51 protein-coding genes and 12 tRNA genes (1 of these 63 running past the window's edge) are annotated in these 57,671 nt (G+C 42.5%); 8 read left to right on the top strand and 55 right to left on the bottom strand.

Annotated elements, in window-relative coordinates; genetic code table 11:
- The 22 genes from folE to pbp1b form a co-directional block, all read right to left on the bottom strand.
- Positions 1-34: the 5' portion of a GTP cyclohydrolase I FolE gene (gene folE / locus O3602_RS08865; RefSeq protein WP_003013598.1), read on the bottom strand. Its footprint begins 521 nt before the window's first position; only the first 34 of its 555 coding nucleotides appear in the window; its start codon is at positions 32-34; its stop codon lies off the left edge, out of view.
- Positions 35-42: 8 nt separating this feature from the next.
- Positions 43-1,353, bottom strand: coding sequence for a folylpolyglutamate synthase/dihydrofolate synthase family protein (locus O3602_RS08860; RefSeq protein ID WP_003013562.1), 1,311 nt, complete (start codon positions 1,351-1,353; stop codon positions 43-45).
- Entirely contained in the window at positions 1,354-2,304 is a 951-nt protein-coding gene (gene folP, locus O3602_RS08855; protein WP_003013781.1) for a dihydropteroate synthase, read from the bottom strand.
- 162 nt (positions 2,305-2,466) lie between these two features.
- Positions 2,467-3,198: a CPBP family intramembrane glutamic endopeptidase gene (locus O3602_RS08850; protein ID WP_003013633.1), complete on the bottom strand. Its 732-nt coding sequence runs from the start codon at positions 3,196-3,198 to the stop codon at positions 2,467-2,469.
- A 72-nt stretch (positions 3,199-3,270) separates the two neighbouring features.
- A complete protein-coding gene (locus tag O3602_RS08845; RefSeq protein WP_003013749.1) occupies positions 3,271-4,464 on the bottom strand; it encodes an acetate kinase in 1,194 nt (397 codons plus the stop codon).
- Between the two features lie 51 nt (positions 4,465-4,515).
- Positions 4,516-5,469 (bottom strand): class I SAM-dependent methyltransferase, encoded by a 954-nt coding sequence (locus O3602_RS08840; RefSeq protein WP_003013538.1) that lies wholly within the window; start codon positions 5,467-5,469, stop codon positions 4,516-4,518.
- A gap of 30 nt (positions 5,470-5,499) precedes the next feature.
- The gene (comGG, locus tag O3602_RS08835) at positions 5,500-5,967 is read right to left on the bottom strand and encodes a competence type IV pilus minor pilin ComGG (RefSeq protein ID WP_371611515.1); all 468 of its coding nucleotides are present in this window, start codon (positions 5,965-5,967) and stop codon (positions 5,500-5,502) included.
- Complete coding sequence (gene comGF / locus O3602_RS08830; protein WP_003013730.1) at positions 5,924-6,376, bottom strand: competence type IV pilus minor pilin ComGF; 453 nt, start codon at positions 6,374-6,376, stop codon at positions 5,924-5,926. Before comGF ends, comGG begins: the two co-directional genes overlap by 44 nt.
- A complete protein-coding gene (gene comGE / locus O3602_RS08825) occupies positions 6,366-6,653 on the bottom strand; it encodes a competence type IV pilus minor pilin ComGE (RefSeq protein WP_151379300.1) in 288 nt (95 codons plus the stop codon). The genes comGF and comGE overlap by 11 nt, the downstream gene beginning before the upstream one ends.
- Positions 6,619-7,023: a competence type IV pilus minor pilin ComGD gene (gene comGD / locus O3602_RS08820; RefSeq protein WP_003004513.1), complete on the bottom strand. Its 405-nt coding sequence runs from the start codon at positions 7,021-7,023 to the stop codon at positions 6,619-6,621. The genes comGE and comGD overlap by 35 nt, the downstream gene beginning before the upstream one ends.
- The gene (comGC, locus tag O3602_RS08815; RefSeq protein ID WP_003013558.1) at positions 7,013-7,330 is read right to left on the bottom strand and encodes a competence type IV pilus major pilin ComGC; all 318 of its coding nucleotides are present in this window, start codon (positions 7,328-7,330) and stop codon (positions 7,013-7,015) included. Before comGC ends, comGD begins: the two co-directional genes overlap by 11 nt.
- Positions 7,327-8,358, bottom strand: a complete 1,032-nt coding sequence (gene comGB, locus O3602_RS08810) for a competence type IV pilus assembly protein ComGB (RefSeq protein ID WP_270299867.1) — start codon at positions 8,356-8,358, stop codon at positions 7,327-7,329. The genes comGC and comGB overlap by 4 nt, the downstream gene beginning before the upstream one ends.
- Positions 8,291-9,232, bottom strand: a complete 942-nt coding sequence (comGA, locus tag O3602_RS08805; protein ID WP_003004071.1) for a competence type IV pilus ATPase ComGA — start codon at positions 9,230-9,232, stop codon at positions 8,291-8,293. The genes comGB and comGA overlap by 68 nt, the downstream gene beginning before the upstream one ends.
- A gap of 86 nt (positions 9,233-9,318) precedes the next feature.
- Positions 9,319-9,708 carry a DUF1033 family protein gene (locus O3602_RS08800; protein WP_037607163.1) on the bottom strand — a complete coding sequence of 130 codons (390 nt, stop codon included), beginning with the start codon at positions 9,706-9,708 and terminating at the stop codon, positions 9,319-9,321.
- Between the two features lie 222 nt (positions 9,709-9,930).
- A complete protein-coding gene (locus tag O3602_RS08795; RefSeq protein ID WP_003013631.1) occupies positions 9,931-11,034 on the bottom strand; it encodes a glycosyl hydrolase family 8 in 1,104 nt (367 codons plus the stop codon).
- Positions 11,035-11,042: 8 nt separating this feature from the next.
- The gene (locus O3602_RS08790) at positions 11,043-12,353 is read right to left on the bottom strand and encodes a glycosyltransferase (RefSeq protein ID WP_003013729.1); all 1,311 of its coding nucleotides are present in this window, start codon (positions 12,351-12,353) and stop codon (positions 11,043-11,045) included.
- Entirely contained in the window at positions 12,346-12,486 is a 141-nt protein-coding gene (locus O3602_RS08785) for a hypothetical protein (RefSeq protein ID WP_003004308.1), read from the bottom strand. The genes O3602_RS08790 and O3602_RS08785 overlap by 8 nt, the downstream gene beginning before the upstream one ends.
- Positions 12,487-12,495: 9 nt before the next feature.
- Positions 12,496-13,284 (bottom strand): hypothetical protein, encoded by a 789-nt coding sequence (locus O3602_RS08780; RefSeq protein WP_003004116.1) that lies wholly within the window; start codon positions 13,282-13,284, stop codon positions 12,496-12,498.
- Positions 13,285-14,439: a non-hydrolyzing UDP-N-acetylglucosamine 2-epimerase gene (wecB, locus tag O3602_RS08775; protein ID WP_003013625.1), complete on the bottom strand. Its 1,155-nt coding sequence runs from the start codon at positions 14,437-14,439 to the stop codon at positions 13,285-13,287.
- 321 nt (positions 14,440-14,760) lie between these two features.
- Entirely contained in the window at positions 14,761-18,414 is a 3,654-nt protein-coding gene (gene rpoC / locus O3602_RS08770) for a DNA-directed RNA polymerase subunit beta' (protein ID WP_003013785.1), read from the bottom strand.
- A 159-nt stretch (positions 18,415-18,573) separates the two neighbouring features.
- On the bottom strand, positions 18,574-22,143 hold the full coding sequence (gene rpoB / locus O3602_RS08765; RefSeq protein ID WP_003004415.1) for a DNA-directed RNA polymerase subunit beta: 3,570 nt from the start codon (positions 22,141-22,143) through the stop codon (positions 18,574-18,576).
- A gap of 351 nt (positions 22,144-22,494) precedes the next feature.
- On the bottom strand, positions 22,495-24,966 hold the full coding sequence (gene pbp1b / locus O3602_RS08760) for a penicillin-binding protein PBP1B (RefSeq protein WP_003013703.1): 2,472 nt from the start codon (positions 24,964-24,966) through the stop codon (positions 22,495-22,497).
- 182 nt (positions 24,967-25,148) lie between these two features.
- Here pbp1b and tyrS point away from each other — a divergent pair, with 182 nt between their 5' ends.
- The gene (gene tyrS, locus O3602_RS08755; protein WP_003004779.1) at positions 25,149-26,405 is read left to right on the top strand and encodes a tyrosine--tRNA ligase; all 1,257 of its coding nucleotides are present in this window, start codon (positions 25,149-25,151) and stop codon (positions 26,403-26,405) included.
- Positions 26,406-26,467: 62 nt separating this feature from the next.
- On the opposite strand, the gene O3602_RS08750 is transcribed toward tyrS, so the two are convergent.
- From O3602_RS08750 to O3602_RS08735, 4 genes are read right to left on the bottom strand one after another with little or no spacing between them, the layout of a single operon-like run.
- On the bottom strand, positions 26,468-26,881 hold the full coding sequence (locus tag O3602_RS08750) for a DUF3021 domain-containing protein (protein ID WP_003004151.1): 414 nt from the start codon (positions 26,879-26,881) through the stop codon (positions 26,468-26,470).
- Between the two features lie 9 nt (positions 26,882-26,890).
- Entirely contained in the window at positions 26,891-27,346 is a 456-nt protein-coding gene (locus O3602_RS08745) for a LytTR family DNA-binding domain-containing protein (RefSeq protein WP_003013710.1), read from the bottom strand.
- 18 nt (positions 27,347-27,364) lie between these two features.
- Positions 27,365-28,207: an ABC transporter permease gene (locus O3602_RS08740; RefSeq protein ID WP_003013711.1), complete on the bottom strand. Its 843-nt coding sequence runs from the start codon at positions 28,205-28,207 to the stop codon at positions 27,365-27,367.
- Positions 28,207-29,073 carry an ABC transporter ATP-binding protein gene (locus O3602_RS08735; protein ID WP_003013626.1) on the bottom strand — a complete coding sequence of 289 codons (867 nt, stop codon included), beginning with the start codon at positions 29,071-29,073 and terminating at the stop codon, positions 28,207-28,209. The genes O3602_RS08740 and O3602_RS08735 overlap by 1 nt, the downstream gene beginning before the upstream one ends.
- 235 nt (positions 29,074-29,308) lie before the next feature.
- Between O3602_RS08735 and O3602_RS08730 the strand changes: the two genes are divergently transcribed.
- Positions 29,309-30,163 carry a putative RNA methyltransferase gene (locus O3602_RS08730; RefSeq protein ID WP_003013565.1) on the top strand — a complete coding sequence of 285 codons (855 nt, stop codon included), beginning with the start codon at positions 29,309-29,311 and terminating at the stop codon, positions 30,161-30,163.
- 40 nt (positions 30,164-30,203) lie between these two features.
- Here O3602_RS08730 and O3602_RS08725 read toward each other — a convergent pair whose 3' ends face one another.
- The 10 genes from O3602_RS08725 to O3602_RS08680 all read right to left on the bottom strand — a co-directional run bounded on the left by O3602_RS08725 (position 30,204) and on the right by O3602_RS08680 (position 44,446).
- Positions 30,204-31,508 carry a response regulator transcription factor gene (locus O3602_RS08725; protein ID WP_003013717.1) on the bottom strand — a complete coding sequence of 435 codons (1,305 nt, stop codon included), beginning with the start codon at positions 31,506-31,508 and terminating at the stop codon, positions 30,204-30,206.
- A 10-nt stretch (positions 31,509-31,518) separates the two neighbouring features.
- Complete coding sequence (locus O3602_RS08720) at positions 31,519-33,165, bottom strand: sensor histidine kinase (RefSeq protein ID WP_003013791.1); 1,647 nt, start codon at positions 33,163-33,165, stop codon at positions 31,519-31,521.
- Positions 33,166-33,167: 2 nt separating this feature from the next.
- A complete protein-coding gene (locus O3602_RS08715) occupies positions 33,168-33,779 on the bottom strand; it encodes a YesL family protein (RefSeq protein WP_003004533.1) in 612 nt (203 codons plus the stop codon).
- A gap of 168 nt (positions 33,780-33,947) precedes the next feature.
- Positions 33,948-35,429 (bottom strand): ABC transporter substrate-binding protein, encoded by a 1,482-nt coding sequence (locus O3602_RS08710; RefSeq protein WP_371611514.1) that lies wholly within the window; start codon positions 35,427-35,429, stop codon positions 33,948-33,950.
- Positions 35,430-35,508: 79 nt separating this feature from the next.
- Entirely contained in the window at positions 35,509-36,441 is a 933-nt protein-coding gene (locus O3602_RS08705; protein WP_003004100.1) for a carbohydrate ABC transporter permease, read from the bottom strand.
- Between the two features lie 13 nt (positions 36,442-36,454).
- A complete protein-coding gene (locus tag O3602_RS08700) occupies positions 36,455-37,384 on the bottom strand; it encodes a sugar ABC transporter permease (protein ID WP_003004309.1) in 930 nt (309 codons plus the stop codon).
- A 224-nt stretch (positions 37,385-37,608) separates the two neighbouring features.
- Positions 37,609-39,489 (bottom strand): beta-N-acetylhexosaminidase, encoded by a 1,881-nt coding sequence (locus tag O3602_RS08695; RefSeq protein WP_371611513.1) that lies wholly within the window; start codon positions 39,487-39,489, stop codon positions 37,609-37,611.
- The gene (locus O3602_RS08690; RefSeq protein WP_371611512.1) at positions 39,483-40,352 is read right to left on the bottom strand and encodes an ROK family protein; all 870 of its coding nucleotides are present in this window, start codon (positions 40,350-40,352) and stop codon (positions 39,483-39,485) included. Before O3602_RS08690 ends, O3602_RS08695 begins: the two co-directional genes overlap by 7 nt.
- A gap of 91 nt (positions 40,353-40,443) precedes the next feature.
- On the bottom strand, positions 40,444-43,089 hold the full coding sequence (locus O3602_RS08685) for an alpha-mannosidase (RefSeq protein WP_371611511.1): 2,646 nt from the start codon (positions 43,087-43,089) through the stop codon (positions 40,444-40,446).
- A gap of 76 nt (positions 43,090-43,165) precedes the next feature.
- On the bottom strand, positions 43,166-44,446 hold the full coding sequence (locus O3602_RS08680; protein WP_003013701.1) for a glycoside hydrolase family 125 protein: 1,281 nt from the start codon (positions 44,444-44,446) through the stop codon (positions 43,166-43,168).
- A 216-nt stretch (positions 44,447-44,662) separates the two neighbouring features.
- On the opposite strand from O3602_RS08680, the gene O3602_RS08675 reads away from it, so the two are divergent.
- Positions 44,663-46,738, top strand: coding sequence for a GH92 family glycosyl hydrolase (locus O3602_RS08675; protein ID WP_371611510.1), 2,076 nt, complete (start codon positions 44,663-44,665; stop codon positions 46,736-46,738).
- 36 nt (positions 46,739-46,774) lie between these two features.
- Here O3602_RS08675 and O3602_RS08670 read toward each other — a convergent pair whose 3' ends face one another.
- The 7 genes from O3602_RS08670 to O3602_RS08640 all read right to left on the bottom strand — a co-directional run bounded on the left by O3602_RS08670 (position 46,775) and on the right by O3602_RS08640 (position 52,619).
- Positions 46,775-47,332 (bottom strand): DUF6287 domain-containing protein, encoded by a 558-nt coding sequence (locus tag O3602_RS08670; RefSeq protein ID WP_270299865.1) that lies wholly within the window; start codon positions 47,330-47,332, stop codon positions 46,775-46,777.
- 138 nt (positions 47,333-47,470) lie between these two features.
- Entirely contained in the window at positions 47,471-48,976 is a 1,506-nt protein-coding gene (locus O3602_RS08665; protein ID WP_003013544.1) for a zinc ABC transporter substrate-binding protein AdcA, read from the bottom strand.
- 2 nt (positions 48,977-48,978) lie between these two features.
- The gene (locus O3602_RS08660; protein WP_003009676.1) at positions 48,979-49,782 is read right to left on the bottom strand and encodes a metal ABC transporter permease; all 804 of its coding nucleotides are present in this window, start codon (positions 49,780-49,782) and stop codon (positions 48,979-48,981) included.
- Positions 49,775-50,479, bottom strand: a complete 705-nt coding sequence (locus O3602_RS08655) for a metal ABC transporter ATP-binding protein (RefSeq protein ID WP_003013743.1) — start codon at positions 50,477-50,479, stop codon at positions 49,775-49,777. The genes O3602_RS08660 and O3602_RS08655 overlap by 8 nt, the downstream gene beginning before the upstream one ends.
- Before the next feature lies 1 nt (position 50,480).
- The gene (locus tag O3602_RS08650) at positions 50,481-50,918 is read right to left on the bottom strand and encodes a zinc-dependent MarR family transcriptional regulator (RefSeq protein WP_003004547.1); all 438 of its coding nucleotides are present in this window, start codon (positions 50,916-50,918) and stop codon (positions 50,481-50,483) included.
- Positions 50,919-51,497: 579 nt separating this feature from the next.
- Positions 51,498-52,052: a histidine phosphatase family protein gene (locus O3602_RS08645; RefSeq protein WP_014712748.1), complete on the bottom strand. Its 555-nt coding sequence runs from the start codon at positions 52,050-52,052 to the stop codon at positions 51,498-51,500.
- 114 nt (positions 52,053-52,166) lie between these two features.
- Positions 52,167-52,619: a helix-turn-helix domain-containing protein gene (locus O3602_RS08640; RefSeq protein WP_371611509.1), complete on the bottom strand. Its 453-nt coding sequence runs from the start codon at positions 52,617-52,619 to the stop codon at positions 52,167-52,169.
- 320 nt (positions 52,620-52,939) lie between these two features.
- Here O3602_RS08640 and O3602_RS08635 point away from each other — a divergent pair, with 320 nt between their 5' ends.
- From O3602_RS08635 to O3602_RS08615, 5 genes are read left to right on the top strand one after another with little or no spacing between them, the layout of a single operon-like run.
- Complete coding sequence (locus tag O3602_RS08635; RefSeq protein ID WP_371611508.1) at positions 52,940-53,413, top strand: hypothetical protein; 474 nt, start codon at positions 52,940-52,942, stop codon at positions 53,411-53,413.
- Positions 53,414-53,453: 40 nt separating this feature from the next.
- The gene (locus tag O3602_RS08630) at positions 53,454-54,650 is read left to right on the top strand and encodes a replication initiation factor domain-containing protein (RefSeq protein ID WP_371611507.1); all 1,197 of its coding nucleotides are present in this window, start codon (positions 53,454-53,456) and stop codon (positions 54,648-54,650) included.
- 2 nt (positions 54,651-54,652) lie between these two features.
- On the top strand, positions 54,653-55,039 hold the full coding sequence (locus tag O3602_RS08625) for a hypothetical protein (RefSeq protein WP_001096844.1): 387 nt from the start codon (positions 54,653-54,655) through the stop codon (positions 55,037-55,039).
- A gap of 59 nt (positions 55,040-55,098) precedes the next feature.
- Positions 55,099-55,293, top strand: a complete 195-nt coding sequence (locus O3602_RS08620) for a DUF3173 domain-containing protein (RefSeq protein WP_000598356.1) — start codon at positions 55,099-55,101, stop codon at positions 55,291-55,293.
- Between the two features lie 3 nt (positions 55,294-55,296).
- Positions 55,297-56,430, top strand: a complete 1,134-nt coding sequence (locus O3602_RS08615; RefSeq protein ID WP_195529798.1) for a site-specific integrase — start codon at positions 55,297-55,299, stop codon at positions 56,428-56,430.
- Positions 56,431-56,504: 74 nt separating this feature from the next.
- Here O3602_RS08615 and O3602_RS08610 read toward each other — a convergent pair.
- The 12 genes from O3602_RS08610 to O3602_RS08555 form a co-directional block, all read right to left on the bottom strand.
- Positions 56,505-56,588: transfer RNA gene (locus O3602_RS08610), tRNA-Leu, on the bottom strand.
- A gap of 10 nt (positions 56,589-56,598) precedes the next feature.
- Positions 56,599-56,670, bottom strand: a tRNA-Gln gene (locus O3602_RS08605).
- A gap of 16 nt (positions 56,671-56,686) precedes the next feature.
- A tRNA-His gene (locus O3602_RS08600) sits at positions 56,687-56,759 on the bottom strand.
- 12 nt (positions 56,760-56,771) lie between these two features.
- Positions 56,772-56,842 (bottom strand) — tRNA-Trp (locus O3602_RS08595).
- Positions 56,843-56,848: 6 nt separating this feature from the next.
- A tRNA-Tyr gene (locus O3602_RS08590) sits at positions 56,849-56,929 on the bottom strand.
- A 15-nt stretch (positions 56,930-56,944) separates the two neighbouring features.
- Positions 56,945-57,017: transfer RNA gene (locus O3602_RS08585), tRNA-Phe, on the bottom strand.
- Positions 57,018-57,020: 3 nt separating this feature from the next.
- A tRNA-Met gene (locus O3602_RS08580) sits at positions 57,021-57,094 on the bottom strand.
- 9 nt (positions 57,095-57,103) lie between these two features.
- Positions 57,104-57,193, bottom strand: a tRNA-Ser gene (locus O3602_RS08575).
- A gap of 7 nt (positions 57,194-57,200) precedes the next feature.
- Positions 57,201-57,272: transfer RNA gene (locus O3602_RS08570), tRNA-Glu, on the bottom strand.
- 10 nt (positions 57,273-57,282) lie between these two features.
- Positions 57,283-57,356: transfer RNA gene (locus tag O3602_RS08565), tRNA-Ile, on the bottom strand.
- 34 nt (positions 57,357-57,390) lie between these two features.
- A tRNA-Gly gene (locus O3602_RS08560) sits at positions 57,391-57,461 on the bottom strand.
- A 5-nt stretch (positions 57,462-57,466) separates the two neighbouring features.
- Positions 57,467-57,539 (bottom strand) — tRNA-Val (locus O3602_RS08555).
- Positions 57,540-57,671: the final 132 nt, after the last annotated feature.

Genomic DNA, 57,671 nt, shown 5'->3' with positions numbered 1-57,671 from the left:
TTTTCACTGCTTCTTCAATTTTCTTTGTATCCATATCATCTCCTAGTTGGATTTTTCTGTTTTTAATAAATAAGGTCGTACCTGGCTAAGGAAGTAGAGCGACCCCGTTACAATGAGGAGCTCATCGCCTTCAGCTTGCCAGTTTTGTAGAAACTCTTGCCAGTTGACGTCCTCAAGCTGATGGTTTTTCGCAGTAGCTCTTATCTCTTCTTGAGAATAAGCTCTTGGATCTTCAAAGCTCGTAAGGATCAAGCGACTATTTTCTAGTTCCTGCCACTGAATGAGCATCTCTTCTATGGCTTTGGTCCGGATGCAGGTAAAAAGAATAGTCTTTTTTTGACCTGGGAACAGTTCCCGAAGACTTGCGATCAAAGGCGCAACGGCGTGGGGGTTATGGGCCCCATCTAGCAAGATCATGGGATTTTGCGAGACCACTTCCATCCGGCCAGGCCAGATGACTTGATGCAAGGCCTCATCCACTAACTCTCTTGACAAGAGTTCACGCCCTTCTCTTTCAAAAAGTACATCACAGATACTGATAGCAAGAGCTGCATTTCTGGCCTGGTGATGTCCTAAGAGCGCTACTTGATAGGAGGCTGTTTCTCTTTTGGAACTGTGATAAGAAAAGGATTGGCCCGATAAACAAGAGGCCCCTAGCTCAACTTGGTAATCTCTGTCATAGGCTATTATCGGTGCCTGCTCCTGAATCGCAATGTCTTCAATGACTTGGCTGGCTTCTGCTTCTAATTTCCCTAGAACCAGAGGAATTCCTGGCTTAATGATACCAGCCTTTTCACGGGCGATGGAAGCCAGATCTGACCCAAGAAGGGCAACATGATCCAAGCCAATCGAAGTGATCGCCGTCAGAACAGGCTGACAAACATTGGTACTATCTAGTCGTCCCCCCATACCGACTTCCATAATCACGTAATCCAGCTCCTCGTGAGCAAAATAATCATAGGCAATCGCCGTCATCACTTCAAATTCAGTCAACCCTTGAAAAACAGCCCTTGATTCTTCAGCTTGCAGGAGCTGCTGGTAACTATCCAGGTAGGTTTGCAGGTCTTGATCCGAAATGGCTTCGCCATTAATGGTGATTTGGTCATTGTAATGGATCAGATAAGGAGAGGTAAAGACTCCAACGCGTAAACCTGCCTGCCTCAAGAGTTGGGACAAGGTAGCAATGGTAGAGCCTTTGCCATTGGTCCCTGCAATATGAATGACCCGACAGTCTAGGTGAGGATTTCCTCTCAAAGCCAAGAGAGCTTCCATGCGCTCCAAGCCGAAATGTGGATCTTGGGAACGATAGGCTTCTAGCCAACGAAGATCCAACTGATGTTCTTTTGTCTTCATTTACTTGTATTGTTTTAAATTGGTATCTGCTGCCTCTTGGGCTTGGAAAATGGCTTGCCCCAGACTGGCTGCCATCTTGTGAAGAGGAATATCATGCACCCGCACTACTTCGACTCCTTGACTGGCTGCAATACTGGTCAAATGGCTCGAAGCCAGGTCCCGATTCCAAAAACCAGTCTCCGTTGCAGGATCTGTCTCAAATCCAGCTTCCTCAATAATATTGACCACAAAGCGTTTGCGGGAGACACCTAGAAAGATCGGATACCCCTTTTGGTGAATCGTCCCGAGTTCTTGTAATAAGAGTAAGTTCTCTCGCTTGGTCAAACCAAAACCGATCCCAGGATCCAGCATAATACGATCCATTTGGACACCAGCTGCTTTCGCTACCGCAAGCGAGCGGTCAAAGAAGGTCCACATCAAGTCTTGAATCGGTTCTTGAGCCATCTGTTGAAGTTCTTGCTCTGAAAAGACTGGTTCGAAACCAAAACGTGGAAAGATAGTGGAACTTGGATGATGCGGTCTTGCCATCACTGGATTAAACATGAGAACCGCGCTGGCTTCATGTTCTGCAACCACAGCAGCCATCTTAGAATCTCCAAGAAAACCAGTAATATCGTTGACAATATCAGCCCCAGCTTCGAGCGCCGCCGCCGCCACCTGGGACTTCCAGGTATCCACTGAAATCAAGACATCACTTTCTTTCCGAATGGCTTCGATCACCGGAACCACACGGTCAATCTCTTCTTGGATCTCTACATAATGACTACCTGGTCTGGTTGATTCTCCTCCGATATCGAGGATCTGAGCTCCTTCTTGGATCAGTTTTCTCGCCTGCTGCAAGGCTGCATCCACACTCGTATACTTACCGCCATCAGAAAATGAATCCGGAGTGACATTTAAGATCCCGCAAAGAAGGGTCCCTTGGCCACTCAGCCATTTTTTATCAATCATTTTCGCTCTCCTTTGATTCCCTTCCTACAGCATGATTGCGAATAAAAGAGGCTAGAACAAGTGTTCTAAACCTCTGAGTCTACTCTCCATACGGATTTCTGATTTTATCTGACCTTCTGTAGGATGGTTCTGCATCAAAACTCATTGGTACCTACCATTTTATCATAATTTATCATGGAAGAAAACTCTCCATACTGGCAATAAACAAAGGAGTATGACCACCGGATAGTAATAAGCCAGCGCATTCAAGGTCATATGAAGGCAAATGCTATACTCGATCCGCTTGTAACGATAAGCCACCCAAGTTAAGATCAAGGACATGCCTCCGTAAGCTACCCATTCCCCTAGGGTACTCGGGCCATGCAAGTAAGTAAAAAAGATAGCACCGGCTAGGTAACCGATCGGTTCTGCCCCTCGAAAGATCAAACGAGGGATGATGGCCCGACAGAGCAGCTCTTCTAGAATCGGAGCAACAAGGATCACGACCATGCCCATAGCAAGAAAAGGAGCATGAGATTGTAGTTCATTCAGAGCCGCTTGGTTTGCCGTCGTACCACCTGCCTCTTGTTTTAACAAGGGGTAGGCGAGCAGGTTATTAGCCATCAACAAGAGAAGAAAAAGAAAATTTCTCCCCAGAGCCGGCCAGGTTATGACCAGAACATCCAAGTTCTCCAGAGGGCTCATCTTAATGACCCTATAAAAAACAAAGAGCACCGCCACTGTCACCAAGAGAGTGAGGATGGTGACCCACCTTGCATCCATTCCTTCTTGAAGGGAATAAACCATGGTGATGAGGGGAAATTGTGAGAGAAAGAATAAGGGCACAAAAAGCAGGAGCCAGAGGGCATTCTTACATAATGGGTGCTCTCGAATAAAAGACTGTATATTTTTCAATGGACAACCTCTTTCTTGTATAAAATAAGAAGGCTGGGGCTTTCGCCTCCAGCCTTCTCACTTTATTTCAGTTTACTGATTTTTGAAACGTTCAACGTCACGCGCAATCACCAACTCTTCATCAGTTGGAATAACCAATACCTTCACACGGGAATCATCTGTGGAAATATCTCCAACAACTCCAAAGACGTTCTTTTCAGGGTCGACCTTGCAGCCAAACCAGCTGATCCCATTGATAATAGAAGAACGAACGTTTACTGCATTTTCACCGATTCCTGCTGTAAAGATGATGGCATCTGCACCGTTCAAGACAGCCAAGTATTGACCGATGTATTTTTGCAAACGATCGATAAAGATATCGTAAGCCAATTTAGCTTTTTCGTCTCCATTCTGCATCGCTGTATGAATATCCCGCATGTCGCTAGAAGATTCAGAAACACCCAGAAGACCTGATTCACGATTGAGGATGCGGCTGATATCTTCAGGCTCACTGAAATCCTCTGTATGTTCCATCAAGTAAGGAATAATCGCTGGATCGAGATCCCCTGTACGGGTTCCCATCATGACTCCACCTAGAGGGGTGAAACCCATTGAGGTATCGACAGAGATTCCTTTGTCAACTGCTGTAACAGATACACCATTTCCAACGTGGCAGGTGATCAATTTCAATTCTTCTAATGGTTTCCCAAGAAGTTTAGCAGCTTCACCAGCTACATACTGATGACTGGTCCCATGAGCACCGTACTTACGGACCTTATTTTCTGTGTAATATTTGGTTGGAAGAGGGTAACGATAAGCTTTTTCCGGCATGGTTGTATGGAAAGAAGTATCAAATACCACAACACTGGTAATATTTGGACAAATCTCTCTAAAGGCACGAATTCCAGCTGCATTTGCAGGATTATGAAGAGGTGCTAATAAAGACAATTCTTCTACTTTTCGAAGGACTTCGTCATCTACCAAGGCAGAATCCTTGAAGTATTCTCCACCAGCAACGACGCGGTGGCCCACACCTGTAATCTCATCGTAGGATTTGATAATATCAAAGCGAATCAAATCATCCAACAAAATTTTTACAGCTTGTGTATGGTCCTGAATATCTAATACTTGTTTTTCTGAACGTCCATCAAATTTAACGGTTGAAATAGAATCCTTCAAACCGATCCGTTCAATCAACCCTTTTGCAAGAACAGTTTCCTCTGGCATTTGGTACAATTGCCATTTCAAACTAGAGCTTCCTGCATTAATAGAAATTGTTTTCGACATATATTCACCTCATTAAGCGTTTTCACTTCCTCTATTATATCAGATCTTTGATCAAATTTCACTATCCTTTAACCAGTTTTGGAAACTTTCCATAAAGTGAACCACCTGGTCTTGATTCTGGAGATCGGTAAACGGATAGACAAAGGGCTGAACAGACTCTTCTTCTTGTTTTCGTAGGACGAAAATCGTCTTAGCATAGGCTGGATTTGAAAAAAGAGATTCTGGCAAGGTCAGCATGGCAAGGAGTTGAGCTTTGTCTGTTAGCCAAGCTTTTAAAAGGTCACTCTGAGGGCTTGTCAAGAGGTTATTGGGGGCTAAAAAGATAGCTACTCCTTGAGGTTTCAGGTATTTCAAAGCCTGTTCCATCATGAGGTGATGGGCATAGGTATGGCCTTCGGAGCTCGCTACCTGATAGCGCTGTGCAATCGCATCATCTGGATAGTAACCAATCGGAAGATCACTAACGATCAAGTCACTTTCTTTCAACACTTGCGGACGCACCGCATCTCCTTGTGCAAAGACAACGCTAGACTCCATCACATCTGCGATACTAGCAGATAGATCAATCAAGAGATCATCTACTTCCAATCCTAAGTAATCAATCGTGAGACGGCTATTGTTGACAATAGTCTCAGCGAGATTTCCGGTTCCACTTCCCACTTCTAAGACATCCAGTTGGTCGCCTTTGGCCAACTGATCGATCAAAAATGTAATGATAAAACCAATCGCATCTGGAGTGAACTGGTGATTCGCTTGTAAAGGTTCTGTCTGAGCAGCTTTCATAAAAAGGAATTGGTAGGCTCTGCGCCATTCTTCCTTACTTAAACCTAATTCTTTTAATTTTTGGCTATTATTTTTGACAATGTCTAGGTCTGTCTTGCCCTGCAAATACATGACATTTTGTTCAATCAAGGCGTCATAAAAGTTGGTCGACAATTCATTTTGAATACTTTGAGTGTTTTCCAATAGATAGGTATAGGCTTGTTCAATTTTTTCGAAATTCATGATTTCCTCCGCACCCTATCATACCAAAAATTAGTCTTTTTCGCTATTTTCTGATGGCTCCTTGGTCTCGTTTGACGTCTCTTCAGAAGTCGTTTCGCTCCCTAGCTTCTCTTTATCTTTCTGTTTCTTCTTCTTTTCTTTTTGACTCTTCTTGCTTTCTTTTTCTTCCCTTACAGGAAGGACAAACGCATAGCTTTCGCCATTTATCTCAGTCTGGGCATGCAGAAAACCAGTGTCCTGCTGTAGCTGAACAACTCCAGACTTTAAGTGAATATCCGATGTTTTCTCATCACTCTTTCTTTTTTCAAGAGCCAATTGCACCAACGCATAGGCCCGAAGACGCTCTTGACTCGTCTTTAAGATTCGCCTTTCCGCAACCTGACGGTGCAGGTAAAACTGAAGCAAGAGACTAAAAATCGCTGCCATCAAGAGAGCGTAGAGTAAGACCCCAGCCTTAACTTTTTTCATTTTGTATCGCTGGTACCACATGGTAGACATACTCCCTTTCTAGACCATCTTCAAAATTCAACCGCAGATGAATCAACTCTCCCTCCTGCCAAATCTGACTAGAGTGAACCCCTGAAATCATAGGCTGATAGCCCCTGCCCTTATCATCTGTTTTTCGGATATCATCTCCTTTAGATTGACCAATGGCAATTGGTTTTTGATCCTGAACCAAGTAGATATGGTTGTTCTCCACTTTTTCAAAATGACTCCGGTCCAATTCCACCTGCAATTGTTGCTGAAAAAGTATCCATTCTTCCTGCTTTTGATGCGCCTGGTAGTCCAATTCAGCATGCAGAAGCTTGGTCAAGCCTTGAAAGACCAACACTCCCCCACTGAGCACCAAGAGAGCGACCAAGGCTTCGAGCAGGGTAAAGGCCTTGACCTTTCCTTTATTCCACATGCAGCACCACCTTTCCTTGATGATAGACTGTGAGTTGATCGCCATCTTTTTCGACTTGAACCTGAATACCATTGGCCTCCAGATGATTTTGCCCCGTCTGAAGCGCCATTTGAGCGACCGACAAGACTTCTACCTCTTTGAAATCCGCTAGTCGCTCCTTGCGCGAACGGCGGATCTCCCCTAACAATAAAGTCGTAATCATGGCAAATAAACCCAAGGCTACCAGAGATTCTAGGAGAATACTAGCGGGAACGGATGCTTTTTTTAATTTTCCCATTTCCAAGTGAAAGCTGATAAGTCACCACTCCTCTCTGTGTCTGAAAGTGAACATTGGCTAGCGAAGAATTGCCACCTGCTCGGTCCAATCGAATAGTTTTAGGATCTTGCAAAATGACAGAATCAGGAATCTCCACCGTCTGGTAGGGCGTTTGAATCTTCCTTGCAGTCACTTCAACATCCAATTCCGTTTGCCTTGCCAATGCTATCTTTTGGCTTTCTTGATAGAGATGTTCAAACTCTGCAAAAAATACTTTTTCTTCCACCTGCTGAAAGCTCGTCTTGATCGATCCCGATAAGCCCAGATAGATAAAACTGACGATCATCAAGGTCAGAAGGGTCTCCACCAAAGTGAAGGCCTTAATCTGCAACCGCACGAGTTTCTCCACTATTTTTCGCATAATAGGCACGGTAGGATTCAGCTTGTTTGTTGGTAATATTTCCATCCGCAATCAGTTTTGCTAGAGTGGCTTGGTCATTGGTATGATTGAGCTCATACAATTCAGCCTGGCTTTCGACCACCTTCACAACCGCTGCATTTCCTGTCTCTTTCACGGAGTCTTTTTGCTTGGTCAAATTCGGCACAAAGAGCAATAAGAGCACACTGATGATCAATAAGACCACCAACATTTCAATAAGTGTAAAGGCTTTAACCTTATAGGTTTTTATTTTTTTCATAAATGAACCTCCATATTTTGATAAATCGGCAGCAACATGGCTGCATAGAGTAACACAATCACAAGAGCCACAAAGATAAACACCAAGGGTTGTATCACATTCATGGCCTTGTGAACCCGACGAAAGAAATCTTCCCATGTTTTTTCAGCGTAGATCTCTAGTTCACTTCCGAGCTTTGATTTGACTTCACCATATTCAATCATAAGGGGCAATTCTTCTTTGAAAAAAGGATACCCCCCGACCGTCTCTGAAAAAGACTGGCCACGGTCTAAAGAAAGAGCTAAGTCCCTTCCAATTTCTTGAAAAAGCTGGGATTTTTGGTCCTGCATCATGGAAAAAATCTGAGACAACTCCAATCCTTGCCCAATCAGATTGCCCCATTCTCTAGCATAATAGGCTGTCAAATAAGCTTGAATCATGCCTTTTCCGAAAGGCAGATGAGACAAGGTTCTAAAAACGTTGATCTTGCCTGACTTTCGATAATAGAGAAAGCCGAGTAAGAAGAAGGTCACCAGTCCCGCTCCTAAGGCCAAAAAGAGTTGGGGGAAGGAACTGATCAATTGCGTCCCAATATTTTGAGCATCCATTTGGGGGAGTAAATAATTACGCAAGCCTAGCATAATCAGAACTAAAAATCCAAGCAAGATGAGAGGATAGGTGCTCACCTCAATCAGCTTTTTCTTGACCTTGCGCATGTTTTCTAAGTAAGCACTGATTTTCTCCAAGCTCAATGAAAGATTGCCATGGAGCTCAGCGAGAGACAGCTGTGTCGTCACTGCATCTGAAAAACCGATCCCCGCCATCATCTCTGAAAAACTCCGCCCCCGAGAAAGGTCCTCTCGCATCTGGGAAACCAAACGACTCTCCACTAGGTGAGAGCGATCCAGAAAATCGACGATCTCAGACAGATGAAAACCACTCGAATAAAGATTCAAAAACAATTCAATGATTTGCTTTTGTTTAGCGGTAGATAATTTTTTCGGCTTGCGCCTGAGCCAGCTGGATATATCCCGATTGAGCCAAGAGATCCATTTGTTGGTTCCAGCGGCTGGCTGAGTGCTCTTGGTAGTTTTCCGTCGCAAAATCGACCACACCTCCTCCTGCAATTAATCGTTGGTAGCAAATACCTTGTAAAACTATCTTGAGCTCTTCCTCGCTCACTCCAAGTTCTAAGAGCCTCTCATAAACACCTCGAACGCTCTTGGCATGAATAGTAGAGAAGACGGTGACTCCTGTCAAACTAGCTCGTACGACTGCACGAGCTGTTTCCTTATCTCGGATTTCTCCAATAATGAGAAGGTCCGGCCGATGGCGCAAGGAGAGTTTGATCAGGTTGTCATAGGTCATGCCGATCTGGTCATTCAGCTGGAGCTGAAGCATATTCTCTTGCTTGATCTCGACAGGATCTTCAATGGACATGACTTGCTGGTCCGCAAAGCGCTCTTGCGCCAACGCATGCATGAGAGTGGTCTTTCCCGAGCCAACGGGACCCGCAAAAAGATAAAGCCCACGACCAGCCAATTTCTTCTGCAAGTCCGGCAACTGGTCAAACCAAAACCGCAATTCACGTTCCTCATCATGCAAGAGCCGAATGACCAAGCTTTCATAGCCACGATAATCCCCCACTGTCGACAAGCGAATCGAAACCACTCCATCCTCTAATGGGTAATCACACGATCCTAGCTGGCTGCGCCTTTTTTCTCCTACATTCATCCCTGCTGCAAATTTGAAGTGGCTAATAATAGCTGTCATGTCCTCAAAAGGGAAGGACTGTACAAAACGTCTCTCATCTCCCACCCTCATAAAAACCTGGTACTCCTCCTTCCGAGGAATGAAGTAAAGATCCTGAGCTTCTTCCTTTTTCCCCAGGCGGATCAATTTTTTTGCAATTTCTTGAACCATAGTTCCTCCTCTCACTTATACTATTCGAAAAAGAAGACAAAAAAGAAGACTTTCTAGATCGCTCTAAAAAATCTTCCGAATTTTTCTTATGACAGGGTCGTCCCCTTTTTTGAATCGATTGTATATTGACAAGAACGGTGTTTGCGACTGCCTTTTTCCTTTTCGTAACCTGGACGGAGCTTGCTTTTAGGGATCTTATGCTCGTCTTCTAAGAGGACAATCGAGTGGAAAAACTGCACATCATCACTGCAGTCCTCACACCACTCTTGCTCTTTGGTATCCCAAAAGATTGTCATGAGATCACTCCGACTCTTATAACTTGGAAAGTGTGCATTCAACTCCAACCATTTCTGCTTGTAGTATTTCAAAGCCTGGTAATAGTCTTCAAACTTCCGACTACTCACGATATCTTCTTCCCAACCTTCTAAAAACCACCAGGGTTCACAGTCCCCGTACATTTCAATTACTCGATACATTAACTCTTCCATCCTTTGTATCCTCTATTATATAGAAAATCCTTTGAGAACAAAAGTTTTCTGCTCAGAGCATCATTTTTCAGGTAATTTTCAATTGATTTTTGCTATTATTTTTCAAAAATAGACTACTTGATTTCTCTTGGGTCCTTTTTTCGGGAATCAAAAAAAGAGCTTCCCAACAAAATGGCGAGCCATCTTGGGGAACTCTCTCTTCTCAAGTATTTAGAACAATTCAAGTGCAATCATAGTTGTCATGGTTGCATCGTAATAGTTGTTCAGAGGTAGATCTTGTGTAAAGATATACTTGTTCTGTTGAACCAATTTCAAATAGCCTTTTTCTTGTTCAGAGGCATAGACAATCGGTGCCAAAAAGCTTGCTGCCTGATGATTATTCAGGGCCTTCCCTTTCAAATCATAACCCGCATACAGGTTTCTTTGACTCTTGAAAAAGTTTAGTATCTTTTTCACCAATTTTTGACTGTCTGCGTCCTTGCTTTGAATAAGGTTGTATGGAAGACGACAAGCGTTATAAGAATAGGCACCATCATACTTGGATTCAATCGTCTTGGGATCCGCTACACGCGTTCCTTGCTCATCTACCCAGATGAAATCAGGTAGTAAACCTGTTTTTGTTTGGGAGCTAATCGTTTGGAGTTGCTGTAACATCTTTTCTTTGATAGCCAACCACTTCGAATCTTTTGTCACTTCATAAAAGATCTGGAATTGTGCTGGCAATGTATCAGACGTCCGCATCAAATGATAAAATTCCGAATCCTGATTGGCCCAATTTCCCACCGTTAATACACCGTTTTCTTCATTGTAATTGTATGAGAGAACATCTTCTAAAATCGCTTTTGCTTGTGCTTGGTAGTCTTTAGCTTGCTTTGGCCATTGCTGAGCAGCTTTTAGAAGAGCATAGGCAATGTAGAGATCCCCATCTGTTGCGTTATGCCCCTCAACACTCGCCTCCCCATTAGCAATAGTTTGTTTCCAAGACATTAATTGGGTGCCTTCTAAGCGATGATTTAGATAATATTGATAGAGTCGGTCAAAGTCTGCTTGTTGGGCTTGTCCTTTTTCGGCAGCTGCGACAGTAATGAGCATTCCATAACTTTGCGCCTCGGATAACACCACCGTTTGATTGCGATCATTGGTAGTTCGAACATAGGATTCTTTCCCTTTTGAAACAACAAAATGCTCATTCCACTGACGATAAATTCGATTTCGCATCTCCACTTTACTTCTCGTTCTCGCTAAAAACAAGGTCAAACAGAAAATGCAAAGGATGACTAGAAACCATACATATCTCATCTTTTTCGTATTCATAATTTCTCCTATCCTGCGAATCGTTTTGTTTTAACCCATTTGGTTTCTTTCCGGTGCAATAGTTTATCCATCACAATCGAAGAGATGGCATCAATTGACACAATGATAAACAGTTGAGAATAGGTGAAATAGGCAGCTAGGGCTAACCAAATTTGCTTGGTGGTTGCTTGACCAAATTGTGAGGCAAGAGCCACATTAATCTGAAGAAGATAAAGCCCAATCATCAAGACCCAATTGAAGAGCATCAACTGCGCAATATAGATATTTTCAGAATCAAAAGCAAACGGAATCTGAACACCTGGTACCACTGTATGGATACACATGGCCAGAATATTGGCAAAAAAGATCAAATCAGATAAGATGATCGCTGCATTAAACCAGAAGAAAACACAGGAATAGTTAGTCACTTCTAACTTCACGCGCCAATTTCCCTTACCAAATAAATGCTTGAAGTTGGAAAGAACCACTTCATAATTCCCTTTGGCCCAACGTTTCCGTTGCATATAATAACTCTTCAGAGTTTCCGGCTCTTGTTGGAAGGCTTCTGAATTATAGGCTAGCGCAATCAACTTCCCACTTTGCATAATTTTGAAGGAAATATCGGTATCTTCTGTTAAGGCACCATTTTTCCATCCTCCAATACTCTTGACAAACTCAGTTTGAATAATGAAATTGGTTCCTGGAATCCGTCCAATCTTGAAGAGATGCCACATGCCCACATGATGAACCCGTTGGGTAACAACAATCTCTTGGTTGATACAGCGGGTCAAGAAGTTTTGATTGGCATTCCGTGTTTTATTGCGACCGAAAGAAGCCACATGACGTTCTGGATCTTTGAGCACTTCTTTCACAAGGAAATAAAGAGCATTCTTTTCAGGCATGGCATCTGCATCATAGACGCAGATATAGTCTCCAGTCGCCATCGCCAAAGCGTCATTTAGCACACCGGCTTTCCCACCTGTCCCACTTCGATTGATAATGGTCAAATCACGTCCTGCATACTCTGGCAATACTTTAACTGCCAAACACTCTTCATAAGTGCGATCGGAACAATTATCCGCAAAGAGCAGTAATTCTACACGATCATGTGGGTAGTTCATATCAAGGATCGCTTTGGCGGTTTGTGCAATAACCACATCTTCATTATGGGCGGGTACGACGATCGTCACTTTTGGATAATAAGGAAGCGGATCCGTATTGACACGAAAATCACTGTGTTTAAACCAAAAATGAACAGCTGAAAAGAGGATTACTAGGCCCCATGCTAAGGACAGCCAAATCGAAATCAAGGCAATAATCATCACAATTTGACTAATCATGGTCCACCGCCTTAAAGTTTTTATTGACACGGCGGTAAATCACCGTATAAGCTACAAATAATACAATAAAGCACAAGGCAAAAAATACACTAATGCCTACAGCTATATTAAAAAATATATTTGTAAGAGACATGACTTCCTCCTAATATTCCACAATAATATCTGTTTCAAGTTGACGTTTTAAGTAACGAATCACTTCTTTATAACGATAGTATTTAGTTCGATTGGATTGATCCACTACAAGAAATCCTGACTGAAATTGGATGCCCTGAATTCCATCTTCTCCTTGGAAAACCAGTCCTTCCAACTGCGGTTTTAAGACCGTCATATAATTGCTCTGCAGATCCTGCTCACTATTAGAAGATAAGATCAAAAAATTACCGTCTGATACATAATACAAGCTTTCATTTGGTTTCAGATGATGTGTTAACAAATAGTTGATTTGGTTCAAGGTCCGATTGTATTCCCTCGGTTGCAATTGGAAGAACAATTCCTCGTGCGACCAGTGAATGAGTAAGGCTTGAATCGTATCATTGGTTTGTCCGCTGTAAGAAGCGATGCGATTGCGGTAATCTGCGTAAGCTTCTGGCTCTTGATCCTTTACTTTTGCAATCTCTTTAAAGAGGTGATAACGAATTTGAATCAAGATTCCAATCAAGATCGGAAAACTAAAAAGTAAGAGTAAGGCTTGATGGAACGGGATATAGACAACACCCGCCACCAAAAAGACAATCCCTAGGGCAAATGACAACAGGATGGTCCATGTCAACAATAAATCCGATAAAACAATGGCAGAAAATAATCCTAAAACAAAGAACAATCCTTCTTCAATCAGAATCTCTCTTGCAAAAAACAAGCAGTAAAGTAAAAGAAGTACTTCAAAAACAATCAAAATCAGCAACCATCTACTTAACTTTTCCGTTTTTTTCATTTATTCTTTCTCTCCCTCATGAAATTCTTCGGCAGCCTCCCCCTGGCCAAAGTAATGTTTAATAGCTTGTACGATTCGCTCAGAAGCTTTTCCATCCCCATAAGGATTTCGGGCATTTGCCATTTGAAGATACAGGCTTTCGTTGGTTAAGAGCTCTGTCATCGTCGTTTTGACGACACCAGGATCCGTACCAACTAATTTCAAGGTCCCTGCTTTGACCCCTTCTGGGCGTTCTGTTGTATCGCGCAATACCAATACCGGTTTTCCTAATGACGGTGCCTCCTCTTGCACCCCACCTGAATCCGACATGATAAAGTAACTTCTAGAAGCTAAGTTGTGGAAGTCAAGCACATCTAAAGGTGCGATGAGGTGGATCCGATCATGATCTCCTAATAGATCGTTTGCCGCCTCTTGGACCGCCGGACTAAGATGCACTGGGTAAACCACTTCAATAGTCGGTTCTTGATCCACCATTTCTCTCAGAGCTCCAAAGACCGCTCGCATGGGTTGGCCTTGATTTTCTCTTCGATGCATGGTGACCAGGATGACTTTTTTAGCTGGATCCAATTGATCTAACACTTCGTGGTGATAGTCCTCTTGAACCGTGAGTTTCAGCGCATCAATGGCAGTATTTCCTGTCACTACAATAGCGGATTCCGGATGATTTTCTTTTAAGAGATTGGCCTTACTTTCACCCGTCGGCGCAAAATACAGATCCGCTAAATCATCTGTCATTTGACGGTTCATCTCTTCAGGATATGGAGAATATTTATCAAAGGTTCTCAAACCAGCTTCGACGTGACCAATGCGGACTTGATTGTAAAAGGCAACTAGACTCGCCGCAAAGGTGGTGGTCGTATCTCCATGGACAAGCACCATATCTGGCTTTTCTTTTTTGATAACTGGATCTAACTGATTCAGAATTTTAGAGGTAATCTCTAATAAGGTCTGACTCTTCCCCATAATATCCAAGTCGTAATCAGGTACGATGTTAAAGGTTTCTAAGACCTGGTCCAGCATTTGACGGTGCTGGGCAGTGACCACCGTAATGGTCTCAATGGTCTCCCTCTGCTTTTGCAACTCCAAAACCAAAGGGGCCATTTTAATGGCCTCCGGTCGCGTCCCAAACACAACCATAATTTTCAATTTTCCCATAAACTTCCCCCGTCGACATGCATGTAATTCGACATTTTTTTAATTTGTGTACATCTTTTTTCATTCTACCGCCAATGACTTGAATTGTCAAACCGATTTTTGGTTTTATAAAGAAATTACTAATAGTTAGTCATTTTATTATTTTGAACTTTAGAATACATATCCATTTTATCACTAATTGTAAGTATTTACAGCACGACTTTTACCGGGCTAATATTTTTGGTAAAAAAATAATTCAATAATTATACAATTATTTTTCAAATAATAAATTTTTATTATTTTTGCAAAAAAAGCCGGAACTTGTAGTTCCGACTTATTTTCTTATTCTTCTACGACTTCAGCTGTTTGAACTTCATCGACTGTTCCATCTGTTAATGGTACTTCTTCGATGATTTCAACTTCATTAATCGCTTGTGGTTCCAAGTTACGGTAACGAGCCATCCCTGTACCAGCAGGAATAATCTTACCGATGATAACATTTTCCTTAAGTCCAAGGAGATGGTCTTTCTTACCACGGATCGCTGCGTCAGTAAGGACACGAGTTGTTTCCTGGAAGGAAGCCGCTGACAAGAAACTGTTGGTTTCAAGAGAGGCTTTGGTAATTCCCATAAGGACTGGACGAGCAGTTGCAGGAACTCCACCAGAGATAAGGACATCCTTATTGGCATCTGTAAAGTCTGTAATGTCCATCAGAGTACCCATGAGAAGGTCTGTATCTCCTGGATCCATGACACGTACTTTACGGATCATTTGACGCACCATTACCTCGATGTGTTTGTCGCCGATTTCTACCCCTTGGCTACGGTATACTTTTTGTACTTCCGCAAGGAGGTATGTTTCAACTGACAAGACATCACGAACGGCAAGGAGACGTTTTGGTTGAATAGATCCTTCTGTCAGAGCATCACCACGAGAAACTTGATCTCCCACTTCGACTTTCATGCGGGCAGTGTAAGGGACAACGTATTCGCCCTCACCAGTTGCTCCGCTAACAAAGACTTTCTTGGTCCGTGTAGAAGCATCTTCTTCGATCGCTGTGACTTCCCCTTTGACCTCAGTGATGACCGCTTCCCCTTTTGGATTGCGGGCTTCAAAGATTTCTTGGACACGAGGAAGACCTTGAGTGATATCGGTATTTGAGGCAACCCCACCCGTGTGGAAGGTACGCATGGTTAACTGTGTACCAGGTTCCCCGATAGATTGGGCAGCGATAGTTCCGACTGCTTCACCTACTTCAACCGCATCACCAGTCGCCAAGTTGATACCATAACAGTGACGGCAGACACCATGGCGGGTGTTACATGTAAAGACAGAGCGGATAGTGACTTCTTCCACACCAGCATTGACAATTTCACGTGCTAGGTCTTCTGAAATCAAGGTATCTGGACCAACGATGACTTCACCTGTTTCAGGGTGTTTAACAGATTTCTTGGTATAACGACCAGTCAAACGTTCTTCGAGTGGCTCGATCATTTCCTTACCATCAGTAATGGCACGGATCACAAGTCCACGGTCTGTTCCACAGTCGTCTTCACGGATAATGACGTCTTGGGCAACGTCAACCAAACGACGAGTCAAGTAACCTGAGTCGGCTGTCTTAAGGGCCGTATCAGTCATCCCTTTACGGGCACCGTGAGTTGAGAAGAACATTTCCAATACAGACAAACCTTCACGGAAGTTTGACAGGATTGGCAATTCCATGATCCGTCCGTTTGGAGCGGCCATCAAACCACGCATACCGGCAAGTTGTGAGAAGTTTGAGATGTTACCACGGGCTCCAGAATCCATCATCATAACGATTGGGTTCTTCGGATCTTGGTTATCCACCAAGCGTTTTTCTAATTTCTCACGGGCTGCACGCCATTCAGCTGTAACGGCATTGTAGCGTTCGTCATCTGTGATCAAACCACGACGGAATTGTTTAGTGATTTGTTCCACACGTTTGTGAGATTCTTCAATGATTTCTGCCTTATCTTCAACGACCGGAATATCGGCAATCCCCACTGTCAAACCAGCAAGGGTTGAGTGATGGTAACCCAAGTCTTTCAAGCGGTCCAAGAAAGCAGATGTTTCGGTTGTACGGAAGCGTTTGAAGATTTCTGCGATGATATTTCCAAGATTTTTCTTCTTGAATGGAACGTTTAATTCCAATTTCTCAATCGCTGCTTTGACATCTTGACCAGTCTCCAAGAAGTACTTAGCTGGAACGCCTTCTGTCAAGTTGGCATTATTTGGCTCTTGAAGGTACGGAAGTTCTGCAGGCATGATATCGTTAAAGAGGATCTTACCAACAGTTGTCAAGAGAATCTTGTGTTGTTGCGCTTCTGTCCATGGTTTGTTCAAGCTATCTGTCGCAATTCCGACACGTGTATGCAAGTGAACATAGCCATTGCGAAGAGCCATCACCGCTTCATCACGGTCTTTAAAGACCATGCCTTCGCCTTCACGACCAGCTTCTTCCATAGTGAGGTAGTAGTTCCCCAATACCATATCCTGAGATGGGGTAACAACTGGTTTACCGTCTTTTGGATTCAAGATGTGCTCAGCAGCCAACATCAAGATGCGAGCTTCTGCTTGAGCTTCTTCTGAAAGCGGTACGTGGATGGCCATTTGGTCACCGTCAAAGTCGGCATTATAGGCTTCACAGACAAGTGGGTGCAAGCGAAGGGCTTTCCCGTCAATCAAGACAGGTTCAAAGGCTTGGATCCCTAAACGGTGAAGGGTCGGTGCGCGGTTCAAAAGAACTGGGTGTTCTTTGATCACTTCTTCGAGGATATCCCAGATACGTTCATCTCCACGTTCGACCAAGCGTTTTGCAGCTTTGACGTTTTGCACGATATCACGCGCAACGATTTCACGCATCACGAATGGTTTGAAGAGCTCGATCGCCATTTCACGTGGCACACCACATTGGTACATCTTAAGAGTTGGACCAACGGCGATAACGGAACGTCCTGAGAAGTCAACCCGTTTACCGAGCAAGTTTTGACGGAAACGTCCTTGTTTCCCTTTGAGCATGTGGCTCAATGATTTCAATGGACGGCTACCTGGTCCTGTGATTGGACGACCACGACGACCGTTATCGATCAATGCATCAACGGCTTCTTGAAGCATCCGTTTTTCGTTTTGCACGATGATACCAGGAGCATTCAACTCAAGCAAACGTGCCAAACGGTTGTTCCGGTTGATCACACGGCGGTAAAGGTCGTTCAAGTCAGAGGCAGCAAAACGGCCACCATCCAATTGGACCATCGGACGAAGATCTGGTGGAATAACCGGAAGGATGTTGAGAACCATCCATTCTGGCTTGTTGCCAGATTTGTAGAAGGCATCCAAGACATCCAAACGACGAACAGCCTTCACACGTTTTTGACCAGTTGCAGTCTTCAATTCTTCTTTCAAGAGAGCAATTTCAGCTTCCAAATCCACTTGTTTCAAGAGGTCTTGGATCGCTTCTGCACCCATCTTAGCTACAAAGGAACCTGGTCCGTATTCACGCAAGCGTTCACGGTATTCACGTTCTGTCATGATGGATTTGTGCTCAAGTGGTGTATCTTTTGGATCGATCACCACGTAAGCTGCGAAGTAAATGACTTCTTCAAGGGCACGAGGGCTCATATCCAAGGTCAATCCCATACGAGAAGGGATGCCTTTGAAGTACCAGATGTGTGATACAGGTGCTTTCAACTCGATGTGCCCCATGCGTTCACGACGAACTTTCGCACGTGTTACTTCAACCCCACAGCGGTCACAAACGATCCCTTTGTAACGGATCCGTTTGTATTTCCCACACGCACATTCCCAGTCTTTTGTAGGTCCAAAGATGACTTCATCAAAGAGACCTTCACGTTCTGGTTTCAATGTACGGTAGTTGATTGTTTCAGGTTTCTTGACCTCTCCATAAGACCATGAACGGACCTTGCTTGGAGAAGCTAGGGTGATTTGCATACTTTTAAAACGATTTACATCAACCACTATTTCTTACCTTTCCTTGTTTTCATACTTGTTTCATTTGGATACAGCTTAGGTGGGGGAAGAAAGGAAACTTTCTTGCCACCTCCTTGTGTCTGTATCTTGTTATCGAATCATCCTGTCAGAAGCATTGGTTTCTCACAGGACAATCATTTTTACTGATTATTTTTCTGATTCTTCAGCATCAAAGGCTGCTTTTGCTTCCTTGGCTGCTTTTTCACGTGCTTTTTCAAGGTCATCCACATGAATCACATCATCGTCTTCCCCTTCATCGAGGTCACGAAGTTCCACTTCTTGATCATCTTCGTCCAAGACACGCATGTCAAGACCAAGAGATTGCAATTCTTTGACAAGAACGCGGAAGGATTCTGGTACACCTGGTTTTGGAATTGGTTTACCTTTGGTAATCGCTTCATAAGCTTTCAAACGTCCGTTGACATCATCTGACTTGTAAGTCAAGATTTCTTGAAGGACATTTGATGCACCATAAGCCTCAAGGGCCCACACTTCCATTTCCCCGAAACGTTGTCCACCAAACTGAGCTTTCCCTCCGAGTGGTTGTTGGGTAACCATTGAGTATGGTCCGACTGAACGGGCATGGAGTTTATCATCAACCATGTGGTGAAGCTTGATCATGTACATGACACCGACAGAAACACGGTTGTCAAACGGCTCACCAGTCCGTCCATCGTAAAGGATGGTCTTGGCATCGCTATCCATACCAGCTTCTTTCACAGTATCCCAGAGGTCTTCTGAGCTTGCCCCGTCAAAGACTGGTGTTGCGATGTGAATACCCAAGTTACGAGCGGCCATACCAAGGTGAAGTTCCATAACCTGACCGATATTCATACGTGATGGCACCCCAAGAGGGTTCAACATGATATCAACCGGTGTACCGTCTGGAAGGTAAGGCATATCTTCAACTGGAACAATACGAGACACAACCCCTTTGTTTCCGTGACGACCAGCCATCTTATCTCCGACGCGGATCTTCCGTTTTTGTGCGATATAAACACGAACCAACATGTTGACACCCGATTGCAATTCATCTCCGTTTGCACGGGTAAAGATCTTAACGTCGCGAACGACCCCATCTCCACCGTGAGGTACACGGAGTGATGTATCACGCACTTCACGAGATTTATCTCCAAAGATCGCGTGAAGGAGACGTTCTTCAGCAGAAAGGTCTTTTTCACCCTTCGGCGTTACCTTACCGACAAGGATATCGCCTTCTTTAACCTCCGCACCAATACGGATAATACCTGTTTCATCCAAGTCACGAAGAGCATCTTCCCCAACGTTTGGAATTTCACGGGTAATTTCTTCAGGTCCTAACTTGGTATCGCGTGTTTCTGATTCGAATTCTTCCAAATGAACAGATGTGTAGACATCGTCTTTCACCAAGCGTTCGCTCATGATAACGGCATCCTCGAAGTTGTACCCTTCCCATGTCATGTAGGCAACGATTGGGTTTTGTCCAAGCGCCATTTCACCTTTTTCCATAGAAGGGCCATCAGCGATAAAGTCACCTTTTTCAACAACATCGCCAACTTTTACAAGAGTACGTTGGTTGTATGCCGTACCTGAGTTTGAACGACGGAATTTTTGGATATGGTAAACATCAAGAGATCCATCTTCCCGACGAACTTCTACCTTGTCCGCATCTGCATAAGTAACTTTACCATCGTATTGAGCGATAACAGCCGCTCCAGAGTCATGTGCTGCTTGGTATTCCATACCAGTACCCACATAAGGGGCTTTGGGATCAATCAATGGCACAGCCTGACGTTGCATGTTGGCACCCATGAGGGCACGGTTGGAGTCATCGTTTTCCAAGAAAGGAATACATGCAGTCGCAACGGCAACTACCTGTTTTGGAGAAACATCCATATAATCAACACTTGATGCTGGATATTCTTGGTTAACCCCTTGGTGGCGTCCCATGACAACTTTTTCTGCGAAAGTTCCATCGGCGTTTAATTTTGAGTTAGCTTGCGCAACTGTGTATTCATCTTCTTCATCGGCTGTCAACCAAACGATTTCGTTAGTTACTTTACCAGTTGCACGGTCTACCTTACGGTATGGTGTTTGAATGAAGCCATATTTGTTCAAATGTCCATATGAAGACAAGTTGTTGATCAAACCGATGTTTGGTCCTTCAGGTGTTTCGATTGGACACATACGACCATAGTGGGTATAGTGCACGTCGCGCACTTCATATCCGGCACGGTCACGTGTCAAACCACCAGGCCCTAAGGCAGACAAACGACGTTTGTGTGACAACTCAGAAAGTGGGTTGTGTTGGTCCATGAACTGTGACAACTGTGAAGAACCAAAGAATTCTTTAATCGCTGCAGTTACTGGACGAATGTTGATGATTTGTTGTGGTGTCAAGGCATCGTTATCTTGTACAGACATCCGTTCGCGAACGTTTCGTTCCATCCGTGAAAGTCCAAGACGCACTTGGTTGGCAAGCAATTCACCAACAGCACGAATCCGACGGTTCCCAAGGTGGTCAATATCATCTACACGTCCAAGACCTTCTGCAAGGTTCAAGAAATAGCTCATCTCTGCCAAGATATCAGCAGGTGTGATGATGCGCACTTTGTCAGATGGGTTTGCATTTCCGATGATGGTGACAACGCGGTCTGGATCTGTCGGAGCGACAACTTTGAATTTTTGCAATTCTACTGGCTCTGTCAAAACAGCAGCATCATTTGGAATGTAGGTGATTTTGTTCAAACCGTTATCCAATTGTTCTGAGATGCTGTCAATCACATCGCGCGTCATCACTGTGCCAGCTTCTACAAGAATTTCCCCTGTTTCAGCATCCACCAATGGTTCTGCGATTGTTTGATTCAACAAGCGGTTCTTGATATTGAGTTTCTTGTTGATCTTGTAGCGACCAACTGGTGCCAAATCATAACGACGTGGATCAAAGAAACGGGCTACCAACAAGCTACGTGAGCTTTCCGCTGTTTTTGGTTCACCTGGACGAAGACGCTCGTAGATTTCTTTGAGGGCTTCATCTGTCCGTGAGTCCATTGGGTTTTTGTGGATATCTTTTTCGATAGTATTGCGAACCAATTCGCTGTCCCCAAAGATATCAATGATTTCATCATCTCCTGAAAATCCAAGAGCACGCACAAGCGTTGTAAATGGAATTTTACGTGTGCGGTCGATGCGGGTGTAGGCAATGTCTTTTGAGTCGGTTTCAAGTTCTAACCAAGCCCCACGGTTAGGGATAACAGTTGATCCATAACCAACCTTACCATTCTTGTCCACCTTATCATTGAAGTAGACACCTGGTGAACGGACCAACTGAGAAACGATAATCCGTTCTCCACCATTGATGATGAAGGTTCCCATTTCAGTCATGATTGGGAAATCACCAAAGAAAACTTCTTGGGTCTTGATTTCACCTGTTTCTTTGTTAACCAAACGGAAGGTCACAAAGATTGGTGCTGAGTAGCTGGCATCGTGGATGCGCGCTTCTTCAAGCGAATACTTGGGTTCGCGGATTTCATAACCCACAAATTCCAATTCCATTGTATCCGTGAAGTTTGAGATCGGAAGCACATCTTCAAAGACTTCCTTCAAGCCATGATTCAAGAAATCTTTGAATGAATCTGTCTGGATTTCAATCAAGTTTGGTAAATCAAGAACCTCTTTGATTCTTGAAAAACTACGACGGGTCCGATGTTTCCCGTATTGAACGTCATGTCCTGCCAAAGTTTTTAGCTCCTTTTTCCATACTAGGATAGCTTGGTAGCATCACTCCTACCACCTATCCGGTTTTAACTACAATTGTGTGATTTGCATCACGTGAAGAGTTGTCTCTTCATCTCATTCGTCGCTTTTTGCAATTTTTAGAAAAATTAAATTTGTGTAACAAACTACAAGTTTCTTAAAAAATAGGCACAAAAAGAGCAGCTAAATCGACTTATTCAAGTAAGATTTAACTGCTGTAAGCTCTTATTTGGACAATATTTCAAATAAAGCACACGACAAATTAGTTGTCACTATTATATCGTTTTTTCCTTCAAAAATCAAGACTTTCACTAGGTTTTCTACCAGATAATACTAGCGCCGATTGTCACGATTTGAGCTGTTTCGATTTGAGCTATTTCGATTTGAGCTATTGTTTGATGAACTATTTGTTGTTGAATTGTTCTTATTATTCGACTGATTCCCACTGGTATTGCCCAGCATCGCTGCCCAAGCACTTTGATAATCGCTATCCGATCCTCCGATTGCAAAACGATATTGAGTAGTTGGAGCTCCGTTTTTAGCCCAAAGGCTCGTCACCATTTGACCGCTCACATCGATATCCCGGCCATTGACATTGACGCGACCTGGTCTTTCACCAGTCGCTTTGAGTACTTCAGAACGGATCACACTCTTATCGAGAGTGAATTTATCCTGAATCCCAAAGAGACTTGGATCAGCTTGGTAGATCGCATTCGCCAACTGCGCCATGTATTGAGCATTGTTGTTGTAGCCGGTCAAGGTCTGCATGGAAGCATTGTTGTCATGGCCGATCCAACCTCCTAAAGAAACATTTGGTGTGGATAACATCAACCACATATCCCCATTTGAGTTGGTCGTACCGGTTTTTCCAATCCAGTCAGCACCCGCCAGTGTTGGATTGATTTGGCTAATCCGTGACTTAAAGGTCGTTGTAGCACCCGACGTAATAACCCCTCGCAAGAGATCCTGCATAATCGTTGCCGTTGCTGGAGAGTAGACACGAACAGGATCTGCCTCGTGCTTGTAAACCACATCTCCATCTCGATCAATAATTTGCTCTACCATGTAGCGTTTGAGGTAGTCCCCATTGTTAGCAATGGTTTGGAAACCATTGGTATGTTGGGCAACGGTGACCTCAATTCCTCCTCCCATCGGCAGACTCTCAATGCCATATTCAGGAATATCATAGCCCATTTTCTTCATGTAGGATGGAACATCGACACCCTTTTCGCGAAGAGTTCGGTAAGTCCAGTAAGCTGGAATATTCCATGAGGTATTGAGGGCCTCACGGAGATCCATCATGGCTGTCCCTCGGCTATCCACGTGCATGATCGGCTCACCACTTGAGAAATTAGTCGGGTAGTTAGAAAGGATGCTATTGCTTCCCATCAAGCCTTGGTCGATCGCAATCCCATAGGCCAACAGCGGCTTGATAGTAGACCCTGGGGAACGCTCTGTATCAAAGGCATGGTTGTTTTGGTTGCCGTCAAAATTCCGTCCACCGATAAATCCTAAAACGGCACCTGTTCGGTTGTCCATAAGGACATTCCCAACTTCTACAAGTCCCGTTCCATCATCCAAGACGCTTCCAAAATTCGCTACTGCGGCCTGCATCGCATTGTGAACCGGTTTGTTTATAGTGGTTTGGATGGTGTAGCCACCCTCGCGCAACTCACTCTCAGCTAATTCTTGATAAGCCTTGACGGTTTCATTGTTTTTTAGGTCTTGCTTGGTTACATTGTCTCGCTTGATCAAGTAGTCATACATGGCCTCTTTAGCTTCTGCCATGGCTTGGAAGTAGAGGTAGTCATGCGGTGTTTTCTCGATACCATCTGGATCGATGAAGTCTTTGGTTAAGTCGTACTTAGCATAGGTTTCATAGTCTTTTTCCGACAAGACTCCCGTCCGGTACATGTTGAACAAGACATCTTTAGCACGCGCCAAACCTAACTCTAGGTTTTCCTTGCTCTTTAGGCTACCATCAGCAGCATAAGGAGAGTAGACAATCGGACTTTGTGGCAAGCCAGCGATAAAGGCCGCTTGTGGAACGGACAAGTCTTTCGCAGAGACGCCAAAAATCCCCTGAGCTGCGGCTTCCACACCTGCAATATTTTGTCCCCGATTGTTTCGTCCAAAAGGCGAGACGTTTAAGTAGGTAGTTAGGATTTCATTTTTATCCATCCCCCGCTCTAAAGCCAAGGCATCGACAATCTCTGTCGCCTTACGAGTAAAGGTTGGAGCATCTCCCACGACTTGCTGTTTGATCAACTGCTGGGTCAGGGTTGATCCCCCACTAGAGGAACCCACACCGGCTACAGATCCAAGCGTCGCCCGAAGAACAGCCTTGGGCACAACCCCCTTGTGGCTTTCAAAATTCTCATCCTCAGTAGCGATCACAGCCTTTTTGACATTATCAGAAATGGCATCTCCAGCTACCGGCGTGCGGATCAGATCACTGTCTACTTCTGCAATCAAGCTCTTATCGGAATAGGTTAGTTTTGAAACACTGCTGACATTGCGAACCTGCTGGACCAATTCTTCTGTCTTTGGAACCTTGACATTACTAAAGAGGCTCGCTGCATAACCAATCCCGATCCCTGCGCCAAATAAAAAGAGGCACACGAACAGGGCGATCATCACATCCCACAAGAGTTTGAGGGTCCTCAAAAAGGTCGCAAAAACATCACCGACAGACCAGTTACTTTCCTCATTTTTTTCCTTATTCGGAGTTTCTGTATACATATTTTCAAAGAATTTTTGAACCTTCTTCCAAAATTCTTGCAACTTCTCTTTTAATTGATTCACTGATTCTTTCTCCTTGTTCCCTATATTATAGCAGATTAGGCACTTTATTTTCAATTACAATATCATAAAAATTGTCGCTCATTCTTCTTGGGTAAGGACAAGAAAATGATGGAAAGCATTGCCATTTCCGTGGTTTATGGTAGAATAGAGAAATGAATAATCTTATAAAGGAGAAAAGACATATGCACATTTTTGATGAGCTAAAAGAGCGTGGTTTGGTATTTCAAACGACGGATGAAGAAGCCTTACGCAAAGCACTGGAAGAAGGTCAGGTTTCTTATTATACTGGTTATGATCCAACTGCTGACAGCCTTCATCTTGGTCACTTGGTTGCCATCTTGACGAGTCGTCGTCTTCAACTAGCAGGCCACAAACCTTATGCGCTCGTTGGCGGTGCGACTGGTCTCATTGGTGATCCGTCCTTCAAAGATGCTGAACGTAGTCTCCAAACAAAAGAAACTGTACAAGAATGGGTTCGCTCCATTCAAGGGCAATTGTCTCGTTTCCTCGATTTTGAAAATGGTGACAATAAAGCCGAAATGGTCAACAACTACGATTGGTTCGGAAGCATTAGCTTTATTGACTTCCTTCGTGATGTCGGAAAATACTTTACGGTCAATGCTATGATGAGTAAAGAATCTGTTAAAAAACGGATTGAGACAGGGATTTCTTACACAGAGTTTGCCTACCAAATTATGCAAGGCTATGACTTCTACGTCCTCAACCAAGAACACAATGTAACCCTTCAAATCGGTGGATCTGACCAATGGGGAAACATGACAGCCGGTACTGAGTTAATGCGTCGTAAAGCAGATAAAACCGGTCATGTTATGACTGTGCCTTTGATCACAGATGCAACTGGTAAGAAATTTGGTAAATCAGAAGGCAATGCGGTTTGGCTCAATGCAGACAAAACATCTCCATACGAAATGTACCAATTCTGGATGAATGTGATGGATGCGGATGCTGTGCGCTTCTTGAAGATCTTCACATTCTTGTCACTTGATGAGATTGAAGAGATCCGTAAACAGTTTGAAGCTGCTCCTCATGAACGCTTGGCTCAAAAGATCTTGGCGCGTGAAGTGGTCACCCTTGTCCACGGTGAAGAAGCCTACAAGGAAGCCCTCAACATCACCGAACAACTCTTTGCAGGAAACATCAAAAACCTTTCTGTCAAAGAACTCAAACAAGGCCTTCGTGGTGTGCCAAACTACCAGGTCCAAGCAGAAGACAACCTCAACATTGTTGAACTCTTGGTCACAGCTGGTGTGGTAAATTCTAAACGCCAAGCCCGCGAAGATGTTCAAAACGGAGCTATCTACGTCAACGGCGAACGCATCCAAGACCTTGACTATGTCTTAAGCGATAGCGATAAATTAGAAAATGAATTGACCGTTATCCGTCGCGGTAAGAAAAAATACTTTGTTTTGACATATTAAGAAAGTAAAACCACGAAGTTTGGTATGAACTTCGTGGTTTTCTTATACACTTTTTTCTGGGACTATTTCCCTTTTCTGCGATGCAACAACGCTTGGTTAATTCGTTGAGTTTTTTTATGGAGCTGCCAAATCTGGTAAAGCCAGATCAGGCCGTAAATGGCTAGAAAGATCAACCAAGGAATCGGGCTCCGTAAGGCTGTCCCCCAGCCAAAAAACAAGTAGGTTAATGCTAAGATGGCAGCTGTCACAACTAAATGCAAGGCTACACGCAAACTATAGGTCAAAAACTCTTCTTCCTCAAGAATGAATGTCAAGACCCCCATTGTCCCACTCATCAAAAAGATCGCCAGGATATTGCGGACATTTACAGCGGGGTAGACGATGTTGGGATAGACATGGGATAATAACACCAAACATAAATAAAAGAAGGATCCTGTCCTCATACCAGATACAAAATAAGCTATAACTCGTTTCATCACTTTCTCCTATACCCCTAAATAATCCATCAAGGATTTGACATATTTCCGACTGACACTTGATTTTACTCCGCGTGTCAGTTTAGCCATCATATTGCCTGAAAAACTATCCGATAGCGATTCCAAATGGTCGATATTCATCACCGCGTGGCGGGATATCTGTAAAAAATTACGACGATTAATCCGATGTTGAAAATTTGTCAAAGTATCTCTGACGATGAACGTTTTGTCTGTCGTATAAATGGTTAGCTGATTCTTATCAATCTCGGCTAGAATAATGTCATCAATTTTCACCATGATCAAATGATCATCTGTTTTGATAGGGATCACTACTTGATTCACTGTCGAAAATTGTTCGAGATAGTCCATCACCTCTCGTGCTTGATCGGATAATTGCTTGGCTTGAATGACCACACAGGGGTCGTTTTCTGGGATATCCTGTTTTTCCTCAAAACGAATCTTCATTCCTACTCCAATTCTCACTTACTTTCTTTTATTCGATCTTTTTGCTAAGGAAACCCAAATCCCCAAAGCTAGAAGAATACCACCTAACACTATAAGGTATGTTTGTTCCTTTGTCAATAAAGCTTGCCATTTGAGCTGAATACCCATTTTTTCTTGAAACTCTTGAAGAAGATTATCTTGACCTTTAAAGGTCTCATTTAATGCTTCTTTCATGAGTACTTGCCGATAAAGTGCAGCAATATAAGTTGCTGGAGTACATTTCATTAGTAGTTGTGCAAAATCAGGTAGAACACCTAAAGGTACATAAGTCCCTACCAAAAAACCAGAAGCTGTACCCACTATGGTCGAAAACTTCCCAAGACTGTCTACGGAATGGAAAAAATAAACAAAAATGGCATTCACTAAACTAGAAAGCAGGCTACTAAGCAGCATAATAAGGAGTACTTCAGGTAATAAAGACAGTGCTGGAACTTCTCTAAAATAGCCACACATCAGCACATACATAAGGGCCTGCATGAAAAAAGAGATGATGATTGCGCTCGTTAGATACGAAAATGGTAACCGCCACTTTCCTTGATCCGATAAATAAAGATCCTGATCTACTTGATGTTCACGATCCTTTACTAGCTGAGTCAGGGCAGCCAGACTTGTCGTAATCCCTGTCACAGCCAGCGTCCCACTCATTAACCAATTATTTAACACAGGACCACTATTGGGGAGCTGAGCCCAAGCATCTGTTAGATTTTTTTGAAGAAAAATAATATAAAGAATAAAGGAAATTAAGGCTCCCAACAGAGAGAAGAAAACTCCTGAACGATTTCTGAAGTACAATAAAAAATTTCGCTTTAGTAAGGCTAGCATTAGCGAACCTCCCTTCCTGTAAGTGCAATAAAGGCATCATCCATAGTCCCTGGACGAAACTCAAAATGGGCTATTCTATCTCTAACTTGTGCCAGGTAATCAATGGCTTCCCTTTCACTCTCGGGTTGAAAAACATATTCTAATGGTCCTTGTTGTTCTACCGACATTCCCGAAGATTTGAGACTTTCTATCTGCTGCATCTCCTTGAAACGAATCTTCAAGATGTTTTTTGCATACTGGCTCTTAATATCTAGTGCTGATCCTTGAGCAATCACTTCCCCACGGTCTACAATATAAATTTGATCAGCTTCATCTGCTTCGTCAAGATAATGCGTGGTCAATACAACGGTCATTCCCTCTTCTATCTGCAATTGATAGAGCAAATCCCAAATAGACTTCCGAGTTTGGATATCCAAACCTGTCGTTGGCTCATCTAAGAACAAAAGGTCTGGACTGTGTAGTAGAGCACGCGCAATGTCAACCCGACGCTTTTGGCCACCTGAAAGAGTCCCATATTTCTGTTTTTGGAAAGCTGATAGGCCTAGCCGATCAATAAGATCAAACACACGATTTGGTTTTAGGTCTTTGTACTGTCTGGCACGAATGGTCAGATTTTCCCTAACCGTTAGCATCTCATCTAAAACACTGGTTTGGAAGACCACACCAATTTTAGTACCTGGTTTATAGATGATTTCACCTTGCGTTGGTTGTTTCAAACCAATCAACATGGAAATCGTCGTTGATTTCCCCGCCCCATTTGGTCCTAGAATCGCATTAAAGGTTCCCTTTTCAAACTGTAAGTGAATATTGTTTACGGCTAAATGATTTCCATATCGTTTACTGATGTTTTTAGTTTGTAATATCATGTTCTCTCTCCTTTTGATAGAACCAGTCTAGCAAAAAAGCCGCTTAAAAAACGGCTTTTGGGGATAAGTGGTCAAAATGAAGAGATGAGTGGCGAGATAGAAGAGATTAAAATGAGGGAATTAAATAAAGAGACTCAAGTTCCATTCAATACCGCGTAGATTCGTTAAAAAAGTGTGACTTAGTCCCATTAAAGCATCGGTTGCTATCTAGAGGCTCTTTTGTTACACTACTAATATGAATACACCGATCAAACCAAAATTACAACGATTTCAAACAGCCACTGCTTTTGCCTGTCCCATTTGTCAATTGGACCTAGAACTTGTGGGGACCAGTTTTAAATGTCCCAAGGGCCATTCTTTTGATTTAGCGAAATTTGGCTATGTCAATCTGGCTCCCCAGATCAAGCAATCGAAGGACTATGACAAAGAAAATTTCCAGAATCGCCAGCTAATCTTGGAAGCAGGTTTTTATGAGCCGATTCTAACAGCGATCGGACAAAAAATTCCGACCAGTGATGCCAGAATTCTAGATATCGGTTGCGGAGAAGGCTATTACTCCCGAAAACTACAAGAAGCCTATCCCAAGGCTACTTTCTATGCCTTTGATCTTTCCAAGGAATCTGTGCAACTAGCTGCCAAGAGTGACACTAGCTGGAAGGTCAATTGGTTTGTAGGAGACTTGGCTCATTTACCCATTCAATCCAAGAGTATGGAGGTCATTTTGGACATCTTCTCCCCGGCTAATTACGCTGAATTTGAGCGTGTCTTAAAGGCTGAAGGGGTGATTATTAAGGTCGTCCCAACCTCTTCTCATCTGAAAGAAATTCGTCAGTTGGCCCAAGATCAATTGACCAAGCAATCCTACTCCAACCAGGAAATTTTGGAGCACTTTGAAGACCACTGCCAGATCCTCTCATCCGAAACGGTCAGTCTCACCAAGAGTTTAACTCCTGAAGAACGCCAAGCGCTCCTCGCTATGACCCCTCTTCTATTTCACGTAGATCAAGAGAAAATCGACTGGAACCAACTCACAGAAATCACCATTGAAGCGGAGCTGCTGGTTGGAAAAATCAAGATACAAAGAACGTAAAATGAAAAGTAAAAAGGCTGAGACAAATCGTCTCAGCCTTTTACTCATTTTCTGCATGCTCTGTCATGACTTGTAAGCGATAGGTTTTAGGCGATTTTCCACAGAGTTTACGGAAAACCTTGTAGAAATAGCCCACATTGCTGTAACCGACTTTATAGCAGATATCTTCAATACTGTCATTGGTCGATAAGAGGAGCTGCTGGGCAGCCTTGATCCGCTGTTTATTGAGGAGTTCTGCGAACGTTGCATTGGTTTCTCGTTTAATCAATTGGCCTAAATAGACTGGATTGATAAAGAGAGCCTGACTGATGTCCTTGAGCGACAGCTCTTTTTGGTAATCACGGCTAATCACTTGGAGGACACTCGCTACATTTTCGTTCATCCGATAGTGGGATAAGAAACGAGACAACTCTTCCTGGATGAAGCTAATCATCTCGCTAAAGGTAGCAGCTTCTTGGACTTTCTTGACCACATCGGCCAAATCATCTCCCTGCAGGTATTCAAACAAATGAAAGACATCCATCAAAAATTGGATAAAGAGTTGCTTGGTCAACGAAACCTTGGGTGTCTTCTCAAGGATCATTTTTTCCAACCAATCCAGTTCTTCTAAGATCTGTTGGATATTTCCTTGCATGATCACCCGGTAGGCCGGTTCGTAGTAATGGAAGACCTCTTCATCTTGATTGAGAGGGGTCGCTCCATAAAAGAGACTCCGCTCCACTAGGTCCTTAAATTGATGAAAGTGCTCCTTATAAGGTGGCTCAAAGGCCTTCTCAATCATGGCTTCTTCTTCTTGATCTGAGATAAAGAGTTGAAGATTTTGCCCGAGAACTTGGTAAGACGAGCTGATAAAACCTTTTTTCTCCTTAGCAATCCCAATCCACAGTGAATTCCGGCCTGCGATATACCGACAAAACTCTTCCTCAGAGATGTCATCGTGAATCAAGCGGTTGGCCAACTCTTGGCTTGGTTGCTGGATTTGGTGCTGGATTTTTTCTAGGATATTGCCCATCTCCACCTTATTGACAGGTTTGAGCAGGTAGTCTGCCACGCGCAAATTGAGGGCTGTCTTGACATATTCAAAATCCTGATAGCCTGACATAATGATAAAAGCAGCATCTGGAATCAAATCCTTCATCTCTGCAATCATCTGAAGTCCGGTCTTTCCAGGCATATTGACATCCGTGATCACCACATCCACTGGATGTTCTCGCACATAATCAAGGGCCTGGTCGGCATCTTCTGCAGTTGCGACCACTTCCATATTCCAGTGGTCAAAGGGGATTAATTTTTTTAACCCTTCTGTAATCATATACTCATCGTCTACTAATAAGACTTTGTACATTCTGTCTCCTTTATTCATCTTGAATGGTTATCGTATAGGTCACTCCATGGTGAGGTTGGGAGAAGACTTGGATATGGTAGCGATCTCCAAAATAGAGTAGCATGCGTTCATGGACATTGACAATTCCGATGGACTGCCGACCACTCTTTTCTTCGATTTCTGAGCGTGGATTGCGATTGGCTAGTATCTCTTGAATTTTTTCTAGCTGTTCTTCTTCCATCCCGCGCCCATTATCACTGATCAGGATCATGACTTGCCCTTCTCCTCGCAAGACCTTGACACTGATCACATTGTCCTTGCGTTTATGATCCACTCCATGGGCAAAATAGTTCTCAACCAAAGGCTGGATGGTGAATTTGGGAATCTTCATCTTTTCCAAACCTGGATCGATCTTAAAGCCATAGGCAATCGATTTTGGATAACGCACCATACAGAGGTAGCTGTATTTGCGACAAAATTCGAGCTCATTTTCAACTGTCGTCACTCGCCCATCTGAGATATTATTGCGCAAGAGACTACTAAACTCATAAATAATATCACCCAATTCATCCTGCTCTTGCATGACGGCATACATCCGGATAAATTCCAGTGTATTGTACATGAAGTGGGGATTGATCTGGGCTTGTAGCGCCCGCATATTAGCATCTTTTTGGCTGAGCTGTAGCTGGTAGATATCCCGAATATTCTTATCCATATTGTCTAACATGGTATTAATCATATTCCCAATAACCAGCAGTTCTTGGTCCTTGGTCGAGGTATCAATCCGTCGTTCACTATCGCCTTGACTGATCTGATTCATGGTATCGACCAAATCGAGGACTTGACGCCGGTAATTTTTGAAAATCTGCCGTAATAACAAGTAAAGGATCAAGAAAATTAGGAAAGCAATGGAGAGAAAAGTGGTCAGGTTAGCTAGACCCTTTTTGACCAGATAACTTTCAGAAACAGCTACATCCACCTTGTAGCCATAGATCGTGCTACGGGTTTGCCATTTAACATCCTTTGATTGTCCCTTATCCCCTTCATGGTACATCTCTTTCCCAAAGGGAGTGAAGATCCGCACAGCGACCGGAAGATCGCCTCTGGCATTATCAATCGCTGCCGTCAAAATTTCTTGGTCCAGTGTCATATAAGCAATCCCAACTCCAGCACCCGTAGTCGGATCTGTCAAAGGAACCGGAATGGCTGTCGCAGGAGCCTTGTAATGGTCCGCTGAGACTTGCTTGCCTCCCTGTGATTGCCGGGTAGAGACAAATACCGTCTTGTAATCAGACAAGGTGACATCGATACCCTCGATGTTTTTATTGCTCAAATAGAGACTGTCAATATTCTTATGTAGGGACAATTGGATATACGAAGGGAATTGGGCATTCAATCGCCAAGTCTCATACTCCGATGGTGACAAGGTAAAATAGCGATAAACCCCTTCTAATTTTGCAGGGTTTTCAACGAGGCTACGACCTTCTTGTGTGACCCGTTGATAAGAGGTCTCAAGATCCGTCGCCACTTCGGTTAAGACCCGTTGGGCGATCCGGTCGGCTTCAGCTTGCTGGTTTTTCCAAGAGATCCCCGCAACGACGAGGCCCATAATGGTCAAAATGACCACCATGACATAGGCGTAGAATTTTAAAAGCGTACTTAACCAGATTTTTTTCATCGTTAGGATACCAATTTTTCGTGGATGTTTTGATAAACAGGGTCAAAGATATCATTGACAAAGAAATGCCATACACCGATCAAGACGAAAAAGAGAAGGGCTGGCATATAGTAGCTAATGACGCCAAGTAGCGCTGTTCCAAGGATGAGCTTGAGAACCGGACGAATGTCCAGCAACATTCCGATCAAACTGAGCTTGATACTATTGGCATAAGAGAGATCAAAATGCACTTGCAATTTCAAATAAACAGCGTAAGCTAGAGGCGCAACCAAGAGAAAAACCAGATTAAACAAGAGAACCAAAATTTGGAAGAAATTCAAGTGAGGAATCTGGATCATGAGGTACATGCCATAGAGAAGAACCCCTTCAATGGCAAAGAAGGTGTAAAAGACTTGATTGGCTGGGCGTAGATTTTCTTTGAAGAGTTCCCAAGCGCGTGACCAATGATAGTCTTTGTAGGACATGCCATTTTCCGCATAGAGGCTCATAACTGTGGTGCCGGCCGGTCCTACTCCTAGCAGAACACCTCCACAGATCGTCAAGACCCAAAAAATCCCTGTTACCAGCATGGCAACATAGACTCTCGTAAAAATGAACTCGATGATTTTTCCCATCATTCAGCCTCTTTTCCAATTAGTCATTCTATTATACCATAAAAATAAAACGCTTCCTCTATTTGCATTGGTAAATTGAAATATTGATTTTCATTTACAGGACTCATTTTCATAAAGACACAAAAAGGCTCTGGAGATCCCTCCAAAGCCTTTTCGCACTACCTGTTCTTATTTTTTAGAAGCAAGGAATTCGTCGTATTGTTTTTGCATTTCGTCAAGCACTTTTTGGTAAGCACCTTCTGATTTCAATTTTTCAAGCATCTTAGGAACTTCTACTTCAGGATCCACAGTACCAGTATTGATAGCACCTGCGAATTGGTTCAAAGTATTTGTAAGAGCAGTGATTTCTGATTTCACTTTGTCTGTGTTAAAGATGAAGCCAAGTGCTGGAGATTCTTTTGCAGTTTCCAAGTCTTTCTTAGATTGTGCAATTTGTTCATCTGTTACGTTTTCGTTGATGTAAAGAATCCAGTTGTTACCAGTGTTCCATCCAGACATGTGAGTGTTTCCGTTGTAGCCATCCAAGACTTTGACACGGTTTTCTTTGCCGGCAACTTTTTCCCAGTTCTTGCCTTCTGGTCCATAAACAAGGCCGTTCAAGAGTTCTGGATTAGTGTTCAAGAGGTTCAACACTTCCATGGCTTTTTCTTTGTTCTTAGAGTTGTTTGAGATAACAAAGTTAGCTACTTGAGTAGTGTTGTTCTTCTTGTAAAGTTCAGTAAATGGTTTGATTTCGATCTTACGGTTTGCTACACGAGTAAGCAAGCTGTTACCGTAGTCAGCTGGTCCTACTGTTTCTTCACGAACCAACCATGTATCTTGAGAAAGATCATAACCAGTGTCGCTAGTTGCTACGTCTTTTGGAATGTATCCTGCTTCGTAGTATTTGTGAAGAGTCTTCAAGTTTTCTACATAACGTGGAATTGTGTAACGGTCAACGATCTTCGTAGTGTCACCTTTCAAGTCAACAACGAATGGAAGTCCATCAACAGCCACATAGTCGAAGTCATCTGAAGGTCCACCGTAGCTCTTGTTCATTGCAAATGGAACAACATTTGGATCTTTTTCTTTGATGGCTTTCAAGACTGGTTCAAGAGAAGCATAGTCTTTCACGTTTGAGATATCGATACCATATTTTTCAAGAAGTGGTCCGTTGAAAGCAAAGTTTTGAGAAGATGCAACGTTAGCTGCTACTGGAACAGCATAGATCTTGCCGTTTACAGTGTTCCCTTTGATGTAAGCTGGGTCAAGTGCTTTGTAAAGGTCTTTCCCTTCTTTCTTGTACAATTCTGTCAAGTCAGCATAAGCACCTTTTTGAGCGTTGATGACATAGTTATTAGCAAAGGCAATATCATAGTTTTCACCAGATGAGATGATAACGTTCATTTTTTGTGCGTAGTCACCCCAACCAAGATATTGAATATCCAATTTTGCGCCAACTTTCTTTTCAATGATCTTGTTGGCATTTTCTAACAAGGTATCCAAGTTATCTGGTTTGTCACCAATTTGGTACATCTTGATGACTGGTTTCCCGTCTTCAGTTGTTGCTGACTTCTTGTTATTCCCTGTAAGGTTTCCACAAGCAGCAAGAGTAGCTCCAAGAGCAATGACACTAGCAGATGCTAACGCGTATTTTTTCCAATTTTTCATAAGAAAAATCTCCTTTATGTTATTTTCTTTTTAGACTAAGTTATGAGTTGAAAATCTTGCTGATTTTCAATGAACGATGTTATTCTTTCACACCACCGATGGTCAAGCCTTTTACAAAGTAGCGTTGGAAGAATGGATAGAGAATGGCGATCGGCACTGTTGCCACAACCACCATGGCCATACGTCCCGTTTCCCGTGGGATGGATTGTACGGCTCCTGCCAATTGGCCGGATACCCCGACGTTTTTAGCGATGTAATCCATATTGTTTTGGATTTGCATCAAGAGGTATTGCAATGGGTAAAGGTTGTCACTCTTAATATAGAGGAGGGCATTGAACCAGTCGTTCCAGAACCCTAAAGCAGTGAACAAACTGATAGTTGCAATCCCTGGTAGAGACAATGGCAAGCAGATTTGGAAGAAGATCCGTGTTTCACTTGCCCCATCGATCCGAGCGGATTCAAGGATAGCTTCTGGAATGGTTCGTTTAAAGAAGGTCCGCATCAAGATGATGTTAAATGGACTGAGCAACATTGGGATAATCAAAGCCCCGATGGTATCACCTAACTGCAAGAGTTGAGTGGTCACAATGTAGCTTGGGACCAACCCTGCACTAAAGAGCATACTAAGGAGTGAAAATACGGTAAAGAACTTGCGGTATTTAAAAGTACTCCGTGAGATAGCGTAAGCATAGGTTGTTGTGATAAAGACATTACATGCTGTTCCCACAATGGTCACAAACAAGGTAATGAAGAGGGCTTGCAAGATTTTGTCTTTAAATTGTACCAAGAAGAGGTAACCATCAAATCCAAATTTTGCTGGCCAGAATTGGAAGCCATGGACTGCCAAACTTTGTTCGTCTGTCAAGGAGATCATGACAACGAAGATGAAGGGAAGCACACAGGTCAAGCCGACCAAGGTCAACAACAAGGTAAAGAAGAAGTTGCTCTTCTTACTGAAAGAATGGATCCCGACATTATCAATTTTTTCTTTTTGAATGGTTGATTTTTTCATACGATCCTCCTTTCTAGAAGAGAGCGGCATTCTTATCAATGCGACGGGCAATGATATTTGAGATTAACACAAGAACCAGACCGACAACTGATTGGTAAAGACCGGCTGCTGCTGTCATCCCGATATCCCCTGACTTGGTCAAACCGTTGTAGACATAAACATCAATAACGTTGGTCACACTATAGAGCGCTCCAGCATTATGCGGGATTTGGTAGAAAAGACCGAAGTCTGCGCGGAAGATATTTCCGACTGCAAGAATGGTCAAAACCGTAATCAAGGAAGACAACTGAGGAATGGTGATGTTGCGAATGCGTTGCCACTTAGACGCACCATCCACGGTCGCTGCTTCATAGAAGGTTGGATCGATTCCCATGATGGTTGCATAGTACATGACACTGCTATAACCAAAGCCTTTCCAGATTCCTAAGAAGAGGAGAAGCGCTGGCCAGATCCACAATTCCGAATAGAAATTGATGGCTTTCATACCAAATGAAGCTAAGATGTGGTTGACCAATCCTTTGTCCACGTTAAGGAAAGCATCGGTGAAGAAGCTGATGATAACCCATGATAGGAAGTATGGGAAGAGCATGGAGGTTTGAAGCACCTTGACCACTCTTTTTGATCTCAACTCACTAAAGATGATGGCGATCCCAACGGAAACAATCAATCCTAAGAAGATGAATCCTAAGTTGTACAATACCGTGTTTCTTGTAATAATGTAGGCATCTTTGGAACTAAAGAGGAACTTGAAGTTGTCAAAGCCAACCCATTTACTCTTCATGACACTGTCGATGAAGCCTTCTCCCGTAATATGATAGTCCTTAAATGCTACGATATTCCCAAAAACCGGAATATAGAAGAATAAGATTAACCACGCTGCACCAGGTAAGACCATTAAAAGAAAAATGAAATTTTCTCTCAGAGTCCTCACAAACTTTTTCATTTAACTCCCCCCCTTTGAGCCTTGAGCGTGTTTTTGCTTTGGTAGCGTTTACATTACCTATTATAAGATAGCCCTTTTATATTTTCAAACTCCAAATTATAGAAAAAATTCTACAAATTTATGACATAGCTTTAAAAAGAGTAGAAAAGGGTGGTCGTAAACACAGCTCCTCTTCTACTCCTATCGACCGTGGCTGAGACTTCTGTCATTCAACCCGGCATTTTTTACGTTGTATAAATGGTTGAAGCAGTCGCAATGGTATGCCATTGATTAGCTGTTGTAGCTGCGAAGTCCTTATCTCCGTAGAAATCATTAAATGGCAAGATGTCTACTTCTAGTTCATCGATACGAGAGATGGAACCGGCTAGATAGTCTTCAATACGACTTTCTGCTCGTTTGATCCGTTGCAAGAGGCCACCCATCCGGATATCTACGGTATCCAAGCCAAAGACCTTGTTCTCTTTCAGCCATTGGTGGCTAAAGAGGCTATGGAAGGTTTCAATCTTGCTTCTGAGTTTTGGCAATTCTTCTCTAGCAATTTGTTGCAAGCTTTCTTTATCATCTGCGTGATAGGCCTCACGGATGCGTCGTCCTACATCCACCTTGCTACTTAAAATAGCATTCAACTGAGCCTGGGTCTCAAAGAGATAGGCGTAGATACCTGCTTTTTCTTTGATAGCAGTAAGAGTCTCAGCTGCTTGGGCAAAGTGTGGTTTGTCCTGCTCAGGAGTCATGTGCTTGTCAAGGATTGGACAGAGAACATCCTGATAAAATACGTAGCGGTTAGGATTAATCCCACTGAGATTGTCTGGTAGATCAGGTAAGAGGTTGGCCAGATCCAGCTGCATAAAGTCCTCAACGGATAGACCTGTATTGGCCTTAAAGTGAGCTGACAAACGCTCTAAATCATTGCGGTAGCTGAGCTCCGCCCAGATTTGCAAGCTAGGCAGGATAGAGAATTGAGCTGTTTCCCCACCATTATCCCCCCAACCTGTCACAATGACTTCTTTGATCTGATTGGCACGGCAGGCTTTATTGGCTTCGACTGCAATGAGACGGCTGAAATGGTTGTGGGGCGTAAAACCAATCCATTTCCAAGCACCACCTGCAAAGGCGATATCCTGGCTAATCTTGTGGTGGTTCCGGAAGTTTCGGTTGTATTTTTCTTCGCTATCCTGGTAATAATCCCAGTAAACCAAGGTGACACGGTCTTTGAGACGATCTAGGTAAACACGCGTTTCTTCTGGAATTTCTACCTCACGATCGTACTGACCATCTGCTGACATAAGCTTGAAGAACATATCACTCCACATCTGGCAGTGGAAACCGTATTTGTCTGCAATATCCAGCACGCGCTCCAAGTGTTGGCACATGAGAAGACTCCGATCCACAATACCGTTCAAGATGAGGTAGCGTCCCAAACCAACCAAGTGGGCTTCATCCATTCCGATGTTGACCTTACGAGTTTGTAGTTTAGATAACGTCGCAAACATACCGTCAATCAGGTCATAGACTTTTTCTTCACCGATGAGGAGAATGTCTTCTACATCACGAAGTTGCTGCACTTCCTTGACACCCCATTTGACAAAGGCTGATAAGTGAGCCAAGGTTTGGATGCATGGGACAAAAGTCATGTCAAACTGTTGGGTGTAATCTTCAATTTCCTGTAACTCTTCAGCTGAATAAGCTCCACGGAAATATCCAAAGTAAGGTTGCCCCTCGATTTGATAGGTGTCTTCCATGTAAAGCTCAAAAGTTGAGTAGCCCATGAGAGCCAAGAGTTCAATCATCTGCTTGGCTGATGCGACATTGAGCACAGCATTGCGCGAACAGTCCGCCATATAGGCCAAATCTTCATAAGCCGCCGGCTCCTCAATCTCGACCTTGTCATCTTCCGCCAAAGCTGATGCTAGAACGGATAAGGCGCGGTATAGTTGATGCGGTTTGCGGTAGGTCAATTGATACTGTCCACTCTCACCCTTGATAGAGATAGAAGCATGGTCAGACTGAGCAACTGCCACCTCTACATCTGGTAGAGAAATGTGATTTTGGAGCAACTCTAAAGCTTGCGCTTGTTTACTGCTGATTCCGGTAAAACTTACCATTGGTTTTCCTCCTGTAACCAGTTCACAAGGGCACCGTAGAGATTGGCATCTGCCTGATAGGTGCAAGCTTGAATCACTGGAGCAATTGTATATTCTTCATATCTGTCCACAAAGGCGTCCACTGCTTTTTGAACCCCTTTGATAAAATCTGGATTCTGACTGATAGAGCCACCTAGACTAATGACATCTGGGTCAATGAGGTACTGGATATTAAGGAGCCCCTGGGCTAGATTACGGTTCATGCGCTCGATAGCTTCTTGGCAAAGAGCATTGCCGGCTACCGCCTCTTGGTACACCTTGCGGCCATCCCAGTCAGACTGACCAGATTTTTCAATGACGTAGCGAACCATGTTTCCTGTAGAAGCGAGTTGCGACCAGTTGTTGAGCTTTTCTGCCGGCTCGATGGTTGTCATATAGCCAAACTCACCGCCCAAACCATGATGTCCACGGTGAAGCTTGCCATTGATAATCATGGCTCCACCGATTCCTGTACCAATCACGACACAGGCTGCATTTTCAATCTCAGGATGCGCCAGCAATTCACTCAGTCCAACACAGTTGGCATCATTTTCTAGATGGACAGGTAGCTTGTGATGAGAAAGAGCCTCATACCATGAAAAACCATGGATGTAAGGAATGGCACTGATCCCCTCAATCACCCCTGTTTCTTGATGAACGGCACCTGGCACACTCATGGCAATCCCACGGTAGTCACGTTCTGACAATCGCTGGTCCAACCAAGCTAACAACTCTTCTAGTGTTTCTGGAGTTGGGGTGCTGGCCTTATCTAAAATCTTTCCATCAGGAGTGAGACTAGCAAACTTAATCCCAGTCCCTCCGATATCAATCGTTGCAATGGTCATTGCTTTTACCTGTAAAAAGGAGCGAGTCAGCAGTCGGTTCTTACTCTTTTCGCTCCTCCTTTCTTTTTATTGTTTCTTCAGCTGCAAACAGCTATACTTCTTCTTTTTTAATCCATTCTGTCCGGATTTCTTGCGGTGCCAATAAACCTGTATGGACCGGATACGGTTGTTCTAGAAGATCGACAACCGTTTGTTGTCCTTCTGACACGCGCACATTTTCTTGGCTCATGTTGTAATAGCGAAGGATGTAACCTTCTTCATTTTCTGCTACCTTAAAGGCTGTTGGACAAACCTGAGGATGTGTCAAGGCTGTATGCTTGAGTAAACTACCAGACGCTGCTACACTTCCTTCTTGTTTTTCAACTTGAAGGCTGGTCATCGGTGTCTGCAAAGCTTTAGCCCGGCGATAAGCGGAGAAGCGGCCCTGAGCTTGATGGCATTCCACTGCATATTCAACCTCAAAGTCCCGCAAGCATTGTGCTTCTGGCGTTGGGAAATAGCCCCAGTCACCAAGTTCTCCAGAAGCCCGAAGAATGGTCACGGCAATGGTATCATCCCCTAAAATTTCATATTCATGTAAACCTTTATTGGCTACTGTTACCCCCTTGACATCATCATACAAGCTGACAAAGGCTTGTTGGTGTTGGGGATTTTCAGGATTTTCCCAAGAAGCAGCCGGTTTATTTGGCCGTGTCACAACTTCATAGATACTTTCAGAATCGTTGCTTGGACGTGTATTGTGAGTCTTGACCAGGAGACGGATACGGTGATCCTTAGCTGTATTGGTGAAGCGCGTCTTGAAGCGAATTTGCGGGTCATCCACAAAGATGGTCATCTCCGTTTCAAGAGGGATAGTTGTCACCTCTTCTGAGCGACTTGCCTTGCGGTTCATAAACTCGATAATGCCTCTTTGCTCCGCATCCAATTGTTCATCTGCGCTAACTGGAATGGTCAAGTCATGTTTGAGCAAGACCTTAGCATAGCGAGCATTATTTTCCAGAACTTCATAACCTTTTAGTTGAGCAAAAATTGGCTCTGTTCCTTTTGGTTGGAAGTAGATATATTCATTTCCGATATCACCACGATCTTCAAAACGAAGGAAATCCTCATAAGCCTCATTGGTCGTTTTATCATAGAGGGTCAAGCCATCATCGATACTAAGGGTTACAAATGGCGTATCGATCACCCCATTTTGGAAAAGGCCATCATGATGAGGTGCTTTGCCTTCCAAGAGCTGGAAGGTGGTCCAAGAAAGAGGCGCTAGGTGAACCGGAACCGTCACGCGCACTTGACGCGCGATATAAGGTTGACGGAATTTATCCTTAGGCAGGGTATAGCCAAAGCTTGCCCCCAAGTCTTCAATCTCTGCTTCTACAAGATGCCCATCTAAATCTTCTACGTGGTAGTCTGGCAAGGTCAAAGTGGCCATTTTCTTGAAGCCCTCTGTCGGATGCAATTCCTTAAATGGACAAACCGCTACGTCGACAATCGTGCTGACAGTGTCCACCTTGCTATGCAAGCCAGTGTTGATGACTGTAAAGAGGTGCTCACTCTGGGCTTTTTGAGTTGCTAGTTTACCCTTCCATTCGTTCAGAAGGTTGGTCTTGACAAAGTTTCCAACTTGGTTAACCTTGGCAAAACGGACTTCCATTTCACGGTGAACATCATCTACGCTACATCCACAAATACTATCGTGTGGCGCATTTTGTAAGAGTGTCTTCCAGGCATAGGTCAATTGATCCTTGTGGTTGTGCCCACCAGTAATGATGGTCAAAGGTTCCACCACTTGCTCTAGCAAGTTGCTGTTTTCTTGAAAGGCTTGCTTGAGATAAATCCGAGAGGAAGACGTATTTGCCAGTGTGTACCAACCATCGGTTTCCTGACTGGTCAATTCTCCCGTAACCGTAGATAATTGCTCAGGAAGCGCACTTTCCACTGCTTGAACATATTCATCAAAAGAGCTATGAATAAAGGTCACGTCAGGGAAGAGTTCATTGGCCACGCGAATAGCTTCACTCAAGTTCCGTTGAACTGGTTGATGGTCACAACCGTTCATCATCAACCATTGGTTGGTTGAGGCATAATCACGAACGTCTGCTAATTTTTGTTTCCAGAAAGCCAAAGCTTCATCTTTATCCACTGGAATTTCATTCCCATTACTGTACCAGTTGGCAAAAAGAATACCGAGTACGCGACTACCATCCGCCCCTTGCCAGTACATTTCAGAAAATTGAGAGGTAAACTGCTCATCTTCGAGGACTTGGTTGTCAAATCCGATTGGTTTGACTCCACGACCAAAGGCTGCTACGTGAATCCCTGATTTTTGAAGAATTTGAGGTGCTTGCCCCATATTTCCAAAGGTATCTGGGAAGTAACCAATCTGAGTGGATTTGCCCCATTTGGCGCATTCAGCCTGTCCAATCAAGGTATTGCGGACGTTGGCTTCACTGGAGATCAGGTAGTCATCCTGCAAGATATAGAAAGGACCAATCTTGAGCTTGCCCTCGTCGATATAACGTTGCACCTTGTCGCGGTTTTCAGGGCGAATTTCTAAATAGTCGTCAAGGACAATGGTTTGGCCATCTAAGTGGAAACTTTTGAACTCCGGATCATTTTCAAAAAGATCAAACAGATTGTCAAACAGTTCCACCAATTGCATGCGGTGGCTTTCAAAAGGTAGATACCACTCACGATCCCAGTGGCTATGAGAGATGATATGTACAACAACATTTTCCATGAGTAAAACCTCATTCTAACTTAAATTTAAAGATCTATTTGTGATTCTTGACAAGAATCTGTCGAGCAACAGCTCATTAGCGAATATCCAAGTAATCCAAGACCAACTCGCAGAACATCATGTTGGCCCACGAGAACCATTCACGCGAGTATTTGGTTGGATCATCTACATGGAAACTTTCGTGCATGACACCCGTGCCTCCATCGCAGGCAACCAACTGGTCCAGCAAATGTTTTTTCTCAGCTTTATCATTTGTTGTCAATCCTTGAATAGATAAAGCAATCGGCCAGATATAGCGATAAAAGGTATGAGAACTCCCGAGTCCACTTGCGTACTTCCCTTCATAGAAGTAAGGATTTTCAGGGCTCAAAATCGTCCGACGAGTGGCTTGGTAGACCTCATCGTCGATCGCGCAGTAGCCAAGATAGGGAGCCGCCAATAAGCTTGGGACGTTAGGGTCATCCATGATGCTAGCATTTCCTAGACCGTCTACCTCAAAGGCATAGATTTTCTCGCCCTTGCTGTTAGTCGTGTAGGCGTAGTTTTCAATCCCTTCTTGAATCTCAGCTTGCAGGCGTTTGGCATCTGCAATGATGCTTTCGCTATCAGCTAGATTCAATGTTGCAAAGATTTCTTGGACATAGCCCAAGACAACGACTGCGAACATATTGGACGGAATCAAGTAACTATACTGACAGCAGTCATCACTTGGACGAAAGGCTGACCAGGTCATCCCTGTCACGGCAAAGTCAGGTCCAAAGCCGTCATTCACCAGCGTGTCTTCCTTACGATCTGTATCCCGAACAAAGCGATAAGGGGAGTTCTTGTGGTCTTGTTCCACTGCCCAGAGATGAAGAATTTCCTTGGTCGCAGTGACAAAGGTTTCATCAAATTGGCTAGTCTCACCAGTTTCCTTCCAAAGAAGATAAGCCAGTTGCAAGGGATAGCACAGCGAATCCACCTCATACTTGCGCTCCCAAATCCAGCCATTGAGATCTGTATGGTCAGTCTCGTGATGGCCTTTCCAGTTCTCCTCAATATTAAAAGAGTTGGCATAGGGATCCTTGAGAATCAAAGTCATCTGGCGTTTGACCAAGCCAGCAATGGTCTGGCGCAATTGGGGATCTCGTTTAGCCACATGAAGATAGGGTCTCAATTGAGCCGTTGAGTCACGCAACCACATAGCTGGGATGTCCCCTGTTAACACAAAGGTTGAACCGTCTTCTAAAATTTCAACTGTATTATCCAAAGTGTCTGTATAGCAACGTTCAAAGACATCCACCCACTCAGGGTACTCTTTAGCTCGCTCAGCCACTTGATCCAACCATTCTCGCACAATTTCTTTTGAATAAGTCATTTATTTTCCTCACACGTATCGATTCTTTCCTATTCAGTATAAAAGATTTCAAAGGGGAAATACATACGCAAACTATAGCCCTTTTTCTACAAAATTTTCCATTTGATAAAAACGCTATCATATTTGACAACGCTTTGATACAATTGAAGAAAATACCACTGCGTGTTCCAAGAAAAACACAGATCATTTAAGGTTGATGAAGAAAAAGGAGACCAGATGCGCACACATTGCCAGACCATCGATACCCGCTGGGGAAGCGATAATCATCCCCACTATTCGCACGGAAACACCCTCCCTTATACAGGAGTCCCTTTTGGAATGAATTACTTCCTTCCCCAGACGACACACGAACAAGGAGCTTGGTTTTTCAACCCCAATCTCCCTATTTTTCAGGGATTTCGTCTCACACACCAGCCTAGTCCTTGGATAGGAGACTACGCTTGGTGCCTCATCACGCCCATCACAGGAGAAATTGCAAGTTCCGACCTCTTCCGTCGTCAAAGCAGTTATTCGATGAAAGAAGCCGTTTTCCAGCCCCACTACCTTCGGATTTTTTCGGAACGTTATCAGATTCACAGTGAGTTGGTTCCAAGCTGCTACGGGGCTGTCATGCGCTTTCGAGCACCAGAAAAGCTGACACTCTGCTTTCATGCAGCAAATGAACTAGAGGACTTGACCCTGACAGACCAAACCTGCCACTTCCACATTCTGGATCAGGCCCATACCGCAGATACTTCCTACTCTTTCTATCTCCAGTGGCAATTTAGCCAGCCGATTGAGAGCGTCACTCACATCGATCAAGATCTTTTCCTGACCTTTGCTAGCAAGGAAGTGACCGTCCAATTAGGAACTTCTTATCTGTCCCAAGACATGGCTCACAGCCATCTTCCCAACCTTTCCCTAGAGGAAGCTAAAAAAGAAGCAGCCGATCAATGGAATCAGCTGCTAAAACGAATTGAAGTAAAAGATGCTGGAGGGCGTGACCAAGCCTTTTTCGACCATTGCCTGTACCGACTCCTCCTTTTCCCTCAAACCTTTTATGAAACAGATACCGAGGGAAATGACTGGCACCTGGATGTCACCCATCGGGAAATCAAACCAGGAAAAGCTTATACCAATATCGGATTTTGGGATCTATTCCGAACATCTTTTCCGCTCTTTAGCCTTGTCTACCCCGATTACTACCGTCACTTTCTCGAAGGATTTTTAAACACTTACAAGGATACTGATTTTCTACCAAAATGGCTGGCCCCAGATGAACGCGGAATGATGCCAGGCACCCTTATCGATGGAGTCTTTGCGGATGCTGTCACAAAAGGGATCGCACCAGACCTACATGAAAACATGCTGACAGCTATGCTCCAGACGGCTCAAAAAACTGATCCTCATCAACATTTTGGCCGCCATGGTAATGAAAGCTACAAGGCCCTTGGCTACCTACCCGATGATTTTCACGAAAGTGTGAGCCACAGCCTAGATTATGCTTATAGTGATTTTTGCATTGCTACCGTTGCCAAGCAATTGGGGCATACAGAAACAGCCGCTCGCTATGCTGCTTCCAGCCTCTCCTACCGAACATTGTATGACGCCCAAACGGGCTTCATGAGGGCGCGATCCACTAATGGAAACTTTAAAGAACCCTTCTCTCCTACCAGCTGGGGAGGAGATTATGCAGAATGCTCTGCCACCCAAGCTACTTTTGGAGCCTTACACGACCTCTCCGGTCTGATAGAGCTAATGGGCGGTAAAAAAGCCTTCACCCAACGACTGCTGGATCTGGCCAATCAAAAACCTCAATTTGATGTAAGAGGATATGGCTATGAAATCCATGAAATGAGTGAAATGGCCCAAGCTCCATTTGGGCAGATCGCCATCTCCAATCAACCCAGCTTTCACATTCCCTACCTCTTCCGTCACAGCCTTCATCCCGAATACACCAATCTCCTGATCCACCAGATCCGTTCCCAAACTTTCCATCAAGATTTCCAAGCCTATCCAGGTGATGAGGACAACGGTAGCCTATCTGCTTGGTACATCTGGTCAGCCCTTGGACTCTATCCAACCTGCCCAGGAAAACCAATCTATGATCTGGGCCTTCCTCTCTTTAAAGAAGCCCTTCTCCATATTCCCAAGCAAGAGCTCAAGATTTGCGCCAACTCACACACTGCAGGCGCCTATTTCATCCAAAAAGCCCTGTTAGATGGCAAAGAGAAACAAGAGGTTTCCCATCAAGATCTCCTTGAAGCCCAAGTACTCCAATTTGAGCTTTCTTGGCTCCCCCCACAAGCATAAGAAAAAGTCGTCTGAAAACAGACGACTTTTTTTCTGTTATTCATCTCCTACTTGATAGTAGATCGAGCCTTGTTCCCCAAAACTAGCGATACCAACACCAGTCCACAAGCGGTTTTTAGAGGCATCTGATGTGTCCTTAAAGACGACTTGTCCTTGATCATCGACCTGATCACCAATGGTTACTCCCGCAGGAATATACTCCAACAAGAAGCCCCCATCACGACCACCATAAATGCCTTCTGATGCTGTTCCATAATCCGTCAAAGAAGCTCCATAGCCCTCTAACTCTTGTGAGACCAACCCTTTGTCGTTAAAGACCAGCTTGTTTCCTTTATCATCTTGCCAGACCCCAGCAATACTGCTGTAATCACCATTGGCAATCGCTTCAAGATCCATTTTCTTCACTTCTTTTTTCTCTTCTTTTTTTTCTTTCTCCTTCACTTCCGAACTAGAAGCATCCGTCTTTTTGACTTCAGAAGAGGTCGTCGTTTGACTAGAGGAGGCGGTTGATTTTTTGCTCGCTCCCCGTTGCGAACAAGCTACCAACAGAACCACACTGAGAAGACTCACAAGAATTGCACCAACTTTTTTCATTTAAAATTCCCCATACATTTTTTAATTTAAAGCCCTTTCATTGTAACGTATTTTCAAGCATTTGACAAGCTTCACTCCCCATTTTTAATCAAAAAGAGACCGGGATAATCAGTCCTAGTCTCTCTTTTGATACAGCTCTTAATGAGCCAGCATTTCCTGTGCCACTTCTAAACCAGATAAGTTGGAAGGATAATAAGTTGGCCAATTTTCTAACTCATCATAAAGCGCCTCTTGACTCTTTCCTCCATGGAAAATGTGGAAGTGAGCTGCCTTTACCGGGGTAATTTCATGGTCACTAAATTGAACATATTTGAAGTCTCCCGCATCGCTCTCTTTCGCTTCAAAGAGATAACGAACACCACGATTCCCCTTCTTATAAGTCAAAATGTGCTTACCTACGTATTTATAGGTATATTTCTTAGAAGATCCTTTTTGATAAAACTCCATTGAATCCTTATCAATCTTAATCCGATCAATATCTGTTTGATAACCCTTGGTATAATATTCCTTATACTCAGCAGCAGTCATAGTTGGATTTAATTTTGCCTTATAATCAAAGACCTGATCCAGAGTTCCATCTTGCAAGTATGGATAAACTGATTTCCAATCACCCGCATAATTTGCTAAGCTACGATCCTTCACTTGACTATCCTCGAAATAGCCCTTTTGAACTGTCTTAGCATCTTCTTCATGTTCAGGTTGAATATCCTTACCAGCTTGTGACGTTGTTTTCTCTAGCGCCTTCAGATTTTCCTTCATAACAGACACGTAGTCTTCGCCATCTTTCATTTCTTGATCCGTCAAGCTTTCCAAAGGATTTAAGACAGCCAACTCAACACCAGCTTCAGAAGACAAGGTTTTCGCCAAGGACTTAGAAGCATTTTCCTCAAAGTAAATGACCTTGATCTCATTTTTCTTGATATACTCTGTCAATTCACGCAATCGTGCAGCAGAAGGCTCACTATCAGGTGAAATCCCTGAAATGGCCACCTGGTTTAAGCCATAATCCAAGGCCAAGTAACGGAAAGCCGCGTGTTGGGTCACGAAATTCTTTTGTTTCGCATCTTTCAACCCATCTTGATAAGCTTGATCCAAGGCCTGTAATTTCTTTAGATAGGCTTGGGCATTTTTCTCAAACGTCTTTTTCTTATCTGGATAAGCTGCCACCAACTGATCACGAATCGACTCTACCATCTTCATAGCACGATGTGGAGAGAGCCAAAGGTGAGGATCATATTCATGATGGTGTTCTTCGCCCCCTTCGTGTTCATGTTCCTCTTCCAATCCAGGAAGCAAGACCATGCCCTTGGTAGCATCGATCACTTTGGTTTTCTTATCCTTCATTGATTTCAAAAGATTTGGAACCCAGGTTTCCATGTTTTCATTTTCATAGACGAAAACATCCGAATCTTGAATCATAGCCCGCCCCTTAGCAGACAATTCATATTCATGAGGCTCTGATCCCGCTCCAATGAGCAGGTCTACCGTTCCTTCATCTCCGACAATATTTTTTGTAAAATCATAAACAGGATAGAAAGTGGTCATCACTTTTAATTTCCCATTTTGACTCTGACTTTTGCCACAAGCTGTCAAAACAAGTGTTAAAGCCACTAACAATAACCAACCAAATTTTTTAACGTTCATATCTACTTCCTCAAACGTGATCCAAGATTCACAAGCAAGAACAGTGCCACAAATAAAAGCGTGATGCTGGCACTCGCTGGTGTATCTGCAATATAAGACAAAATCAACCCACTAAACATCCCGATAAAACCAATGATGACCGCAATCAGCATGACCCCACGGAAGTTCTTCCCTAATTTCAGCGCAATACTAGCCGGTAAGACCATGATGGTTGAAACCAATAACGATCCTGCTGCAGGAATCATTAAGGCGATAGCAACCCCCGTTACCACATTAAATAAGATAGACATAGTCCTAACCGGAAGGCCATCTACAAAAGCCGTATCTTCATCAAAAGTCAAAATATACATAGGCCGCAAGAATAAGGCTGTTAACACTAATACAACGAAAGCAATCACAAATAAGGCGATCACCTGTTCATCCGTAATGGTTAAAGTAGAACCAAACAAATACTGATCCAAGCTCATCGAGCTCTTTCCACCACCACGCATCAGTACTAAAGCTAGGGCAAGACCAGTGGACATTAAAATTGCCGTCCCGATCTCCATAAAGTCCTTAAATAAGGTCCGCAAATACTCAAGAAAAACCGCAGCTATAATGACAATGATCATAGTCGAGAGCGTCGGAGAGATCCCAAGAAAAAGTCCAAAAGCGACACCTGCAAGAGAGACGTGACTTAGCGTATCACTCATCAGACTCTGCCGTCTTAAAATCAAGAAAATCCCTAATACAGGAGAAAAAAGACTCATGGCAACCATAGCCAACAAGGCCCGTTGCATAAAATCATACTGGAATAAATCAAGCATGGTCACCCTCCCCTTCTGTATCATGGACGTTAAAACATCTCCAAGGAGAGCTCTGGTCGCGAACCAAATGAATATTCCGATCCGCAAATTGGTTAACCTCTTCAGGATCATGCGTAATCATCAAAACAGATTTTTGATGGTGATGTGCACTGTGATGCATTAACTCATAAAAATCACTCTTTGTCGTTGCATCCATCCCTGTCGTCGGTTCATCTAAAACAAAGATATCCGGATCTGAAGCAAACATCCTAGCAATGACGGCCCGCTGTTTCTGACCACCAGACAAAGAACCAATCGCCCGATCCTTGAACTCCAGCATTCCAACAGATTCTAAACTCTTCAGAATATGTTTTTCATCGTGCTCATTCAACTTTCGAAACCAGCCTTTACGAGGATACCGACCTGACTTCACAAATTCATAGACCGTACTTGGAAATCCAGCATTAAAACTAGCAATCTGTTGTGGCAAATAAGCAATCCTTAACTTCTTTCCCTTAACATTCGTCTTTGAAATCTCAACTGTCCCGACCTTGGGCTGTAAAATGCCAAGACTAGCCTTAATCAAGGTTGACTTAGCAGCTCCATTCTCACCAGTCAGCGTAACAAACTCTCCACTATCTAAGTAGTAATTGATCCCTTCCAGAACCGGTTCTCGATCATAATAGAACGATAAATTTGAAACCGTAATATACCTCAAACTATAACTCCTCTTCCAATAAATCTAAAAACCGCGAAATGACCCCTTGCTCATTCTTAGTAAACTTCGACAAAACATCCTCATAAGTGTGAAGGGTATGCTGATGGTGGTGCTGATGCTCTAATGCAATCGGCTTACCAATTTCAGTTAAGCGATAATAGAGAACCCGAGCATCATTTTCATCTCGATAAGTCTCCAGCATTCCCTGACTTAATAAGGGCTTCACGGCCTTCGTGATAGCAGCCTGACTGACATTCAATTTCTTAGCTAAAACAGAATTGGTTAGAGCTTCATCAGCAACCAGCATCAAAATATGTTCCTGAGTGTTGGTTAATGAAACACCACTTGTACAAGAACCAACTAAAATCTCATGCTGATTTTCTGATAACAATAAAATAGAATTTAAAAATCGATCGATTTTATTTGCAACTTCAGACAAAATTAACTCCTTCTAATTCACCAAAAGAAACTTTACCGGTTAATTATATCATAAAAAAGAAAAAAATAAAACAAAAAAAGGAGTAAAACTCCTTTATAATCTATACCGGCGGCCGGGGTCGAACCGGCACGTCCTTGCGGACACTGGATTTTGAGTTCTATTCATACATTTTTTAAATCTTATAACCTTGATTTAATAGGGTTTTAAGACTTTTAAATCTTGCAAAATAGACTCATTTTTCAAATTTTAGTAACTTTTTGGTAACACTCCATACCTTATCGTTCTAAGAGCATCATCGGAGAATAGACGATGTGTTCAAACAGGTTATATTCATCCAGAGGTACTCAAGACAGTTGTACGTTCATTTGAGGTATATGGAATGTTAATAAACTAGACATAAATTAGGTCTAATTTTTGTATAAACGACTCTAATATTTTTCTTTTAGAAAATTCCTAAAGCATTTTTTACTACTCTAATACCATCATCAATACTTTGTACTGACCCCAAAAAGTTAGACAATTAATTTACACAAAATTATTGACAGTATCAAATAAAATCAGATAGATTGAACTAAATGATTACCCAGAAGTAACTTCCATAATTCTTTTCACACTCTCATCTTTTTCAACTAGAAAGCAATCTGGAAAAGTCATCTGTTCCCATTTTTTATAATCAAAACTTGGATCAAAATGATTGATTAAGATTCCTAACAAATTTCCATGAGAGCTTAGTAAAATGGTTTTATCTGAGTATCTTTCTTCCAAGTCCTCTATCAAATCTAGGATTCTCTTTAATGCTTCTCGATTAGACTCACCTCCAATAAGTGATTTATCTGGATTTTGCCATAAATATTGAATCGTTTCTTCAAACTCAGAATCTTCAATAAATCTTGAGGATAATTTTCTTTCACGTAAACGATCATCAAGCACTATCTTATCAAATTGTACAGGAGAACTATTTACTGTCTCAAAAGCTCGCTTAAAAGGACTAGAAAAATAGTAATCAATATTAAAAGAATTCAAAAACTCCAACTGCTTAAGAGATGCAAATCCTTTTTCCGATAAAGTTCTATTAAAATCATCACTCGAAAATCTCGAATGAGCATGTCTAAGTAAAATATAAGAATTGTTCATAAATTATAATTACGCTGAAAATACATATAAGGAGGAAAGTTGTTTTATAAGCTCATATTATCTTACTTAACTATAATTGTCAAATCAGTTACGGAGTGTTAATAAAATAAGCTTTCAATCTGCATTAAAATAATCATAAACCTCTTTAAAAAGGGTATGCAATATTTCTTGCTCTTCTTCATCTAAATTATATTCAGAGACTAGCTCATCCATATAGTCAAATACAGTGAGATGATTTTTTATTCCATTCATAAAAATCGCAAATTTCAGATCATTTAGTTCATTTTTATTAAACTCTTTTAACTTCTTCATATCAATTCTAGTAATTGGATGAGGAATAACATCTAGAGTACTGTAAATTGTTTTTCCTAATAAATAATCTGTCGTTGTATCAAACAACTTCGCTAATTTGACAACGGCTTCTAAATTAGGCTCTAAAGTTCCATTCTCCCAACGAGAATAAGTACCTTGTTGTACACCAATCATCTCAGAAACTTGTACTTGAGTTAACTTCTTACTCTTTCTCAGTTCCTTAAGACGATCTCCAAAAGAATCATTATTAAACATTGTATCCTCTTAAATATTCGGTTCGGTATATTTTGGCTTGACAAAATATTCTAAACGGTATAAAATGAAATTATTCCATAAGGAATATTTATTTTGAGATTAAATATTCCATTGAGAATATTATAGCATAAAAGGAGGTAAAAGCGTATGTAACTAGTTGTCGATTTAAAAAATTTTAATAAAGGAGGTAAGATTCGACAAAATAAAAAAATCTTGAAACAAATGTGCCGTTCGTTCCAAGATCAAAACATATTATATAACAATTATACCACAGAAAACTCTTCAGTTGCACAAGAAAATTTCGGAGGTTTCACAAAAAGATGACTAATAAAGAGTTAGTCAATCAAATTTCTGGCCTAAACTCTACCTCTACTCTTAAAAATTGGATTCAACTGATTAAAGAGATAAGTGGCAAGGAATTTAAAAAAATTAAAATTCCTATCAGTAGAAATCCCAGAACTCATCAATTAAGTTATACAGTTACCTATGACTTTACAGACGAAGACCTTAGACAATTTCAAAAGTTAGCTAAACTAAAACTTGAAGTAGGTCTAAAAGAAGCTATACAAGCCGTATTTGGGAGTCTAGCAGACAATGAGCCTGAATCCCTAAACCAAGTAATAGATGAGCTCTACGATGAACTGAGCGCCTTAAAACAGGAATTTAAGCGAGAAATGCGACTGATAAAAATTGAGAATACCAACCTAAAAAAGAAAATCCAAGATATTGAAGAGTCGATGCAAACCGGCTTACTAGGGTTTGTTAACAAGAGGTCAAAAAATAGGTTCGGCTAATAGCGAGTTTTCGGCTGAGCCATGAGGCAGAAAGCCGAAAATGAGCGTAGATGCGGACGGACCATTTTTGACCGATAGGGTGTGTAGTAACACCACCCTCTGCAAGTTAGGTGTACCATCGAAAGAATTCAGTATTGCCAAGGGTTTCGGAGATTTTAAGGGTGGCAAAATTAGGCAAAAAGTTGAATCAAAATCTATGGCAAAAAATGAACATTTACGTTCTGTATTTGACTGGATTCAAATTCAGTTTGAAAAGACTGAATTTTCGCCAAGAGAAATAATCGAAGACATTCTATTTCTTGACTATGACCTATTTATTGAGAATAAAGGGAGCCTTAAATACTATAACTATGATAGCCAGCTTCATTATGGGAATATCCGTATCTACTATGGAGCGAAAGAGTCGTCCTACATGCTTGTCATGTCAGGACAGGCACTCGAGTTCTATAGAGATATGGTATTAGATCCAAATAGTCTGTCCGAAAGACAGTTTCTGAACAACCTCTACTACAATTACAATCAATTTTCAGTAAGACGAATTGATATTGCAATAGATGATTTTAATGAAACACCCTATTTCACTCCTAATCAGCTTCTAAAGATTTGTCAGAAGAAACGCTTTATATATGGAAAAAGCACCTACTACAATACCTACGGAGATGAAACAATCGGACAGACCTTATATTTGAGAAAACCCAATGATGATGAAAGACTTAGAATTTACGATAAACGCTTAGAACGAGCTGAGAAGCTCGGTATCAGCAAGCGGTATATAGAAAATTGGATAAGAACGGAGTTAGAACTTAGGAAAGAAAAAGCTCACTACTTCATTCAAGAATGGTTGCATTCAGAAATAGATCTTCTCAACTTTACCAAGGGATATCTCAAAGAAAAAGTGAGGTTCTATAGTGATAGTCAATTCTCAAAACCTTTGAGATCTTGGGAAAAGTTTTTAGGTCACTCAAAACCTGTCTCTATCATTATTTCAAAATCAAAAACAGAACTAGAACAAAAATTAGAATGGTTTACCTATAAAGGTTCTGGAGCTATTCTAAAAGCGTATAAATTTCTATACGACAATAACTTACTGCATGAGTATGAGAAGTCTAACTATCTCGCACTCAACAATATGGAATATCCACCAGATTTAGCAAGTGGATTAATAGAACGGGCAATTCTCTTTAAAAGAGAGGATTTAATCCCTACAATCAAAGAAAATATCAAAAGGAGAAATTAACTATGGCAAAAATGCTTTCACAAAATGACTGGAATTTTAATAACATTGGAACAAAATTTGAATTGGATGAAGTTATTCCAAAATTTGAAACGGAAGTCCGAGCAGATGCAAACGGAGAAATTATCAAAAACCGAGATGGTAGCGAAAGACGTTTTAATACCGATAAAATCATTGGTTGGAAATACAATGTAACGATCAAGGATGGACAATTCAAAAAGAAATCAACCCAAGTCTCAGTAGATAATCCAGAAGCTTTAGTCGATAATGACTATATCCAAGCAATGGATCAAGTACCAGTTACATTTGACAATTTACAAGCCACTATGATTAGTTCAACGATGTATTACAAAGCGGATGCTATCCATTTAGTAGATGTAAAACAAAAATAAGTATAAGACAAGGGGAGTTAATCCTCCCCTTACTTAATCTAATTAGAAAAGGAGATAACATGATTAAAACTGTAACAAAAGATGACCTTATCGAACTTGGATTTGCTCCAGGAACTGCAAGAAAGATTATCCATACTGGCAAATTACTATTAGTGAATCGTGGTTTTAATATCTACGATAACAAACGGATAGGTACAATTCCAGCTAGTGTCGCTGAAGAACTACTAGGAATTGAACTCCAGAAAGAAGCATAATGAATGACTATTCGTAAAACTAAAAGTGGTAAATGGACCGTTGATGTTTCTAATGGTTTCCACCCCGTCACACAAAAAAGAATACGTATCATTCGAAAAGGATTAAAATCTAAAAAGGAAGCCCTAGAACTAGAACAACATATCCGAGTTGTAGAATTAAAAGAAAAACAATTTGACTTTGTAGTAACAACAGATATGTTATTCCAATTGCTTGAAGAAGACGATTTGAAAAATGGCAGAAAAATAAGCTATACAAGTACACAAAGAAACAATTATGAGCGTCATATTAAACCATATTTTAAAAATACAAATTTAAATAAATTAACGTATGACCATATATTCGAATTTCGTGAATACCTAAAAACAAAACCTAAAAAACAAAATGAAAATGAAACTTTAAGTTATAATACAATTAATAAACTTCTAATTCTACTTAAAAAAATTTTTGACACTGGTATAAGAAAATCCCTTATTGATAAAAATCCTGTTGAGAATCTGAGAAAATTACCAATTAGGAAGCCTAATATCAAATTTTGGAGTATAGAAGAATTCACGAGATTTAGAGAACTTATTCAAGATGATGAAACAAGCTATGACCTGTTTTTCGTAATTGCTTTCTTTACTGGGATGAGAATGGGAGAAATACTCGCATTGAACTGGAATGATATAAATCTATTAACAAATACAATTTTCGTTACCAAAACGGTATACTTTGTAAATAATACAAGCTACATTAATACAACAAAAACACGATCAGGAACTAGAAATATTACAATCAATCAGAAATTAACGGAAATGCTAAAAGATTGGAAAGAAAAACAAAAAGAAAAACTTAAGGAATTTACCAAAAATACTGACGAACTACAAATAATACAGAGTACACCAATAACTATTACAAAAAATATGATTGATAAGAAGTTTAAGCAAATACTAGAAAGGGATAAAGATTTAAAGAGAATAAGAATTCATGATTTAAGACACTCTCATGCATCATTACTTATAAATCAAGGGGAAGATTATCTTGTTGTTAAAGAAAGATTAGGACACGCATCTATTACGACAACAATTGATACTTATTCCCATTTGTACCCTAGCAAACAGAAAACATTGGCTAATAAACTTGATGATTTATTTTAAAATGGAAAAAATTGGTAACTCGACACACAACAAAGAAAAAAAGACAAGGTCCGAAAACCTTGTCTTTTAAACTATACCGGCGGCCGGGGTCGAACCGGCACGTCCTTGCGGACACTGGATTTTGAGTCCAGCGCGTCTGCCAATTCCGCCACGCCGGCATAAATTTAACTGGGGTAGCTGGATTCGAACCAACGCATGAGGGAGTCAAAGTCCCTTGCCTTACCGCTTGGCTATACCCCAATAATAATAATAAATAGGCGAGTGATGGGGATCGAACCCACGCATGCCAGAGCCACAATCTGGTGTGTTAACCACTTCACCACACCCGCCATAATTATTAACACGGGCAGTAGGAATTGAACCCACACTGAAGGTTTTGGAGACCTTAGTTCTACCTTTAAACTATGCCCGTAAAGCATGGAAGGGGAGGGATTCGAACCCCCGAACCCGAAGGAGCGGATTTACAGTCCGCCGCGTTTAGCCTCTTCGCTACCCTTCCTGATTATTGAATTGATGGCGCGAGACGGAATCGAACCGCCGACACATGGAGCTTCAATCCATTGCTCTACCAACTGAGCTACCGAGCCAAATTGCGGGAGCAGGATTTGAACCTACGACCTTCGGGTTATGAGCCCGACGAGCTACCGAGCTGCTCCATCCCGCGTTAATATTAAGGAGGATGTGGGATTCGAACCCACGCACGCTTTTACACGCCTGACGGTTTTCAAGACCGTTCCCTTCAGCCGGACTTGGGTAATCCTCCAAATATATAGTCCGTACGGGATTCGAACCCGTGTTACCGCCGTGAAAAGGCGGTGTCTTAACCCCTTGACCAACGGACCATACTATTAATGGGCACGAGTGGACTCGAACCACCGACCTCACGCTTATCAGGCGTGCGCTCTAACCACCTGAGCTACGCGCCCAAGTTAAAAAACTTGGTAATGAACTTATGTTCAAAGCGGGTGACGAGAATCGAACTCGCGACAACAGCTTGGAAGGCTGTAGTTTTACCACTAAACTACACCCGCTTAAATGGGAGTTAACGGGATCGAACCGCTGACCCTCTGCTTGTAAGGCAGATGCTCTCCCAGCTGAGCTAAACTCCCTTATGGTCGTTTAACTCAGCCAACGGTCAGAAACTGCGTTTCTCTTATCCGCCGATTGGAATCTCGATTCCCTCTCCATTCCAACTAAGCTAAACTCCCAAATGAGCCTAGTATCTACTAGGCTCAATCTCT

The sequence above is a fragment of the Streptococcus sp. 27098_8_186 genome (assembly GCF_041432055.1).
In the GTDB taxonomy this organism is placed as follows: domain Bacteria; phylum Bacillota; class Bacilli; order Lactobacillales; family Streptococcaceae; genus Streptococcus; species Streptococcus dentalis.
This window is presented reverse-complemented; position numbering and strand designations above follow the sequence as displayed.

Excerpts from the sequence above, each read along its gene's own strand:
- O3602_RS08860 (WP_003013562.1), bottom strand. The coding sequence starts at position 1,353 with ATGAAGACAAAAGAACATCAGTTGGATCTTCGTTGGCTAGAAGCCTAT.
- folP (WP_003013781.1), bottom strand. The coding sequence starts at position 2,304 with ATGATTGATAAAAAATGGCTGAGTGGCCAAGGGACCCTTCTTTGCGGG.
- O3602_RS08845 (WP_003013749.1), bottom strand. The coding sequence starts at position 4,464 with ATGTCGAAAACAATTTCTATTAATGCAGGAAGCTCTAGTTTGAAATGG.
- O3602_RS08840 (WP_003013538.1), bottom strand. The coding sequence starts at position 5,469 with ATGAATTTCGAAAAAATTGAACAAGCCTATACCTATCTATTGGAAAAC.
- comGG (WP_371611515.1), bottom strand. The coding sequence starts at position 5,967 with ATGTCTACCATGTGGTACCAGCGATACAAAATGAAAAAAGTTAAGGCT.
- comGF (WP_003013730.1), bottom strand. The coding sequence starts at position 6,376 with ATGTGGAATAAAGGAAAGGTCAAGGCCTTTACCCTGCTCGAAGCCTTG.
- comGE (WP_151379300.1), bottom strand. The coding sequence starts at position 6,653 with ATGGGAAAATTAAAAAAAGCATCCGTTCCCGCTAGTATTCTCCTAGAA.
- comGC (WP_003013558.1), bottom strand. The coding sequence starts at position 7,330 with ATGAAAAAAATAAAAACCTATAAGGTTAAAGCCTTTACACTTATTGAA.
- comGA (WP_003004071.1), bottom strand. The coding sequence starts at position 9,232 with ATGGTTCAAGAAATTGCAAAAAAATTGATCCGCCTGGGGAAAAAGGAA.
- O3602_RS08800 (WP_037607163.1), bottom strand. The coding sequence starts at position 9,708 with ATGTATCGAGTAATTGAAATGTACGGGGACTGTGAACCCTGGTGGTTT.
- O3602_RS08795 (WP_003013631.1), bottom strand. The coding sequence starts at position 11,034 with ATGAATACGAAAAAGATGAGATATGTATGGTTTCTAGTCATCCTTTGC.
- O3602_RS08790 (WP_003013729.1), bottom strand. The coding sequence starts at position 12,353 with ATGATTAGTCAAATTGTGATGATTATTGCCTTGATTTCGATTTGGCTG.
- O3602_RS08785 (WP_003004308.1), bottom strand. The coding sequence starts at position 12,486 with ATGTCTCTTACAAATATATTTTTTAATATAGCTGTAGGCATTAGTGTA.
- O3602_RS08780 (WP_003004116.1), bottom strand. The coding sequence starts at position 13,284 with ATGAAAAAAACGGAAAAGTTAAGTAGATGGTTGCTGATTTTGATTGTT.
- wecB (WP_003013625.1), bottom strand. The coding sequence starts at position 14,439 with ATGGGAAAATTGAAAATTATGGTTGTGTTTGGGACGCGACCGGAGGCC.
- tyrS (WP_003004779.1), top strand. The coding sequence starts at position 25,149 with ATGCACATTTTTGATGAGCTAAAAGAGCGTGGTTTGGTATTTCAAACG.
- O3602_RS08750 (WP_003004151.1), bottom strand. The coding sequence starts at position 26,881 with ATGAAACGAGTTATAGCTTATTTTGTATCTGGTATGAGGACAGGATCC.
- O3602_RS08745 (WP_003013710.1), bottom strand. The coding sequence starts at position 27,346 with ATGAAGATTCGTTTTGAGGAAAAACAGGATATCCCAGAAAACGACCCC.
- O3602_RS08740 (WP_003013711.1), bottom strand. The coding sequence starts at position 28,207 with ATGCTAGCCTTACTAAAGCGAAATTTTTTATTGTACTTCAGAAATCGT.
- O3602_RS08735 (WP_003013626.1), bottom strand. The coding sequence starts at position 29,073 with ATGATATTACAAACTAAAAACATCAGTAAACGATATGGAAATCATTTA.
- O3602_RS08730 (WP_003013565.1), top strand. The coding sequence starts at position 29,309 with ATGAATACACCGATCAAACCAAAATTACAACGATTTCAAACAGCCACT.
- O3602_RS08725 (WP_003013717.1), bottom strand. The coding sequence starts at position 31,508 with ATGTACAAAGTCTTATTAGTAGACGATGAGTATATGATTACAGAAGGG.
- O3602_RS08720 (WP_003013791.1), bottom strand. The coding sequence starts at position 33,165 with ATGAAAAAAATCTGGTTAAGTACGCTTTTAAAATTCTACGCCTATGTC.
- O3602_RS08715 (WP_003004533.1), bottom strand. The coding sequence starts at position 33,779 with ATGGGAAAAATCATCGAGTTCATTTTTACGAGAGTCTATGTTGCCATG.
- O3602_RS08710 (WP_371611514.1), bottom strand. The coding sequence starts at position 35,429 with ATGAAAAATTGGAAAAAATACGCGTTAGCATCTGCTAGTGTCATTGCT.
- O3602_RS08705 (WP_003004100.1), bottom strand. The coding sequence starts at position 36,441 with ATGAAAAAATCAACCATTCAAAAAGAAAAAATTGATAATGTCGGGATC.
- O3602_RS08700 (WP_003004309.1), bottom strand. The coding sequence starts at position 37,384 with ATGAAAAAGTTTGTGAGGACTCTGAGAGAAAATTTCATTTTTCTTTTA.
- O3602_RS08695 (WP_371611513.1), bottom strand. The coding sequence starts at position 39,489 with ATGGTAAGTTTTACCGGAATCAGCAGTAAACAAGCGCAAGCTTTAGAG.
- O3602_RS08690 (WP_371611512.1), bottom strand. The coding sequence starts at position 40,352 with ATGACCATTGCAACGATTGATATCGGAGGGACTGGGATTAAGTTTGCT.
- O3602_RS08685 (WP_371611511.1), bottom strand. The coding sequence starts at position 43,089 with ATGGAAAATGTTGTTGTACATATCATCTCTCATAGCCACTGGGATCGT.
- O3602_RS08680 (WP_003013701.1), bottom strand. The coding sequence starts at position 44,446 with ATGACTTATTCAAAAGAAATTGTGCGAGAATGGTTGGATCAAGTGGCT.
- O3602_RS08675 (WP_371611510.1), top strand. The coding sequence starts at position 44,663 with ATGCGCACACATTGCCAGACCATCGATACCCGCTGGGGAAGCGATAAT.
- O3602_RS08670 (WP_270299865.1), bottom strand. The coding sequence starts at position 47,332 with ATGAAAAAAGTTGGTGCAATTCTTGTGAGTCTTCTCAGTGTGGTTCTG.
- O3602_RS08665 (WP_003013544.1), bottom strand. The coding sequence starts at position 48,976 with ATGAACGTTAAAAAATTTGGTTGGTTATTGTTAGTGGCTTTAACACTT.
- O3602_RS08660 (WP_003009676.1), bottom strand. The coding sequence starts at position 49,782 with ATGCTTGATTTATTCCAGTATGATTTTATGCAACGGGCCTTGTTGGCT.
- O3602_RS08645 (WP_014712748.1), bottom strand. The coding sequence starts at position 52,052 with ATGAACAATTCTTATATTTTACTTAGACATGCTCATTCGAGATTTTCG.
- O3602_RS08640 (WP_371611509.1), bottom strand. The coding sequence starts at position 52,619 with ATGTTTAATAATGATTCTTTTGGAGATCGTCTTAAGGAACTGAGAAAG.
- O3602_RS08635 (WP_371611508.1), top strand. The coding sequence starts at position 52,940 with ATGACTAATAAAGAGTTAGTCAATCAAATTTCTGGCCTAAACTCTACC.
- O3602_RS08630 (WP_371611507.1), top strand. The coding sequence starts at position 53,454 with ATGAGCGTAGATGCGGACGGACCATTTTTGACCGATAGGGTGTGTAGT.
- O3602_RS08625 (WP_001096844.1), top strand. The coding sequence starts at position 54,653 with ATGGCAAAAATGCTTTCACAAAATGACTGGAATTTTAATAACATTGGA.
- O3602_RS08620 (WP_000598356.1), top strand. The coding sequence starts at position 55,099 with ATGATTAAAACTGTAACAAAAGATGACCTTATCGAACTTGGATTTGCT.
- O3602_RS08615 (WP_195529798.1), top strand. The coding sequence starts at position 55,297 with ATGACTATTCGTAAAACTAAAAGTGGTAAATGGACCGTTGATGTTTCT.